Raw genomic sequence first — 56,023 nt, forward strand, 5'->3', positions numbered from 1 at the left:
TCGGCATCAACGACGACTTCTTCACCCTGGGCGGCCACTCCCTCCTGGCCACCCAACTCATCGCACGCATCCACACCACCCTGGGCCTACACACCAGAGTCCGCACCCTCTTCGAAAACCCCACCGTCGCAGGCCTACTGACCAGCCTCGACACCACCACACCCACCACCACACCCACCGCGCGGCCGAGCCTCTTGAAGAGAAGGCGCTGAGACTTGTCCGGCCTTTTCCCGTGATTCGCTCGGGAAAGCCGACTGGATCCCCCGCAAGCAACGCAGGTCGCTCGAATTCGTTTTCCCCCTTTGCTCCCCACGCAATTCAAGGAGTGTGCCTTGAAGAATCCCCCAGTTCTCATCAAGGGCGATGAACTCTTTCTCAACGAGATCGCCGAGGACCACTACGAGACGTCCCGGGACCTCTCGAAGTATCTTCTGATGCACTACGGATCTCCTGAGGACGTCTTCGAGTCGCCCCACCATCCGCTCGCGTTCGCCCACGGCTATCCCGAACGTATTTCCCGCATTCTCCAGAGCGTTGCCCTGGACAAGGGGGTGACGGTTTCCCGAGCCCTCGACGTGGGGTGCAGCGTGGGCGGCGTCGCGCACGCGCTGAGCCGTTGGGTCGACACCCTGGTGTGCGGTGTGGACGCCAGTGCGCGTTCCATCGACGTGGCGACCACGCTCACGCAGAACGAGGGCGGCACCTTCGGCGTGGTCCAGCAGGGGCCCTACTCCCGGTACGTCTCCGTTCGCGTCAGCGGCCCGGAGTCGGGTCCGGAGGTGGGGTTCGAGGTCGGCGACGCCTGCGACCTGCACTACGAGGAGCAGTTCGACGCGGTGATCCTGTCCAACGTGCTGGACCGGGTCGCCCACCCGGGGGAGTGCCTGCGTCAGTTCGAGGCGGACGACGGCCCCCTGCGCCGCGGCGGACTGCTGCTCATCGCCTGCCCCTGGTCCTGGTACCCGGACTACAGCCGCCCGGAGGAGTGGTTCGGGTCGGCGAGGGACGAGATCACCAGCGAGGACGACCTCAAGACGCGTATGAGCGGGGGGTTCACGATGGTGCACGAGTCGGACCAGCCCGCCGTCCTGCGACAGAACCCCCGCGAGTACGACTACTTCAACGCCCACGTCACCGTGTGGGAGAAGCTCTGAGACGCCCCGGGTGCGCGACACGGTATGCGTTTCACGTTCGGATCCGCCCTCGGAAGGTCGCAAAGGAGTCAGGCCATCATCGACGACGTTGCCCGTGAGCACCTGGAGGAGTGGCAGCTCCTCTTCGACGGCTCCTACGGGAAGACCGGAAACGACTACCCGGCCGACGTGAACTTCTCCGGGTGGGGGAGCAGCTACAGCGGGGGACCGATCCCACAGGAACAGATGGTCGAGTGGGTCGAGGAGACGGCTGCGCGCGTTCGTTCGGCGGTTGTACCGAAGGCCAGGGTCCTGGAGTTGGGCTGCGGTACCGGCCTGTTGCTGTTCAGGCTGGCACCGGACGCTGTCTCCTACGTCGCCACGGACTTCTCGCCCGTCGTGCTCGATCAGCTCGGGAAGTCACTCGCGGGGCAGCCGTGGGCGGACAGGGTGCGCCTCCTCCAGCGTGAGGCCTCCGACTTCACCTCGTTCGGAGACGGCGCGTTCGACGTCGTCGTCCTGAACTCGGTGGTGCAGTACTTTCCCGACCGTTCCTACCTGGAGCACGTCCTGGAGCAGGCCGTTCGGGTCCTCGCCCCCGGCGGAGTGGTCGTCGTGGGTGATGTACGCCATCGCGGCCTGCTGAGCGCGTTCCACGCCTCCGTCCAGGCGTATCAGGGTGCGGGAACCGTCGGGGAGCTCGCACGCAGGATCCGGCGGCGGGTGGGGGAGGAACCGGAACTCGTCATCGACCCGGCCTTCTTCACGGATCTGGCCGACAGGTGGGACCGGGTCGACCACGTACGGGTCCTGCCCAAACGCGGCCGCTTCGCCAACGAGATGGTGAAGTTCCGTTACGAGGCGTTCCTGCACGTGGAGTCGGAGACCGAGCCGCTGCCGATCCCCGCATGGACGGACTGGGCCGACGGTTCCCTCACCCTCGACGGGCTCGCCGGACGGCTGGCCGGCGGCCCCGGGGAACCGTTCGGGGTCACGGGCGTCCCGAACGCGAGGGTCGAGGCCGACGTGCGGTTGCGGGACCTCGCCCTCTCGGGAGAGGCACCCGCGGAAACGCAGGTCACCGGTACGGGCCTGCTCGTGGAGCGTCCCGTTCCCACCGGTGGGGGAGAGGGCGCGGTCGACCCTGAGGCGCTGTGCCGACTGGCGGAGGAGTCCGGTCACCAGGCGCAGTTGTCCTGGGCCGCCGGTGACGGCTCAGGCCGGTTCGACGTCGCGTTTCTCCCCCCGGGGGCCGGGGTGGGACCCGGCACCGCGATCTCCTTCCCCAGCGGGTCCGGGGGAGGCACGAACGAGCCTTTGCGTAGCCGAGGCGAGATGTTCTGAACCGCATCCGGTTCCGCGCCGAGGATGATGGAGGCTCGGGGGCGCGTCGGCCGTACGGTCGGCGCGCCCCCACTCACCCCTGCGGGGCACGGCGCGCCCCTTCCGTGGATCCCGTCCGGACCCGCGCGTCATCCCCGAAACTCCCGTGTCCGCGGTGACGCCCCCGGGTCCGATCACGCGCGGCGCCTCCGGCCGGGCCGCCCGCCCCTTCCAGGTCACGAATCGGGACAACCGGCCGGTAACCCGTGGCCGGTCGGCGATCGTGGCGTCGGGGCTCGCACGCGCCCACGGGCCCGGGGCGGCACCCCCTGTCCGGACGGTCGGGCGGGGTGCGGTGCCACGCCGCCGGACGGGCTCCCTCCCAGTCCCACCGCTCGAAGGGTTCTGATGACGGATCGCACGGAGTCGATCGAATCGATGGAGCAGCTCGCCGCGGCCTGGCGCACCATGGTGCTCGACCGCGACGCGAACGCCGATGTCCGGGACCTCCCCGGCATCGCCGTCCGCTGGGCCGACTGCCGGTTCGCGTTCTGGAACTGCGTCACCCTGACCGACGTCGACGCGGACGCGGTGCTCGTCGAGGACCGCCTGACCAGGGCGGCGGACATCATGCGTTCCAAGACCCACCCCGGGTTCCTGTGGCTCTTCGAGGACCTCCTCGGGGAGGACGTGCGGGCGGGGGTGCGGGCGACCGCGGAGAGGGCCGGCCTGGAGTACGCCTTCTCCGGCACCGGCATGGCGGGAGATCTCCTCCCCGTCGCCGATCCGTCCCACCCCGATCTGGAATTCGTGCGTGTGACCACCGACGAGCAGGTCCGCGCGTACGCGGACCTCAACTCGCGCGCCTACGGTTTCCCGCTGGAGGACGGTCGCGACGGAATCCTCGGGTCCGCGTTGTGGAAACAGGGGGTGCACGCCTACCTCGGCCTGCGCGACGGCGTCCCCGTGACGTGCGCCGGGGCGGTGGAGGCGGAGGGCCGTCTCTTCGTCGCGCTCGTCGCCACGGACCCGGAGTGGCAGCGCAGGGGCTACGGGGAGGCGGTCACGCGCAAGGCACTGCACGAGGGCGGGCGGGCCACCGGTCTGACCCGCGCCACCCTGCACGCGACCGAGGCGGGGGCTCCCGTGTACCCCCGCATCGGCTTCAGGCCGAACTCGCCGGTGCACTTCTTCGGCCTGAAGGGCTGAGCGCAACAGGGTTCCCGAGTCCGTGCCCCGGAGGGCCCGACCAGGTGGCGGGCCCCCGCGAGCGGAGGGACGCCCGAGCCGGCCGGTGGCGTCCGCCGCCCTGGAAGGGACATTCCCTCTCGTACCGGCGCGGGATGCGCTGAACCCCGGACGTGGGCGACGTCCTTCACTACGCTCCTCCCGTCGGCGCCGTGAGGAGAGGGAAGGCCAACGATGCGGGAGATCGAGGCGAAGTACCGGGTTCGCGACCTGGGGGCGGTCCTGGCCGCGCTCCGGGAGGCCGGGGTGACCATGGGCGAGCCGGTCCACCAGGACGACCTGGCCTATGCGCCCCCGGGCTGGGATCCCGGCCAGGGCAAGCGCGGTTTCACCTTCGCCCGACTGCGCACCGAGAACGGGGCGCACACCGTGACGACCAAGACCCCGTTGGCGAACGCGATGGAGTGTGTGGAGCACGAGACGGCCGTCGCCGACCGGGAGGGGATGCACGGTGTCCTGACCTCACTGGGCTACGTCCCGAGCGTGCGGATCGTCAAGAGCCGTCGGACGGGGAGGTCCGGCACGATCGGGGTGTGCGTCGACGACGTGCGGGGAGCCGGGGTGTTCGTGGAGCTCGAAGCTCTGGTCGACGACGACCGGGACGGGCGGACGGTCCAGGAGGGGTTGGACGCGTGGGCGCGAGGACTCGGGGCGGACCTGGAACGGATCACGGAGACCTACGACGTCCTGGTGCGGCCCGTCCCCGCCTGAGGCTTCCCGCTGCGCTCCGGGGCACGCCGGTCCGGTTCGGGCGGTTCGGACGATCGCGTCGGGACCGCCCTCGCACCAGGGGAGCACGGGGGCGCGGGACGGCGCCTGGCGGCGAGGCGTCGCCGTGCCGGCCGGGGCCCTCAGCGGGGAGGGCAGAGTGGCCCGCTGCTCGCCCTGGGCACCAGCTCTCCGCCGGAGAGCATCTCCTCGACCACCGGTGCTCCCCCGACGGCGCCGACGAGCAGGGCAGCCGCACGGCGGCCGTATCCGACGATGTCGCGGCGGACCGCTGTCAGGCCGGGTTTCACCAGCTGGCACAGGTGCGAGTCGTCCCACGCCACGATGGACAGCTCGGAGGGGACCGCCACACCCATCTCCGCGGCCACCGCGAGCCCGCCCGCCGCCATCACGTCGTTGTCGTACACCAGAGCCGTCGGGCGCTCGGCCGAGGCCAGGAGGCGACGTGTGGCGCGCGCACTCTGCTCCCCGCCGTCATCGATGTGCACGACCGCGGTACGGCAGCCGAGGTCGCGGGCCACCTCCTCGAAAGCCCTGGCCCGCGCCCGTGCGTGAGCGAGGTCGGCGGGGCCCGCCACGTGGGCCAGGTTTCGGTGCCCCAGGGCGACGAGGTAGTGCATGACCTCGTTCACCGTGGCGCGGTCATCGACCGGGAGGGAGAGCGTGCCGTCGTTGTCCGGTGCGGCTCCCAGGACCACGGTGGATACGGCGGGCCGCGCCTCGGGGGACCGGCCCACGCGCTCCTCGCCCAGGATCACACCGTCGACACGGCCCTGGGCCTCCCAGCGTCTGCGGGGCTCGCCCCGTCCGTCGGGATCGGAGCGCACGATCATGTCCATCCCGGTGGAGGCAAGCGTGTGCTGGATCCCCTCGACCAGGAGCATGAAGGAGGAGTGGCTGCCCCACAGGAGCCCCGGCCGACGCGTGACCAGCCCGACCGTGGCGGTCCTGCCGCCCGAGGACAGGGCGCGCGCCGGGCCGCTGGGCGACCAGCCGAAGTCGCGGGCGGTCGCCAGGATGCGCTCGCGGGTCTGTTCGGAGACGCCGGGGCGGCCGTTGAGGGCGTAGGACACCGCGCCTTTGGAGACACCGGCCGCCCTGGCGATGTCCATGATCGTCGGGCGCCGCATCATCGACCCCATGGGTTCTCCTGTCGGGTGTGTCCGTTCGCGGCGCGGGGGCCTGACCGGGTCAGGGCGTGCGGGGCGAGGGCGCGGTGATCTTCACGACGGCCTCGCGTGTACGTCCGGGGTCCGCGGGTGCGGCTGGGGGATCGGTGGCTCAAGCGGCCGCCACGGCCGCGTGGACGGGCGCGTACCCGCCGACGGCCCGGCGCTCCGCGACGGCGGTGAACGCCGCGGCCACCGCGGTGGTCCGCCCGGTGTTCGGCGCCGTCACCGGTTCCCCTCCAGGGTGTGGCGTCCGTGTTCGAGGTAGACGGTGGTGCCCGCCGCCTGGGCGGCCAGGGCCGCGGTGGCGCGGCGGGCCACGCGGGCGGGCAGCAGGTCGCCGAGGCGTTCGGGTGCCACCCACGCCCAGTCCGACAGTTCGTCGGGGGGCAGGCGCAGCTCGGCGTCCTCGGGCAGACGGGCGGTGAACAGCCACTGGAGGGCCGCTGTGCGCTCGCCGGAGGGCGGGACCCAGTCGACGGCGGCCAGGTGCGTCACGGTGGCCCGGACACCGAGTTCCTCGGCGAGCTCACGGCGGCACGCGGCCAGGGGGGACTCGCCGTGTTCGATGATGCCGCCGGGGATGCCCCAGGGCTCGTCGGGCTTGTAGGTGCGCTCCACCAGCAGGACCTGCCCGTCGGGGGAGCGGATGAGTGCGCCCGCCGCGCCACGGGTGGTCGGAAGGCTCGCGTAGAACTGCCGTTCCGCTGCGGTGTCGGGGTCGGTGTCGCTCACCCGGTCGAGCCTAGGACACCGTCGGACCTGTGGGCGCGTTCGGCCCACGCGCCCGTGGCCCCGGGGTGCGGTGGGCCCGCGTCCTGGACGGTGGGTGCGCGCCGCGTGGCCGGATCAGCTTCTCGCCGGAGCCTGCGCCCGGACCGTAGAGCTCTGCGGTGTCGAAGAAGGTGGCCCCAGCTGGATGTAGGTGTCACGGGGGTGGCGTCCTATGTGCGCGGTCGGATGAATATCGACCTGGAAGCATGTTTGCTGCGGAGGAAAACGGTGCCCGGGATTGGCGGTGCTCCTCGCGTGGGCGCGGGAACGCGCCCACGCGAGGAGCGTGCGTACCGGACCGGAGCGGCCGATGCGGTCGACTCAGCAGGAGCTGCTCCGCAGGATCAGGTCGTAGTGGCCGTAGTTCGGGTCGAAGAACACGTTCGAGTAGTTGAACATGCCCCAGGCGCAGTTGTTGCCGGGGGAGTAGACCATGTTTCCCCAGCGGGTTCCCGAGACGTTGGTGGAACCGGTGAAGGCCTCCCCGTGGGGGCGGTCCATGTCCCTCACGTCCATCCACAAGCCGTCGCGCTGGGAAACGGGGACGTTTCCCGGATAGTTGAGGATGCGCACCCAGTTGGTCTGGCACGAGGAGGACCAGCGCAGTTGGAAGGTCATGCCGTTGCGGGTGGCCTGGCTCACGGTGGTGGAGTTGGCGCTGCATCCGGTGGCCTGGGGGTCCGCGCCGTCGTAGACGTGCATTGCGCTGACAGGCGTCTCGGTCCGAACGCGTTCCGAGGCGGTGGTGTCGGCCGCTGTCGCAGTGGCTGTGGTGGCGAGCAGAGCCAAGGAGGCAAGGGCCGTCAGGGCCAGGCGGCCGACGGTTGAGAAGGACACGGGCATAAGATTTCCGTTCATTAGGGGGATTGGGAACGCTTTCGATGTGAATCTGGGAATCGTGCGCGGACAGAACTTGCGGAGGAAATGTCCGTCTTGGGAGAACTGGGTTCAGGGCAGCCTTTTCCTCGGGTATGGCACACGCGCTTTCTTCGATTCGATCGATGGGGGGAGCGCGCTGACGTCCGACCGCTCGCGTCGGTCGTGCCGACGACGCGTTCCTCTTCTGGGATTCTGGCCCGGCGTCCCGGCAATCTCCATGATCGGGAGTCGCTGGTTCTTGACGCGGAGTCAACCGGGGCCCGAGACGGAGCCGCCGCGTGCACGACTACTTCGCTGCCCCGGGGCGCTCCCGCCTCAGCGCTCTCGCCTCATGGCCTGGCTTCGGCTGGAGCGGTGCAGGGGTCGGCGGAGGACGGGACCGCGGTGGATGCGTCGACAGCCGACCCGCTACGACGTCGAAGGTCCGCGCTCAGCCATGGAGGTCCACGCCGTGGCGGTCGAGTGCTGCTCGGATCCGTCCGAGCCACTCCGTGCCCATCCGGCGCCCGTCGGGGAACTGGTCTTCCCGATCCCAGCGCCACGCCGTGATCATCGCCAACACGAGGATCCGGCACTCGCGCAGCAGGTCGTGATCGACACCCGGATAGTGCTCGCCGACCTCTTCGGGTGCATGGGCGAGGTCGAACTCGACGGGCCCGCGGCAGCACGTCTCCAGGTCGATGAACAGCAGCCCGTCCGCCGTGGTGAGCAGGTTGCCCGGGTGTGGCTCGCCGTGCAGCAGCTGCTCGGCGCCGCCGCGCCCGCCGATCACCCGCCTCAGTCCTTGCAACGTGTCGCCGAGCAGCTTCCGGTCGGCGTCGGCGAGCGCCGGAGTGCGATCCCGGTCCGCCACGAGTTGTCGAGCCTGCTCGACCCGGTCCGTGAAGTGCAGTGTCGGGACATCGAGGTTCCGCATGCCCACATGTAGCCGCTCGAGCGCATCGGCGTAGTCGGCCGGTGCCACCTCGCGAGGTGTGACGGGTGCGTAGTAGGTCCACAGCGTGACCTCGAAACCGTCACGCCCATGGACGCGCGGCTCCACTCGGGGATCGAGAGCGGCCACGGGACAGCCGACTCCGGCGAGCCGCCGGGCGAGATCGACCTCGAACTGTGCGATCCGATGCGCCACCGGTGCCACGCGGGCCAGGACGTCACAGGGCAGCAGACGCACGGTGAGCTTGTTCGAGTTGTGCAGGACGATCGCGTCGTCGACTCTCAGGTCGAGTGAGGAGGCGATCGACATGGCCGTGGCCACCGCCCGCCGGACCTCTGAAGCCTCCACCGTCGCCCGGCCCCCTCCCTCGCGCGCCGCCGTGAGTCTCCGGCGGTCGACCCGCGCACCCTACCAAGGTGCCGACCCGCGAGCCGCGGTGGTGCCACGGGTGGGTGCTGGTCGGCGGTCTGCTCCGTCTGCTCAGCCGACCACCGTCACATCGGCCCGCGTGCGACGTCCGCTGATCAGGTCCCCTCTGCCGGCTGTGACTTCCTTCGATGAGCCGCATTCCGGTGTCGGCCCGTGTCCTTCCCTGTACTTTGCTCCTGAGCGGCCCGCCCTGGAGAGCGTGGTTCCCGTACTGGTGGGGAGTGGCTGGTGGCGATCACCGACGCGCACATCTCGACCGCACTGAACGCCTATGTCGAGCGATATCCCGAAGACGTCGCGGTCCTTGCCGATGCGGCGCGGTTGCTGCGCCACGGCCGGGGCTTCGCCTCGCGACGGACCTTTCCGATGCACGTGACCGTCGGTGCGCTCTTGGTCCGCGAGGAGGCCGAGATCCTGCTGGTCGAACACCGCGCCTACGGGCTGCTGTTACAGCCCGGAGGTCATCTCGAACCGGCGGACACCACGCTGGTCGACGCGGCCGTGCGCGAGTTGACGGAGGAGACCGGCATCGACGCCGGCGCGGTGCTTCCCACGTCCCGGATTCCTGTCTACGTCGAGTTCGGCCAGGTCCCGGCACGAGCGGACAAGGGCGAGCCCAGCCACTACCACCTCGACTTCGGGTTCGCGTTCACGACGGCTCATGCCGAGATCGGACCTATCCAGGAGTCCGAGGTGACAGGTGCGGGCTGGTACCCGCTCCAGGTGGCCGAGCGACGTGTCGGGCCCCGTATCGCACGAGCGGTGAGCGCGCCGACGGGAACCGAGTGACGGGCTTCCGGAACCGTGCCCCGGGAGGAAGCGTCGGGCGCCTCAACTGGTGGGGAAGGGAACTTTCGTGAGCTCCTCGGAGGCCCGCCAGATGCGCCGGGCGTCCTCGGTGCTGCGAAGGCGGGAGTAGAGCTTCTGCTCCCCGGGCGGGCCGCCCATGTGCCCGAGCCCGCGCGGCCCGTAGAACCTGCCGTGCTCGGCGTCGGGAGACGTGGCGGCGTACACCGCGGGAAGCCCCGCGCTCTGGACGGTGCCGACGAGGACGCCCCGTTCGGCCATGGCGCCGATGAGCTTCCGCCCGCCGGTGTCGCTGTCGCGGCCGAGCTCGGGGCGGGTGGCGAGCAGGCTGGTCGGCGCGATGCCGGGATGGGAGAGGTTGCTCGTGATGCCCCAGCCTGCCTCCTGACTGCGCCGGTCGAGTTCGAGGCCGAAGAGCCCGAACGCGATCTTCGACTGGCTGTAGGCGTTCATGCCGTGGTAGGAGCGTTCCCAGTTCAGATCGTCCCAGTGGATGGCGCCCTGGTTCGCCGCGACGCTGACCTGCGAGGTCACACGTGCCCGCCCGGCCCTGAGGAGGGGCAGGACGTGGCCGACGAGGGCGAAGTGGCCGAGGTGGTTGGAGCCGAACTGGAGCTCGAACCCGTCGGCGGTCGTCTGCCGGTCGGGCGGAGTCATGACCCCGGCGTTGTTGATGAGGATGTGGATCGGCCGGCCCTCCTCCCGCAGGGTCTCGCCGAGGCCTGCGACGGAGTCGAGCGAGGAGAGGTCGAGGTCGCGCAGCGACACGTCCGCGTCGGGGACCGCCTGCCTGATTTTGGCGATCGCGGTCTCGCCCTTGCGCCGGTTGCGGACGGGCATGACCACCTCGGCCCCGGCCGTGGCGAGCCTCGTGGCAATGCCGAGCCCGATGCCGTCGCTCGCTCCGGTGACGACGGTGCGCTTGCCGGACAGGTTGGGAACGGTGATGTCGATGGGCCTGCGTGGCATGTGTTCACTCCTGGAAGCTGTGTCGTTGCCTCCACGGTCGCGCAGGACGGCAGCGTTATCCAGGACCGCTCGATCCCCTGATACGGAGAGTCGGGCTCCGACCGGGCCCGCCTCGGGCGATGGAGTGCCCGGACGACACCTGGCCTCCCTGCCCTGGGCTCGCGGGATCGTCCCGCGTCGACAAGGGGGGATCGGTAGGCCGTGGATGCGCGGACGCGCGGGCAGTAGAAATGAGGCAGCACCGAAGGAGGCGCGCATGGTGATCGACAGGACCGGACTGGCGGAGTTCCTCCGGCGCCGCCGGGAGGCGCTGCAACCCGAGGACGTCGGCCTCCCGCGCGGACGACGCCGCAGGACGAGCGGGTTGCGGCGGGAGGAGGTGGCTGCGCTCTGCCACATGTCGACCGACTACTACTCGCGGCTCGAACGGGAGCGCGGCCCCCAGCCGTCCGAGCAGATGATCGCCTCCATCTCGCAGGGTCTCCACCTGTCCCTCGACGAGCGCGACCACCTGTTCCGGCTCGCCGGACACAACCCGCCCACGCGCGGCGCGGTCAGTGAGCACATCAGCCCCGGCTTGCTCCGCATCTTCGACCGGCTGCACGACACTCCCGCGGAGATCGTCACCGAGCTGGGCGAGACGCTGCGGCAGACCGAGCTCGGTGTCGCGCTCACCGGCGACATGACCGTCTACAGCGGCCCCGCCCGCAGCATCGGCTACCGATGGTTCACCGACCCCGCCACGCGGCAGCGCTACGCTCCCGAGGAGCACCCGTTCCTCACCCGTATGTTCGCCTCGGGCCTCCGGGAGGTCTCCACGCTGAGAGGTCCCGGTTCCCGCGCGGCCCACTACGCCGACCTGCTCCTCGCGCGGAGCGACGAGTTCCGGCAGGTGTGGAACGACCACGAGGTCGGCATTCGCCCCCACGAGGTGAAGCACTTCGTTCACCCCGAGCTCGGCGCGCTGGAACTGACGTGCCAGAGGCTGCTCGACCCGGGCCAGTCCCATTCGCTGCTCGTCTACACCGCTGTTCCCGGCAGCGAGAGCCACGAGAAGCTGCAGCTGCTGTCCGTCATCGGAACACAGGCGCTCAGCCAAGGGGGGACCTGACCGGGGCCCGGGGGCGTCAAGTGGGTGCCGGCCCGGAGCCGACCGGGCCGGCAGCGCCGGGGGAACAGGGGCCCGGCCCGCCGGCGACCGGGTAGGACGTCGACGGGGAGCGGGTGCTCCCTTGTCCGCCTGCGCGGAGCAGGCGTCAGGGGAACCCGGGACGCATGCCGGACCCCTCCCGCCGGGTCTCACGCCGGGTCCTCGCCGCCAGGACGATGTCGCGTGTCAGCCTCCGGGGACCGAGGCGCGCAGGGCCGCCACGATCCACGGGTAGGGCACCGGATCCTCCGCTTCCCCACCGGGCGGGGACCCGTTGATCACCGCCACCAGGCTCATGTACCTGCCGTGCGTGCTGTCGAACCAGGGGTCCTCCACCGGATCCTCCTCGTCCATGAGCGTGATCATTTCGGTCAAGTACGACGCCAACCCGTCCCGGAACCCGGCGGTGGCCTGATCGCCGCCGAGCGCGGCGGAGGCCTGGGCCAGACGGACGACTGCCTCCTGGGCACGTGGGGAGTCCGCGGGCGAACCGGAACGGTAGACGGCGATGATGTCCTCCATGATCGACATCCCCGTCTCGTAGATGAACTCCTGGACCGGTGTGGCGGCGAAGAGCCTGCCCGGCGAGGTGGTGTAGGTGTCCTGGAGGTAGGCGTGGACCGCGCCGCGGAACTTCCGGTCCTGGACCAGGTCGGCCAGTTCGATCCAGGCTTCGAGTTGCGCGGCGGTGGGGTCCTCCGGCAGGTGCGGCCGCAGCTGCCGGAGCCGTTCGACGAACTCGGGGGGCACATCGAGGTCCGCGCCGACCTCGTTCCAGAAGTCGTCGACGAGCCGTTCGCGCTCCTCGTCGGAGAGGGAGACGAGTTTGTGCAGGAGCGCCGCCTGGGCGGCGGTCCCCCCCTGTTTGACCAGGGTCCTCAGAACCGCCCGTTTCGCACGCAGGCCGCGCTCCTGGCGCTCGACGATCTCCAGGTGGGTGGTGAGGAGGTCGTTCAGGGTCGTCTCGCCGTCGAGCACCCGGCGGATGTCCTCCAGCCCGGCGTCCAGTTCACGCAGGGTCCGGACGAGTTCCAGCCGGGCGATGGCGTGGACGTCGTAGAGCCGGTAGCCGGCCTCGGTCAGGTGTGTGGGGGAGATGACCCCGGCGTCGGAGTAGAACCGGACGGCGCTGACGCTCAGGCCGGTGCGGCGCGCGGCGTCCCCGATCGGGTAGAGCTCGTTGTCGTGCATACCGCCACTATCGGGTCTCAAGCCGCTTGAGACTCAACCGGCCAGAGGCGGTATCCGCGCGGCAGGGTGCGCAGGCGCGGCGGGCGGCCACCGCCCGACCTGGCACGTCTGGCCGCTCCGCACCCCTCACCCCTGCGCGACGTCCCGATCACCGCTGGTCCTGGTGGGGACGCCCAGCAGTCGACCGACGCGCGAGGCCAGGTCCGGCCGACCGTCGGCGATCACCGTCACGATCCCCAGCGCCTGCGCCGGGGGGAGGTTGTCGGGGTTGTCGTCGACGAACACACACCTCTCACCCGGCACTTCCAGCCGCTCAAGGGTGCGCCGGTAGATCTCCGGGTCCGGTTTCGCGACGCCCTCCACCTCGGACAGCACCGTGACGTCGCACAGGTCGTTCACGCCCAGTGTCCTGTAGGGGTCGTAGGGATCCAGGCCGAAGCTGTTGGACAACAGCGCCGTCTTCAGACCGGCTCGGCGTGCCGAGCGCGCCAGGTCGATCATGTCCTGGGCGGGCCGGACCTTCGCCCACGCCCGTCCCATGAGGTTCTCGTGGTCGTCGATACCGAGCAGTGAGGCAGTCGACCTGTTCCACTCCTGCTGTGTGAGCCGCCCGGCTTCCAGTTCGAGGTAGAGGCGGCGCCCCTCGGTGTGCCGGCTCAGCGTGGTGCCCCATGCCCTGTGGTGGAGTCCCTGGTCGAGGCACCAGCCCTGGATGGTCTCGCGGACTCCTTCTGTGAGGACGCCGACGAAGTCGAGGATCAACGCCTGGTACTGGCCGGGCAAGGGGTACGGGGGAGACATCGCTCAGCCTTTCCCGGGAGGTGTCAGGGACCACGACCACTACCTTCCAACTCCCGAGCCCTTTCAACCCGAACCCCGCCATCCCGTGTTGCCGGGCTGGAACGGGGCCGGCCACGGGGGGACGCCGTCATCTTCGGTGTACGGGGGAGGGGGTTGTCCTCGCGGGTGAGTTGGCGGGATCGGGCCATGGCCAGTAGTGAACCGCACGCGCTCAAGAGAGCGGGCGCGCATCGTTCATGGCGGTTCTGCACTGCGGGTTCGTGCTTCCGTTCACCTCAGCGAACGCCGGTGAACTGATACCAGAACTGAGACTGGAGGAGGGTCATGGCAAGCCTTCGAGGCGCGCGGTCGGACCTCTGGGAGATCGTCGGCCGCTGTCGCCTCGGAGGTGGGGGCCGGGAATGAACCCCTTCCGTCGGTCCCGTACGGCACCATCGTGGCGGTGCTTTCCGGCGTTGGTCGCGACCGTCGTGTCCTGCTCGCACATGGACGAACTCGCCCACCGTCACGGTCCGAAGCGGCGGGTGTCCTGCCGCCGTGGCGCCCGGTCCGGAGCTGTGGGCCGCCACGGCGGTAGGAACCACCTCCCCCTACTGTCTGAGCACCGGGTGGCCGCTGGCGATCGAGACACGGTTGAACGCGTTGATGAGAGTGGCCGTCCACTCCACCGCGGAGATCTGGGCGGTGGTCAGATGGGCGGCCGCGCGAGCGTTGAGGGCCTGTCGGTCGATGGTCGGATCGATCACCGTCAACGACTCCGCCAGCTCCAGTGCGGCCTTCTGCTGGTCGGTGAACGAGTCGACCTCGCGCCAGGCCGGCAGCACGTCCAGCGTGCTCTGCTCAACCCCGGCCTTGCGGGCTCGGGGAAAGTGGATGCTCAGACAGGTCGAGCACCCGTTGATCTGGGACACCCGGATATTGATCAGCTCGATGGTGTCGTCGCCGAGGCCGGCCTCGTGCGCCGCGGCCCTGGAGGCGGCGGCCGCCTTGACGGCCGCCTTGTACACCTCGGGGTGTTCCTTGTCGATGTAGGGGCGTTCCGCTCTCATGCCCGCCCCTTGGTCGCCAGCTCGACGGTGGCCAGGTCCGCGGGTCTGGGGCGTCGGAACCGGCCGCCGTCGGCCGTGTACGCGTCACCGTGTTCGCGCAGGCGTCGGGCGAACAGCGGGCACACGGGCACGACCGTGATGTTCTTACGGATGCTGTCGGCCAGTGCTTCGTCTACCAGGAGTCCGGCCAGGCCCCGGCCGTTGAACTCCGGTGCGACTTCGGTGTGGAAGAAGATGCGCTCGCCGTCGGCCTCCGGCGGGTCGACGAAGTCGGCGCGGCCGGCTGGGGTGCCGTCGTCCGTGCTCACGGTGTAGGCGCCGATGGTGCGCGTTTCATCGAGCGTGATGTGGACGGCAGCGCCGGTTCTGTCGGTCTGCGGCTCGGGCATGGCAAAGATCCTTCTGCGTGAATGGTGTGGTGGGGTGAGTAGTGCATGGTCGGCGTGAGTGCCCCGGGGGTTGCTCAGTCGTTGAACCGGGCGCTGTTACCGCCGGAGGCGATAGGGGCGACCCTGCGAACCACCGGCTGACCGTCAACCCTCGGTGCGCACGTGGCTCTCCGGGGCCTCCGGGTCGCTCATCGTGGTCCTCCCTCCGGTGCGCGGGCACGGGACACGGCGGCGGCAGGCTCTCAGCCGGAACGGGAACCTGCCGCGCGGTGTGTCATCGGGCCTCAGCCCGTCGCTGCCGCGGAGGTGTTCTCGGCGTTGCGAGCGGCGAGCAGTGAGGCATGCGTGGGCGCCTCGGGCACGTGGTCCGGCCGGTTCTCGGAGAATTCCCTTCTCAGGACCGGCACGACCTCCTCGCCGAGGATGTCGAGCTGCTCCAGCACGGTCTTCAGGGGGAGCCCGCCACTGTCGACGTTGAACAGCTGGCGCTGGTAGTCGCCGAAGTTCTCGCGGAAGGTGAGCGTCTTGTCGATGACCTGCTGGGGGCTGCCGACGGTCAGCGGGGTCTCGTCCATGTACTGCTCCAGTGACGGTCCGCCGCCCATCAGGGGGGAGTGGTCGAAGTAGGGGCGGTACTCCCGTACGGCGTCCTGGGAATTGGGCCGCATGAAGATGTGGCCGCCGACGCCGACGACGGCCTGCTCGGGGGTGCCATGGCCGTAGTGGGCGTAGCGCCTGCGGTAGAGGTTGATCAGCTTCTGGAAGTGTTTCTTGGGCCAGAAGATGTTGTTGGCGAAGAAGCCGTCTCCGTAGTAGGCCGCCTGTTCGGCGATCTCCGGCGAGCGGATGGAGCCGTGCCAGACGAACGGCGGGACGCCGTCGAGTGGGCGGGGCGTGGAGGTGAAGGACTGCAGGGGGGTACGGAAGCGGCCTTCCCAGTCGACGACGTCCTCGCGCCAGAGCTTGTGCACGAGGGCGTAGTTCTCGATGGCGAGGTCGATGCCCTGGCGGATGTCCTTGCCGAACCAGGGGTAGACCGGGCCGGTGTTGCCGCGGCCCATCATCAGGTCCACGCGTCCGTCGGCCAGATGCTGGAGCATGGCGTAGTCCTCCGCGATCTTCACCGGGTCGTTGGTGGTGATCAGGGTGGTGGACGTGGACAGGATGATGCGCTCGGTGCGCGCCGCGATCCAGCCGAGCATGGTGGTCGGGGACGAGGGCACGAACGGCGGGTTGTGGTGCTCGCCGGTCGCGAACACGTCCATCCCGACTTCCTCGGCCTTCTGTGCGATGGTGACCATCGCCTTGATCCGCTCGTGCTCGGTCGGCGTCCGCCCGGTGGTGGGGTCCTGTGTCATGTCACCGACGGTGAAGATCCCGAACTGCATCGCACCCTTCTCCCTGTGGTCGCTGTATCAACTGTCGTGGCGAACGCGGTGTCGGGTGTGGCCGTTCCTTCCGGTCACACATCGTCGTTTCCGCGAGACGCAGGGGTTGTGTGCCACCGGAGGGGGTTGTCCTCCAGCGCGGAGCGGTCCCAGTGCCCGAGGTCCGCGGCGGCTTCGTAGGTGGTGCGGAGGAACTCGGCAACTGCGCGGTCGGGGTCGGGCGCCGTGCGGACGGCCTCGTACGGCAGCAGGAACTGCTGGAACTCGGTACTGAAGTACGCGCCTTCGGGGCCGACCGGCTGATCGGCGAACCCGTCGGGTGCGGGGTAGGCGTAGGAGTAGAACGCGCCTTCCTCGCCGCCACCGGGCCAGAATCCGCAGCTCGACAGTTCCCGGGAGTAGCCCTCGACCATGACCCAGTCCCCGCAGTTGGGCGCTCCACCAGGGTGCTGCGGAGCCGGCCGCCCGGAGAAGCGGGTGCAGGCGAGATCCATCCCTCCCCAGAAGAAGTGCACCGGACTGACCTTGCCGACGAAGTGCGACCGGAACTCGCCGATCACCCGGTTCGCCTGCAGCAGCTGACGCCAGAACAGGGCGGCCGCCTCGCCGTCGTAGGAGGCGTGCTCGTGGTCCTCGGCGAAGGGGATCGCCGGCTCGACCTCGTTGGGGTGCGGCCGGATCGGCGCCTCGATCCCGAGTTGGTCGAGCATGTCCAGGACCCGGGTGTAGAACTCGGCGACCGGCATCGGCCGCAGCGGGAGGCTCCGCACACCGCCGTCACTGCTGCGGACCTCGAGCTGGTGGCCGATGAAGTCGAACTCGATCTCGAAGGCCCCCGCGCGGTACGGGATGGACGACGTCGTCAACCCGCGCGGGCTGACGTAGAGGGTCACCTGCCACCAGTGGTTGACCAGCGGAGCGTGGGCCATGCGGATCTTGCCCACGATCTGGGTCCACATGTGCAGGGTGTCGCGGGTGGGGGTCCAGTCCGAGACCCGCAGGCTCGGCCAGTTCGTCGTTGACGGGCTGGTCATCGGTTCTCGTTTCCTTGTCTGTGCCGTCTGGGAGCGGGGGCGGTCGTGTCCGGGTGCTGCGGGCGGGCGCCCTGGGCCTCTGTTGCTCCCGGCGTGAAGCGGACCGTGGTTCCGTCGGCCCCTGCCGCGCCGGTCATGACGACCGAAGGCGTCCGCACGGGCGGAGCCTCGTGCGCTTCCTGACGGCGCGGCTCCCAGGGTTGGTTGATGAATCATCCAGATGATAGATGATGAGTCAACTTGTTTGGCGAAGGCTGCCCTGTGGTTCCGGGGGACCCGGGTCCTTTTCCGGTCGACGCAACCATGACCGACACCAGAGTGGTGGACGGATCACCTACCCGAACTGCTTCGCCGTGATCCCGCCTGGACCGGGTCCCCCTGCCGCGCCCACCGAGGGGTCCGTGCCCCGGGCCGCGCGGGGGTGGGGACGGACCTCCTGCCACGCGGCTGGAGGTGGAGCGACCGGCGACTCTCCGGTGGTGTGTCGGGGGCGCTCGGGCTCAGGGCTTGCGGGCGACGCCGCCGTACTGGGCGACCTCCTCGGCAGCGCCCGCCCGGGCCGTGCCGGGCCGCCAGAACGGGACGGAGACCACGCCGGGCTCCAACAGCTCCAGGCCGTCGAAGAAGGCGCTGACCTGCTCCGGGGTACGCAGGTGGATGGGCTGGGCCGCGTTCTCGTTCCAGGCCTCGGCCGCCTCCACGATCTGCCGGCTGGTGTCGGTGCTGTCGCACAGGGCGAGGAAGCTGCCTGAGGGCAGGGCGTCCACGTAGGCGCGGGCCACGGCGTAGGTCCGCTCGTCGGCGGGGAAGTGGCCGAGCGCGCCCATGATGACCAGCCCGATCGGCTGGGTGAAGTCCAGGTGCTCGCGGGCCCGGGCCAGCAGCGTCTCCGGGTCGAGCATGTCGGCGTCGATGTAGTGGGTGCTGCCCTCCGGGGTGCTGGTCAGCAGCGCCCGGGCGTGCGTGAGCACCATGGGGTCGTTGTCGACGTAGACGACCCTGGACTCGGGGGCGACCGCCTGGGCGACCTCGTGCGTGTTGTTCTCGGCGGGCAGGCCGGAGCCGATGTCCAGGAACTGCCGGACGCCCTCTTCCCGGGCCAGGTGGGTGACCGAGCGGACGATGAACCTGCGGTCGGCGCGCATGAGCTCGACGATCTCGGGAAAGGCCTGTTCGACCTGTTCCCCCAGGGCTCGGTCGACCGGGTAGTGGTCCTTGCCGCCCAACCAGTAGTTCATCACCCGCGCGGAGTGGGGGACGGTCGTGTCCAGGGGGATGCGGGGGGAGTTCGTCATGAGCGCCTTCCGGCTCGGCGAATGATCCAGGGACCATCGGTCATTCTCCTCACCCACGAACCCTCTCCGCAAACGAGAAACCCTTGCCACACAAGGGTTTACGCGGGCATCCGACCTGGCTTCGGGGGCGACCGGGCCGGGGGCGAGCTTCCCGGCCGTTCCCACGCGGTGTTCGTCCCCGAGGAGGCGCTGCGCCCGTGACCGGATCTGCGGGGGCGTGCCCACGTGCCTGGACATCGAGGGGAGCCCCCTCCGCCGGCGAGCAGGACCGCGCACCGGGGCGGGTGCGTCCTGCTCGGTCCCCCCGGTCCCACGCCCGTTGCCGGCCCCGCCTGTCCCTCCGCGCTGCTAGACATGTCGCACACCCCTCGGCCAGCACGGAAGAGACATCATGATCCGAGAACACCTCACCGAGTACGCCGGGCTCCCCGTGGTCGAGTTCCTCGACCGGGGCGCGGAGGACCACTACCTCCAGAAGGCCGCCTACAGCGCGAGGAGGAAGGAGGTGGAGGCCCCGGCCTCGACCCCGCACAGGGAGAGCATGGACAAGGCCAAACTCGACCCCGGCTCGGTGGCGTGGGGGCTCCGGCTCTCCAGCTACGACGAGGAGTTCGTCCCCTACCTGGCCAGGTTCGTCGAGGAGGTGGACACCTCCCGGGTGGTGGCGCTGGTGATCGGTGACTGGGGGTTCGAGGACGGCAGCGACACCTCCTCCCGCGAGCTCCGGGACGCCCTGATCGGACACGCCGCGGCGTTGCCCGCGCTGCGCTCGCTCTTCCTCGGTGACATCACGTTCGAGGAGAACGAGATCTCCTGGATCCAGCACTGCGACATGGCACCGCTGTTGGCCGCCTACCCCCGCCTGGAGGAGCTCACCGTGCGCGGGGTCGGCGAGACCTATGAGGGGGCCGACAGGCTCTCCCTGCACGTGCCCGAGCACAGCGCCCTGCGCTCCCTCACCCTCCAGAGCGGTGGCCTTCCCGGACAGGTGGTGCGCCAGGTGCTCGACTCGGGGCTGCCCGCACTGGAGCGCCTGGAACTGTGGCTGGGCGTGGACCACTACGGCGGCGACGCCACCCCCCGGGACCTGGAGCCCCTGCTGTCCGGGACGGTCCTGCCCGGGCTCCGACACCTGGGCCTGCGCAACTCCCGCCACACCGGAGAGTGGGTGCGGGCCCTGGCCGAGGCCCCGATCACGGCCCGCCTGTCCTCCGCCGACCTGTCCCTGGGGACCCTGCGCGAGGACGACGTCGAGCACCTCCTCGCCGCTGTGCCGGTGTTCTCCCACCTGGAGAGCCTGGACCTGCACCACCACTTCCTGGGGGAGGAGTCCACCGAGCGGGTCCGGGCGGCCTTCGCGCAGGCGGGGGTGGAGGTCGACGTCTCCGACCGGCAGGAGGCCTCTTCGCGGGATGATGACTACTATCCGGCTGTCGGCGAGTGAGTGCGCCCCGGCCCCGGGCCGCGTGAGTCCGCGCCGCTGACCTCTGCGGCCTCCCGGTGGCGGGAGAGGAACGCCCGATGGCAGGAACTGCTCCGGCCGGAGATCGCGCGCCGCCTCGGAGCAGGTCCCGCCGACGGTTCCGACCCGTGCGCCGAAGGGTGCCGAGCCCGGTCCCGGCCGAGGTGCTGAGGAGCAGGGGTCCTTCGGCTCCCGTGGCATCCGCTGTCGGGGTCGGCCCTCGTCACATGTGCCGGGGGGAGCGGGTGTGTCCGGGCTCCACGGCCTGTACGGCGTCGGCGGTGCTGACGGAGCGGGGCGCCGACGGCGGAGACGCCGACCACGCGCTCTCGCGTGAGGACGCGGGCCGCCGCACGGCACTCAGGAGGGCTCACCGTTCACCGCGGTGTCACCGTGCCGGCCTGGAACGTCGGGAAGCGCCGGGGTGGGGCTGGCGTCGTTCTTGCGGCGCGCGCTCGCGGCGAGCCGACGCATCACATGGTCGTGGAGCGGACGCAGCAGTCGTTTGGCGCGCAGCGCGAAGTGGCCCTCCCAGTCGGTGAGGATCAGCGGGCGGCCTCGCGCCACGCCGCGCAGGATCCGAGCGGCGATGTCGTCGGCGCCCAGTCTCGATCCGTTGATGAGTCGCGCCGCACCCGATTCCACGGACGTGTCGCTCCCGCGCAGGGAGGAGGCCAGGCCGCTGCGGAAGAACGAGGGGCAGGCCACCGACGTGCGCACCCCATAGGGCGACAGTTCGTGGGAGAGGGTCTCGCTCAGCGCGACGACCGCGGCCTTGACGGCGTTGTAGGAGCTCATCTGCGGCGGGTGCAGCAGACCGGCCATGGAGGCGACGTTCACGATGTGGCCCGAGCCCTGGCGCTTGAACAGGGGAGCGAAGGTGTGGCAGCCGCGGACCACCCCGAGGAGGTTGATCTCGGTGATCCGCTTCCATTCCGTCAGCGTGACCACGTCTATCCGCCCGCCCGAGGCCACGCCCGCGTTGTTGACCAACAGGTCCAGGCCGTTCCACCGCTCCTCGACCTGGGCCAGGGCCGCCGCCCAGTCCTCGTCGGAGGTCACGTCCAACCGCAGGTAGTCCGCCTTCTCGGGCAGGTCTTCGGGAGCCCGTTCGGCCACGTCGGTGGCGAGGACCCGGTCGCCTCGGGCGACGAGGGCGACGACCAGGGCCCGGCCCAGGCCGGAAGCGCCTCCGGTGACCAGCACTCGTCGGCTCATCCACAGGCTCCTGACCGGGTGGGCAGTGGTCTCGGCGTGGAGCAGAGGGGGAATCGCTGTCCGGCGCGAGGAGCCTCACGCCTGACGGTTTCGCATGCCATGGAGCACGACTCTTCTCGCTAAAGGGGGACGGGGATGGGGGAGGGGCCGTAGGACTCACGCCGGGGGCCGTTCCGGTCCCCGGGGTGCGCGTGGCCGCCCTGCGGGCCGGGTGCCCCGACCGGACGGGGAGAGGTCCGTTTCCTGTGCAAAGGACCCTATCGGCCGTTCCCTGTCCGCAGGCGGACGCGGGGTCGACGCCGTGAGCGGTCGCCGGTGCCGGAGGCGGAGCGGCGCCGGTGAAAGCCGTCCGACCGGGAGGCCCGGAAACGTCGGGCTCTGGCTCGAAGCTCCGGCCCCGGCGTTCGCGGGCGACGCGCGACTACGACGCGGATGTCTCGGGCGGCGTCGGCGTCGTCGAGCCCGCGTCGGGGCTCCCACGGTTGATGGCGGCCTCGACCGCGGTGCCGATGCGGCGCAACGCCGCCAGGTCGTGGGGCTCCAGCCCGTCCATCAGGTATTCGCGGACCGCCGCGACATGTCCCGGCGCCGCCGCCACGACCACCTCGTGGCCGGCCTCGGTCAGGGTCGCGTTGGTGCGCCGGCCGGAGCCGGGGATCCGGGCGCGTGAGAGCAGTCCGCGCTTCTCCAACCGGCCCACGACGTGCGACAACCGCGAGAGCGAGGCCGAGGTCCGCGCGGCCAGTCCGCTCATCTGGAGGGTGCGGTCCGATTCCTCGGACAGGACCGACAGCACCATGTACTCGAAGAAGGTCAGCTGGGACTCGCGCTGCATCCGCGCGTCCAGGGCGGCAGGCAGGCTGATCATGATCGCGGAGTTGGCGAGCCACGCCGCCCGTTCCTCGTCGCTCAGCCACCGCGTCCCGGTCTCGGCTCCGGCGGGCCTTCCCGCGCCGGACCCCTCTGCGTTCGGCCCTTCTGTGTTCGGCCCCTCCGCGCCGGGTCCTTCTGGGGCGGGCGTCGTCACCTCGGGAGCCGCCCCGCTCCCCGGGCGCGGGTGGCGCTCTCCTCGCGCACCCTGTGTGGTTCTCGTCATGAACGCCATCCTACCAGGCCTTGTTGACGCTTCAAGTTGGGGCGTGTAGATATTGATGCGTCAAGTTCGACCGTGGTCGACGGCGGCGCAGTGCGCCACCGACGTCCGTGACGCCGCCTCTCGCGGCGCCGAAGAGTTCCGCACCCGACGGGAGGACGTCCGGCAGGTGCGGTCGGCCGCCGCGAGGAACGGTCCGCGCCTCCCGGTGCGGGACCGGCGCGTCGATCCAGAAAGGACCACAGCATGCACACCACCTCCCTGGGAGGGCTCGAGGTCTCGCGCATCGGACTCGGGGTGATGGGGATGTCGGCCTTCTACACCGGCGCCGGCCGTGGCGAAGCCGAGTCGATCCGCACGATCCATCGGGCCCTGGACCTCGGCGTCACGCATCTGGACACCGCCGAGGTGTACGGACCCCACACCAACGAGGAACTGGTGGGCCGGGCCCTGAAGGGGCGTCGGGACCGGGTCGTGCTGGCCACCAAGTTCGGCCTCATCTCGCACACGGGCCGTCCGGGCCCGGACAGCAGTCCGGCGAGCATCCGCCTGGCCGTGGAGGGCTCCCTCCGCCGGTTGGGGACCGACCGCATCGACCTGTACTACCAGCACCGGGTCGACCCCGGCACACCCGTCGAGGAGACGGTAGGGGCGCTGTCCGCACTGGTGGCCGAGGGCAAGGTGCGCCACATCGGACTGTCGGAGGCGGCCGCCGCGACGATCCGCCGGGCCCACGCGGTTCATCCGGTGGCCGCCGTCCAGACCGAGTACTCGCTGTGGACCCGCGACCCCGAGTCCGACGTGCTGCCCGCCCTGCGCGAGCTGGGGATCGGCCTGGTGCCCTACTCTCCGCTCGGGCACGGCTTCCTCGCCGGCGGTATCCGCTCCCTCGACGGCCTGGACGCCGCGGACTGGCGCCGTACCAACCCCCGGTTCACCGGCGGCAACCTCGAACGCAACCTGCGCATCGCCGACGAGGTGCGCGAGGTCGCCGACGACGTCGGGGCCACGCCCGCGCAGGTCGCTCTGGCCTGGCTGCTCGCGCAGGGCGACGGCATCGCGCCCATTCCGGGCACCAAGCGTGTCGCCCGGCTCGAGGAGAACAGCGCCGCCGACGGCACCAGGCTCACCGCCGCCCAGATCGCCCGTCTGGACCAGCTGGCGCCGGCGTCCGGCGATCGCCACGCCCCACCCGACATGGAGGTCATCGACCGCTGAGAAGGGCGCGGGTACAGGCGCCCCGCGCGAACCGTCGGCAGGTGGTTCGGCGCACCACCGGGTGGCGAGCGGGACCCTGTGTGCCGAGCCCAACCCTGACCCCTCCACGCACCGGCCGGTACGGCCGTGCCCCAGTCATGGACGAATGGAGCTGTACGTCATGTCAAGCAGTGTGATCCGAGTCGGTGTCATCGGTGCCGACACGAAGGCGAGCTGGGCCGGGGCGTCCCACATCCCCGCGCTGGCGGCGCAGCCGCGGTTCGCCCTGGCGGCGGTGGCGACACGGCACGAGGAGAGCGCGCGCAGCGCCGCGGAGGCCTTCGGCGCCGAGCGCTGGTTCTCCGATCCGCTCGAGCTCATCCGCGATCCGGCGATCGACCTGGTCACCGTGGCCGTCAAGGTCCCGGCCCACCGCGAGCTGGTGCTCGCCGCCCTCGCGGCGAACAAGGCCGTGTACTCGGAGTCGCCACTGGGCGCGACCCTCGCGCAGACGGAGGAGATGGCCGACGCGGCCGGTTCGCTGCACACGGCGATCGGCCTCCAGGGGCGGCTCAACCCGTCCGTGCGCCGCGCTGCGCAGATCATCGCCCGAGGCCGGCTCGGTCGGCTGCTCTCGGCGCGTGTCACCGCCACGACCTTCGGAAACGGACCGGAGTCGGCGAGCGCCTACGAGTACTTCGACAAGGAGGCGGCGGGAGCGGGACTCCTGACGATCGCGGCGGGCCACGTCCTGGACGTGGTCGAGGCGGTGCTCGGTGACATCACCGAGATCGACGCCCGCACGGAACTCCTCTGGCCCGAGGTGCGGCTCGCGGACACCGGCGGGACCACCGTCCGGGAGGTCCCCGACCACCTCGACGCCATCGTCAAGACCTCGTCGGGCGCCCCGGTGGGCGTGCAGGTCCTGGCGGGCGTGCCCGCGGCCGACGCCGGCTTCGCTCTGGAGGTCCGGGGAGCGGACGGCTGGCTCCGACTGACCGGCCACCACCCGGCGGGCGTGCAGGTCGGTGACCTGGCGCTGACGTCGAGCGTGGACTTCGCCGCGCCCGACGCCCCCGTCGCCACGGGCGTCGGCCCGACCGCCGCCGAGGTGTGGGCGGGTGCGTCCGTCAACGTGGGGGAGGTGTACGCCAGCCTGGCGCGCGACATCGCCGACGGGACCCGCCACACCCCGGGGTTCGGGCACGCACTCCACAACAGCCGCCTGATCGCCCGCGTCGACCAGGCCGCGCGGACCGGCGTCCGGCAGTAGCCGCACGCACGCCGCACCAGCGTGCACGGGCGGCCGAGGTGCGGCGGTCGTCGGCGCCGGCCCGATCTCCGGTCGGGTCGGCGTCCGGCGCGCGGCCGCGATCCTCGTCGACCCCGCCGTGGGCCTGGAAGAGGCCCCCGCACCCGCCCTGCTCCCCAGATGGTGTCCGAACACGCCCGTCCGCCCCGGGGTCCCCTCCTCCCCGGGGCCGGTGCCCTAATCTTCCCGCGCCGCAGAGCTGCGGCCAGGACGGATCAAGGAGACCGACATGGGCGAACACGACAAGAAACGGCACAACAAGCAGCGCGACAAGAAGCTGGAACAGCAGAACCCCGCCGCGCGCGAGGCTGCCGCGAACCCCTTCGAGCTCGACGACTTCGACGGACCGGTCCCGATGACCTACCAGGGGCGCGTCATCACCCCCGAGGTCATCGTGCAGATGCGCGCCCGATCCCCTGAGCCCGCCGACCGGCTCGACGCGGAATGGGAGCGCATGGTGCTGGACGACAACCAGCCCTGGTTCACCGACCAGGACCCGCTTCACGACACCGGGAACACCTGGACCCACGCCCGGACCCTGTCTCCCGACGCCTTCGCCGACCACGGATCCCCACCACCCGAGGCCGATGCCTGGCAAGTCCCGCGCCCGCGTCAGGAGATGCGCTCCGAGGGGCTGGACCCGGTGGAGCTCCTGCTGCGGGTGGAGGGGATGAACTCGACCGATGACTTCGAGGCCACCCCGCCCGACCAGTGGCATATCGACGGCCGACTCCTGACCAAGGAGGAGCTGCGCGCGCTCCTGTCGATGGGGGCCACCGACTTCCTGCGCTACTCCCTGACCCAGGACGAAGGCCGGGAGAGCGGGGGAAGCGCCCAGCCGTGACCGAGCACGGCCCCGCTCCCGTATCACCCCGATCAGGCACCCGCGTGCCCCCACCTCTCAGGTCAGTACAGCTGGTCGGTGACCAGATTCCCCATCAGGTCGATCGACGCGACGTCGGACATTCCTACAGTGTGGGCCTGGGAGCCCGGGCTTCCTACACGATGGCCTCGGGGCAGGTCCCGGTGGGGCTGCCCGGGTTCCGCCTCGCGGACTGACCGGGCTGCGGTTGCGATGGGCGGTGTCTGTCCCGGACACCGCCCATCGTCATGCGCAAGCGTCGTTCTGATGGCGTTCTGCCCACACGGGCAGTGTTTTCGCAGTTGGCTGAGTTGGACACCCGGGGTCGGTGGGCTTGCCGACAGTTTTCGAGCCACCATCCACAGAGAACCACTTGTGCGGAGGGTGACAGAGGGGCTACGTTCTCTTTGGTCACTAAGAGTGATCAACAAGCCACTCCAAGGAGTCTCCTTCGGTGCGTCGATTTTTCCTGCCTGCCTTGGGGTTGGTGCTGGTCACTGGGTGTTCCGTCGGAGCCGACGAGAATCCCGAACCGGTTGTTCAGTCGTCCATGCCCCCTGTGGAAACGGAACCTTCGGACGGCACTCCCGAAGATGAGGCAGTCGAGGCCTACCTGGACTTCTGGGACGCCATCGTCCTGGCCTCGGCCGAGATGGATCCGGAGCACCCGGCGCTGGAGGAACACGCGGTCGATCAAGCCCTGGAACTGGCCCAGGACGGTGTCCAGGGAGTGGCAGACGCTGGTCTTGGCATGGAAGGTGAGCCGGTTCTGAGGCCCAAGGTGATCTCCGCTGAGCCAGCAGACGACCCGAGGTCGATCGTGATCAAGGACTGTAAAGGCGCGGGGGACTGGAAGGTTGTGGGTGAGGCCGAGCCCCGGACGGACAACGTTCGTGTGGATGCTCGTGTGAACCAGGACGTCTTCGATTGGTGGGTCGTGGAGATTCAGATCTGGGGTCCCGGAACGTGTTGAGCTCTCTTAGCGCTCTCACGGTTGGCCTGACGGCGTCTGTCCTGGTGGGTGCGGCCCCTTGGGGGCCGGTGCCTCACGGGCCTGATTTCGAGGGTGGAGTCTTCTGTCAGGGAGACGGTTGCAACGCCTTCGCGGAATCCACCCAACGCGGTGGCACCTCCAGCAGCGGTGACATCCACCCCCGGCCCGGCAGCAGCGAGCCGGTCTCCCTGTCGGCTGAGTCACCGTGCGTGAAGTGGGAACGAGCAGACCCGGGGTGGTCGTGCGGCGCCTCCACCCGTTCCGGCCCGGCCGACGGCGTGGAGCCCGTCGACCCCCGGACCGGCGCGGAGCGCGCACGGGCGTCGATGGCCCTGCCCAACGTCACCGTGGGATCCTCCCCGGCGGCTGAGATCGTCGTGGGCTTCCCCCTCTGGCTGTGGGTGGATCACTCCGACTGGGAACCGGTCAGCGCTACCGCGGCGGTCTCCGCCGGGTCGGTGACCGTGACCGCCACCCCGGACGGGGCCCGTTGGACCATGGGCGACGCGACGGCCCTCGACTGTTCGGGGCCGGGGACCGTGTTCGATCCCGCCCACCACGACGCGGACGCTTCGTCGCCCGACTGCGGCCACACCTACACCCGCGCCTCCAGGGGACAGCCCGAGGGCCGGTTCCCGGTCACGGTCACGGTGTCCTGGTCGGTGGCGTGGACGACCACCGTCGGCGGTGGCGGAACCCTCGACCCCCTGACGACCAGCGCCTCCAGCTCCGTGCGGGTGGACGAGGTCCGCGCGCTGGTCACCGACGGCTGAGCGCGCCAGAGACGGAGAGAACGTGACGACGACCTTGGCCGAACCCCGAACATCCGACCGGAACACCCCGAAAACCCGCCTGGCACCGCCCCGCCGTAGAGGTTGGAAGCGGCCCTTCGCCGGTGTCACCGCCGTGGTTCTGGGCGGGGTCGTCGCAGCCTGGGCGGCCGGGCACGACGAGGAGCGCGTCCCCATGCTGGTCACCGCCGAGGACATCGCCGCCGGTGACGTCATCACCGTCTCCGACATCCGGATCGTTCCCGCGCTGGGTGTGGAGGCCCTCGACCTCGCCCCGGCCGAGAAGGCGCTCGGCGCACGGGCGGCGCTGCCGGTTCCGGCGGGCACGGTGCTCACCGGGGCGATGCTCGCCGACACCGCGAGCTGGCCCGGTCCCGGGCAGGCGGTGGTGGCGGTGCAGACCCAGCCCGGCATGCTCCCGGACTCGGCGCGCGAAGGCGCCCCGCTGCTGGTGCTCGGCACCGGTGAGGGGGACCCGTACACCGTCCGCCTGCACTCGCTGGGGGAGGAGGGCGAACTCGCGGGTTCCCGTGTGGTGGAGCTCGTGGTCGCCGAGGACGAGGTGCCCGAGGTGGTCGAGGCAGTGGACGACGGCGTGCGGCTGGCGCTCATGTCCGCGCGGTAGGGCGACGGACACAAGGAGAAGGAAGAAGCACATGATCATCGCGGTCTGTTCACTGTCGGGGGCGCCAGGGGTGACCACCCTGGCCACGGCTCTGGCAGCGGTGTGGCCCACCGGTCCGCTCACGGTCCCGGTGCTGGTGGAGGCCGATGCCAGCGGCGGCGACCTGGCGGTCTGGCACCGGCTTTCCGGGCGCCCTGGACTGGTGTCGCTCGCGGCATCGGTCCGCGCGGGCACGGCGGAGCTGTCCCCGGCCGAGGAGCGGGGGACGCACCGCGCCCTGTTCCGCCACAGCGCCGAGATCCCCGGCGGCCTGAGGGCGGTGACGGCGCCGCCCACCGCGCACGAGGCCTCCGCCGTGGTGGCCGCCCTGGCGCACCGGATCCAGATCCTGCGGGGCGGCGTGAGCGTGGTGGACCTGGGGCGGGTGATGCCCGGGACCGCCGGCGCCCACCTGCTCTCCCTGGCGGACGTCGCGGTCGTCACGGTCGCGGGTGACGACGCCGCGCAGATCTACCGCCTCTCACGGTGCCGGGACGTGCTCGACGCCCTGGCGGAGAACGGCACGACGGTCGGGTTGGCGGTGCGCGACTCCCGGTTCTCCGCCGCCGAGATCACCGCGGAGACCGGATTCCCGGTGTGGGCCGAGCTGCCCCACGATCCCACCGGGGCGGGCTACCTCCGGGGGGAGTTCCTCCGGCCCCGAGGGCTCCGCGAGCGATTCACCGCCTGGTCCCACACCCGCCAGGACCCGGACACCGTCGAATGGATGCCGTTGCTGGCCTGTGCCCGGCGCCTGGCCAACCGCGTGGACGACCTGCCGCCCGCCTGTGTGCGGCTCGGACACCGGACGGAGGTGGCGGTGGCATGAGTCCCACAGCCCGCGCTTCGGCAACGGTCTCCCCGCACCGGGTTCCGCAGCACCTGGAGGAGATCGCCCACCGGATGGCCGCCCGCGTCACCGACACCCTGGTCCGCCAGGACACCGACAGCACCCTCACCGACCACGGCAGCCGAGCCCAGCGCGAACGGGCCGACGCGGTGCTCTCCGCGCTGCTGGAGGAACACGCCTGCCGCGCCCTCACCGGCGCCGCGCGGGGACTGACCGAGCAGGACGAGGCCTGGGTCCGCGCCCGCGCCCTGGCCCAGGTCTGCGGACTGGGCCCGTTGGAGATCCTGCTCAGCGAACCGGGGGTACGCGACATCCACATCAACGGCACCCGCGTGTGGGTCGACCTCGGTGACGGACAGCGCGAGGAACGCCCACCGGTCACCTCCTCCGACACCGAGCTCGTCGCCCTGGTGCAACGCCTCGCCGGACGGGCGCCGGGCGGAGAACGGCGCTTCGACTCCTCCGCTCCGCTGCTCAGCATGGAACTGGGCGACGGCGCCCGCCTTTCCGCCGTCATGGGCGTCTCCCGGCGACCGGCCGTGTCCATCCGCCGCCACCCCGAACGCGAACTCACCCTCACCGACCTGACCGCGTCGGGGATGCTCACCCGACCCGTGCGCTCCCTGCTCACCGCCGCCGTCCGCGCCCGCCTGAACATCGTCATCGGCGGGGCGACCGGCTGCGGAAAGACCACCCTGCTGCGCGCACTGGCCCGTCACATCCCACCCGCCGAACGCGTCGTCACCATCGAGGACGCCTTCGAGCTGGGTCTGGACTCCGACCCGGACCTCAACTGCCTCGCCCTCCAGGGCAGGCCGCCCAACACCGAGGGCGCAGGGGAGATCACCCTGGCCGACCTGGTCCGACACGCGCTGCGCATGTCACCGGACCGGGTGATCGTCGGCGAGACCCGCGGCCAGGAGACCGTGGCCCTCCTGCACGCCATGACCATGGGCACCGACGGATCCATGGCCACCGTCCACGCCTCCTCCTCCGCGCAGATCCTCACCAAGCTCGCCACCTACGCCAACCAGGCCGGCGAACGGCTCACGCTGGAGGAGAGCGGCGTCCTCATCTCCTCCGCCGTCCACCTGGCCGTGCACATCGACACCGACGACCGCGGCAACGGGCACGTGGCCGGCATCCGCGAGGTCGTGGGCGTGGACGGGCCCCAGGTCGTGACCAACGAGCTCTACGCCCTCGAACACGGCGGATTCACCACCCAGCCGAGTCCGCAGTACACGCGCAGGCTCACCCGTGCCGGATTCGATCCGGCCACCCTGTTCGGGGAGGCCCGGTGACCACGGTCCTGCCCGCGAGCCTGGGCGGAGCCGCCGTCGGCCTCGGCCTGGTGCTCCTCCTGCCCACGCTCACCCTCGTCCTGGCCGGGCTCCGCACCCGCGCGAACCCGGCCCGCCACCTCCTGTGGAAAACCGCGGCCGCGGCCGGAGCGGGGATGCTCACCTGGGGTGTCACCGGCTGGCCTGTCGCCGCGGCCATGGCCGCTGGGGCCGCGTGGTGGCTGCCCACGGCTCTGGGCCCGGACCGGGCGACGTCCGCCGAGGTCGCCAGGATCGAGGGGGTGGCCGGGTGGACCGAACAGCTCCGCGACCTGATCACCGCCTCCGCCGGGCTGCGTCAGGCGATCTCTGCCTCCGCCGACATCGCCCCCGACGCCGTCCGCGACGACGTCCGGGCCCTGGTCCGCGACCTCACCACCGGAACGGACCTGGAGAAGGCACTCGACGCGTTCGCCCACCGCGTCGACAACGAGACAGCCGACCTGGTCGCCACCGCGCTGTCCATGGCCTCCCACCGCCACGCCGCCGACCTGGGGCCGCTTCTCACCAGCCTGGCCGAAGCCGCCCGCGACCGTGCGGCCATGCTCGTGCGCACCTCCGCCTCCCGCGCCCGCACACGCACCTCGGTCCGCATCATCGTCACCACCGCTGCCGCCATGGTCATCGGCATGGCCTTCCTCAACGGCCCCTACTTCGCACCTCTGGACTCGGCCGCCGGCCAACTCGTCCTCGCGCTGGTCGGCGCCGTCTGGGCCGCGGCCCTGGGATGGCTGCTGCGCCTGTCGAACCCGCCGCGCGCGCAACGCGTGCTGTCAGCACACCCGCAGGAGGCACACACATGAACACACTCATCGCCGGGCTGGGCGGAGCCACCGCCGGAGCCGGGGTGTACTGGACCATGTGCGCCCTGCGCCGACCCACCCTCGCCGACCTCCTCACACCGGTCGGCAAGGAGCCTGTTCCGCCCGTGGTCGCGGGCCCCCTGAAGGTGGTGAGGGCGGCCGGTGCGGGCGTGCTCGCCCGCCTCGGCTGGCCGGGGGAGCGGACCAGGAGCGACCTGGCCGCGTGCGAATCCGACGTCGACATCCACCGGATGGACACCAGCGTCGCAGCCGTCCTCGGACTCGCCCTGGGCGTGCTCCCGCTCGCCGTCGCGACGCCACCGGCGTCCCCGCTGCCTGTCCTGTCGGCCCTGACCCTCGGCGGGTGCCTGCTGGCCCTGAGCCTGTGCGCACCGACCCTGATCCTGCGCCGGCGCGCGACCCTCCACCGGGCCCGCCTGAGCGCGGCCACCTCGGTCGTCGCCGACCTGGTCGGCGTCGCCCTCGCCGGAGGAGCGGGCGTCACCGGAGCGCTCACCTCCGCCACCCGGCGGGGGAACGGACCGGCCTTCACCCGCATCCGGCTCTGCCTGCACGAAGCCAACCTGCGCACCCTCCCGCCCTGGGACGCCCTGTCCGACCTCGCCCGGCGCACAGGCGTGAGCGACCTGGACGAACTCGCCTCCTCCGTCCGACTGGCCGGGACCGACGGCGCCCGCGTACGCGCCTCGGTCCGCACCAAGGCCGCCTCCCTGCGCACACACCGCCTCGCCGCACTGGAGGCCGAAGCCCACCAGGCCACCGAACGCATGACCCTGCCGGTCATGCTCCTGGTCCTCGGCTTCCTCCTGCTCATGGGCTATCCCGCGATCGTGCACGTCACCAACGGATTCTGAACCCGGGAAGGACCGACCCGTGAACCAGGCCCTGCGCCGAGCACTCACCGCACTCGTCCACGGAGGACGAGGCGGTCGCCGCACCGGCGACCGCGGATCCGGCACCACCGAGTACGTGCTGGTCCTGGTCATCACCATCGGCATCGCCACAGCCGTCGGAGGCATCCTCACACCGATGATCACCGAGAGCGCCCAGTCCATCGACCTGGGCGTCAACCCGTGAAACGCCTGATCAGCCGCGACGACCGGGGCAGCGCCGACACCCTGTTCGTCATCCCGCTGATGTTCACGATGCTGCTGGGCATCCTCCAGTACGGCATGTGGATCCACGCCCACCACCGCGCCCAGGCCGTCGCCACCGAAGCCCTCGCCGTCGGACGCGCCCACGACGGCAGCGCACGGGAAGGGCGGGAACGCGGCCTCGCCATGGTCGGCGACCTGGGCGGCGCCATCCTCCAGGACGTCCGCGTCCGGGTGGAACGCCGGGACGGCACCACCCGCACCACCGTCACCGGCACCGCGGTCAGCCTGGTCCCCGGCTGGCGCCCGACGGTGAGCGCCACCCTGAGCGGCCCCACCGAACACGTCCCCGAGGCCCGGCCATGACGGGCAGGAGCTTCCCGGGCCGGAACTTCCGAGGCCGGGGGAGCACGGACCAAGGGAGCGCGTGGGTCGAACTGGCCCTGCTCGTCCCCGTGCTGCTCGCGTTCCTGGCACTGCTCGCCCTGACCGGCCGCGACTACACCGCAGCCCTGGCCGTGGACGCCCTCGCGCACTCCGCCGCCCGCGCCGGATCCCTGCACACCGACGCCGCCACCGCACAGGAGGCGGCCGAGCGGGCCGTGGCCGAGAGCGTGGGCACCTGGGGACGTGCCTGCCAGGACCCCACCGTGCACCTGGGCCCCGCCACCGTCGCGGGGGCGCCGGCCGTGCGCGCCGAGGTCACCTGCACCGGCCACCGCGACGACCTCCCCGCCCTGGGCGTCAGCGAGAACCGCACCGTCACCGCCCGGGCCGTGTCGGTCACCGACGTCCACCGCGAACAGGCGCCGTGATGTTCGGCAGCAGCCCCAGCACCTTCGTCGTCGCCATCGCCGCGACCCTCATCGCCTGCCTCGGACTGGTCCACGACGGCGCGCAGATGCTCCGGACGAAGACCCGGACCACCGTCCTCGCCCACGAGGCCGCCCGGGCCGGCGTCCAGCACCTGGACCCCGAACAGCTCCGAGCGGGCGCCTACGCGCTCGAACCGGCCGCAGCGCGCACCGCGGCCCAGGCACACGCCCACGCCGGCGGAGGCCACGCGGACGTGGTGGTCGGCGCCGACTCCGTCACGGTCACCGTCACGAGCACCCACCACCCGACCGTGCTCGCGGTGCTCGGCGACGTCCGGATCTCCTCCCGAGCCACAGCCACCGCCCACACACCGTGAGACGAGGGGACCCGTGAACCCGCCCCGGACGGCCCTGGCCGCCATCACCACCCTGGCGCTGCTCATCGCGCCACCCGTCCTGCTCGGGCAGCAGACGTGGCCCGACATCGCGAACGTGAGCGGCGACCACCTGCGGTTGTCCCTGCTCAGCGCCGCACTGCCGCCACCGGTCCTGCACACCCTGGCGCTCGCACTGCTGTGGCTCCTGTGGGCCGCCTTCGCGCTGCTGGTGGCAGCGGACGCCGTCGCCCTGCTGCGGGGGCAGGCGCCCCGGATCGGGCTGCTGCGCCTGGCCGCCACCGGCATCGCGGGGACCTCGGCAGCCGTGTCCGCTCCGGCCGTCGCCGCCGTGGCCCCCGCTGACAGCACGCCCACGGCCGGCGCACAGGACGCCCACGGCGCGCACACCGACGAACCGGTACACGTGGTGGAGCGCACCCGCACGCTCGGCGGGTTCGGACTCGGCTCCGCCGACCTGACCCCCGCCATGACGGAGGACCTGGGGCCCACCGTCGAACTCCTCCGGCTCTTCGGTGACCCGGGCACACCGATCACCGTCAGCGGACACACCGACGCCACCGGTCCCGACGAGTACAACCGCGCCCTGTCCCGCCAACGGGCCGAGGCCGTCGCCGCCGCGCTCACCGCACATCTCGGCGAAGGATGGAGCATCACCGCCGAAGGAGCAGGTTCCGGCCGCCCCCGCGCCCACCCCGACCTCGGGCCCTCCGCCGACCGGCGCGCCGAGATCACCTACACCCTGACCACCGCGGTCCGAGGCGCCGCTGACAGCCCTGCCGAGCACGAGGAGCGGACCGCCGACGGCCACGGCGTCGACGCGCCGGTCACCGAGGCGGAGGACACGGGCGCCCTCCCCGTCGGCGCGGTGCTCGCCGGAGCCGTCGCAGGGGGAGCGGTCGGCGCGGTGACCGGTCGGCTGACAGCCCCGGGACGACGCGGAAGACACCGGGACCCCGAGGACGGCCTCGACACAGGCCCCTACGACTCCGGGCCCTTCGACGACGGCTCCTTCGATGACGGTCTCGCCGTCGAGGAACCCCTCGGCGAACCCGTGCCCGTCGTCAGGGGCGACGACGGGTCGGTGGTCAGCGCACAGGGATACGTCAGGGTGGCCGACAACCTCGGCGTCAGCGCACGCGACGGCCTCGGTGTGACCGGAACCCACGCGGTGGGCGTGTGCGCCTCCCTCATCGGCCGCGCCCTGGCAGACCCGGACGTCCGGGTCATCACCACCCGGGAGGTCATGGACCGGGCCGGGGCCTCCTTCCGGGTGCGCGCCCCGGACATGACCGTGAGCGCGGACACCGCCTCGGCCGTCACCGAGGCACAGCTGGCCTACATCACCGCGGCCCGGGACGACGGCGTTTCCTCCAGGACGCTGCTCGTGGTCGAGGCGACCGGGCACGCGCGTACCCGGGACCGGTTGCGGTCCCTCCGGGACGGGGACGGGGAGGCCGTGGCGCTGATTCTCGGCGAGGAGCGGGGATCGCCGACGGTGCGCTGTGACGCCTTCGACTCGGTCGGCGTGACCGCTCTCGACGGGACCACGGCCACCTACGAAGGGCTCCGGCTCCTCCACGTCGACCAGGCCACCTTCGCCGCCCACTTCACCACCGCCGTCGAGGAGCCCCGCCCCGCCGAGGCGGACGTGTCGGTGCCCCCGGAGACGGGGAGGGGAGAGGCCGTCCCCGACGGACAGGGACAGCCGGGCGGGACCGGCCCGGCCCCCGCCGCCGAGAGCTCATCGAAGGTCGGCATCCAGCTGTTCGCGCCCCAGCCGCGTATCACCGTGGACGGGGTCGACATCGGCACGAGGATGCGCGCCTCCTCACGCACGATGCTCGCCTACCTGGCACTCCACCCCGACGGGGTCGGCACCGACGCCCTGACCGACGCCCTCTTCCCGGACTCCGCCGAGAGCAAGGCCCGCTCCCTGCGCAACACCGCCTGCACCAGTGCACGCGGAGCCGTCCGCGAGGCGCTGGACGACCCGGCGGCGGAGATCATCGACGTGGCCTTGGGGCGCTACCGGATCCGCCACGACCTCGTCGACGTGGACGTGTGGCGCTTCGACCGATCACTGGGCGCGGCCAGGAGCGCTCACGAGAGCGAAACCGTGCGGTCCTGCCTCCAGGCTGCCGCGAACGAGTACGGGCACCTGCTGCTGACCGAGAGCGAACTCCCCTGGATGGAGGAGAAGCGCGAGAGCTACCGGCGGGCCGCCGCCGACTGCTTCGTCGGCCTGGCCAAGGCGACCGGCGACGCCAGGCGGGCGCTGACCTGGTTGGAGCGGGCACGGGAGTCCGACGACCTGAACGAGGCCGTCTACCAGGAACTCATGAGGGCTCAGGCCGGGGCGGGTCGCCCGGACGCCGTCGAGCGCACCTACCAGGACCTCGCCGACCGCCTCAAGGCCATGCGGGCGCGACCGAGCGCGGCCACCAGGAACCTCCTCGCGGACCTCACCTCGACCTTCCGCTGAGGCCTGGCCCGATCGCCCCAGGGCTCCGTGCCGCTTCCGGTCCTCGACACATCGTCTCCGGTCCCGTCTGAAGACCCGTACCCTTCCCAGTGAATACACTGCCCCCGGGCCAGGGCAGGCCCGTGGTGAACGACGACGGTTCGCGGCCGACGGCGAGAGGATGCGCATGGCGTGGAACACCCAACAGCTGGCCGACCTCGCGGACACCACGGTGAAGGCGGTCCGCTACTACCACAAGATCGGCCTGCTGGAGGAACCTGAGCGTTCGGCCAATGGCTATTACCGCCGGTACGGAGTTCCGCACCTGGTTCGGCTCCTGCAGATCAGGCGGCTGAGCGACCTGGGCATCCCGCTTTCCGATATCGAGAGGTTGGGGCCCGCCTCCGGTGATCCGGAGGAGGTGATCGATGCTCTGGATGCCGAACTGGAAACCAGGGTCACCCGACTCAACCGTATCCGGGCCGAGCTCGCGCTGATCAAACAGCATCGCGGGTCGACCTACCTGCCCTCGGAGTTCGCTTCGATCTCGCCTACGTTCACGGAGTCCCAGCGGTCATTGCTGATGGTCTACTCCACGGTTCTCAGTGACGACTCCATGCAGCGGTTCCGGGATCTGCTCGAGCACAGTTCAGAGGTCGATGACGATTTCGAACAGTTGCCCGCCGACGCCGACGATGCGGCCATCGATCAGCTCGCCGAACGGATCCTGCTGCAGATCCGCAGCACACAGGAGACGCATCCGTGGTCGATGGACCCGGTGGCAGACGCTCCGGGCGGACGACAGCACGCCGCTGAGACGATGGCCGAGGCGCTGGTGGAACTGTACAACCACGCTCAGCTGCGCGTGCTCCAGCGGGTGAACCAACTTCGTCAGCAGAGCGATCCGACGCCCGGTAGCGACAACTCGACCTGACGGCCGAGCCCGGAGGCTCGTCAGAGATCCTCCCGCTCCGCGCCGAGAACGCAACCGGGACGGGTCCGCTGATCGACCGCGTCGTATCCGATCACCGGGTGACCGACTTACTGTCGTAGGCGCCGGCGGGCTGTCCTCGCGGGTCGGCGGGAACGGCGGCCGCCCCGCCGACCGGTACCGGTCAGCGCATGGCGCCGGCCAGCCACGACACGAGGTAGCTCAGTGAGAGAGCCTCGTACACCGCGCCGATGACGAACAGGGCCAGGGCCGGGATCCAGATCCAGCCGAACCGCTGTAGTCCTCGCAGGTAGCCCCGGAGGCGGGTCTCCTCGCCGACCGTGTGCGGTCGCAACAGCGCCATCGCGAGCAAGTACGCCCCGAACATCACCAACACGTAGGCCTGGAACTCGATGACCACGGTCACGGAGTGCGGGATCTGGTAGTGAAGGCCTGGACCGCCGGGGACCGGTGCCAGGGTGACGCCGATGTCGAACGCCTTGTAGGCGAAGAGCGGGATGCCGATAAAGGGCACGACCAACGACGGCAGTGTGATGATCGGCAGGGCGACCGTGAAGACGTTGACCAAGAAGATCACCAGGGCGAACATCCACGGCTTGGTGATCAGTTCGAGTACCTGGTCGGCTGTTCCATCATCGTTCAGGCCCTCGACATTGGCGGTGTTCAGCTCGGGAAAGATCACCCCCGCCACCAGGCCGATGATGAACAATCCGTACCCGATGGCGTTCATGACGAGATAGGCGCCGAGGTTCTCACGGATGAGTTGGAAGGGTCTGTGCAGGATGCGCATGAAAATTCCTCGCTGGGACCGCAACGGCGGTCGTGCTGAACTGTCACCTCGGATTCGGTAACCCACGACCAGTGCACAATCTGCCCCCGGGGCAGAGTCAAATCCGGGCCCCGACCCACGGCCGCCCGGGCACGACGGCAGGGCCCGGACGCCGGGCCGGCCACGCTCTCGACCACTGCCGGGAACCGCGCCGACGCCCTCTCACAGCGTCCCGACGGTCTCCCAGGTCTCGGGGTCGAGGAACCGCACACCCGCTTCCTCCGTCTCCACCGCGACGATCTCTCCGTCCGGGTGCGGAGCCACGTACCGGGGGACCAGCCCATCGGGGAGAAGGCTCTCCCCGCTCTCCAGATCCCACGCCCCGCTGTACGACTCCGTTTCCGCGTCGTAGTCCTCAGGATCGGAGTCCCACCACGTCACGTACACCCGACCGAGCCACGGGTCCACGACAACATCCCGGATCCAGGGCTCCTGGAGTTCCGCCACCTCGTCCATGTCGAACGCGTCGACCCGGTGCCCGGCGACGATGTCCCACACGATGACCTCGCCCCCATGGACATAGACGACCTCGTCGGTCCCCGGGGCCGGTGCGAACACCCCGTCCGCCACCGGACGGACCGTGTGCAGTCGTTCGCCGGTGTGCACGTCCCAGACCGTGATGCTCCAGCCCGAGGAGTCCGAGGAGCCTGCGTAGTTCCTCAGGGCCAACCGTCGCTCATCAAGGAAGACGGGGCTTCCCCCGTCGCTGTCGATGGTGTCCACGGTTTCCCCCGACCCGCTGTCGACGATCTGCACACCCGAACCGGGGACGGCATCCGATCCGGTCAAGGCGATCAGTCCGTCGGGGGAGACCGCGATCCCGTCCACGGCCGGAAGCCGTTCCGAAGCAGTCCCACTGGTCGATCCCCCGTTTCCGTACCCGGTGGCCGTGCCCGAGACCAGATCGAACTCCTGCCCTATCGATGTCGGGTACTCCTCCCCGGGGCGCGGTTGCGGTTCCATGACGACGGCCGCGATCGCGCATCCCTCGGGCAGGAAACCGAAGCCCGCCAGTCTGTCCAGGTCCGTGCTGGGACGAGCGATCTCCCTGCCCTTCCTCCAGTCCCACACGCTCAGTTCGTCCTGGAGGGTGTGCATGACCAGCAGGTCACCGTCGGGCGAGAACGCCATATGGGAGAAGATCTCCAGGTCGTCGGCCTCCTGTTCTGCCGCCGGGGCGAACCCCTCCGCCTCGGTGCAGTCGGCGACCACCGTCTCCGGTGCGTCCGCGGAGTCCGCCGACTCGTCCCGCGCCGCCACGAGTGCCGTAGCGGCGACCGCCGCCACGGCCAGGACCACGGCGGCCACCGGCACGAGCACACGCCTCCAGGGCCTCCGCCCGACGGTCGATGGCCCGCTCTCTCGTCCTGCCCCGGTCCCCGTGATCATCCGCACGAGTTCACGCGAAGTGGGCCGCAGGTCCGGATCGGGGTGCAGGCAGCCGTCGATCACCTTCCGGAACCGAAGCGGGGGACCAGCGCCCCCCGCGGCGGCGGACATCAGGAGCGCCCAGTGGCGCACATCCTCCGCCGCTTCACCGGACGGCTCCGCGGAGACCGCACCCGCGAGCATGGCGCCATCGGAGGCGAGCAGTACGTCCTCCGCGCGCAGCGGCCCGACGGACACCCCTGCCTCATGAAGATCCGCCAGGCCTGCGGCGAGTGCCGTCGCCACGGCGGGAAATTCCTCACCGGGCAGGCCGCCCCCGCTCCTCTTGAGGAGCTCTGCGAGGGTGCCCTCATCCGCGCGCGCGAATGCGACCCAGGGAACCGCGCCCCGGGTGTCGGCCCCGACCATCCTGCACACGTACGGGCTCCTCAGCTTTCGCAGGGCCTCGACCCGGCGCGCGAACTCGCCGCGGAACAACGGGTCGGTGGCACGCCCGGGACGTAGGAGCACGATCATGGCGGACACATGGCCGCTGGTCCCGCCCGCGTAGCGGTGGGCCGTGCCGTCCGAGCCGAGCCTGCCGAACAGCCGGTAGGGCCCGATGGTGGGCGGGTCGTGCGGGTGCAGGGGGAGCATCCCGATTGTCTCCGATCAGCCGAGTTCGGCCAGGACTTCCGCGCTCGTGGCGTCGACGATGAGGACGGTGGTCGCCTCCTGGGGCAGTACGGCCAGCACCTCGCCCGACGGATGCGCCGCCAGGGTCCGATTGTCCGCCTCGCCCGCCCCGTCCGTTCCGGACGTCACCCTCTCACCGGTGGAGAGCTCCCAGGTGGTGCGCCGCCCGTTGGACCCGGTGATGAAGTTCGCGCCGTGCACCAGGTGGAACCGGTCCGTGCCGGGTGCCACGACGAGTTCTTCGGACAGGTGGGGTTCATCTCCGTCCGGGCTGAAGAGCCGGGGTTCGGTTCCGGTCAGGTAGTTGGTGTGCACGACCGCTTCCGGAGAGGCGGACAGGTAGAGCAGGTCACCCTCGTCGTTGGGCAGCGCCACCGAGCCGCGGTTCGCCCTCAGCGTTTCCTCCCGGCGGAACACCTCGCGCCCGGTCGAGGTCTCCAGCACTGCGACGAAGTTCCCCTGGTTCAGGGCGAGGTGCTCGCCGTCCGGCGAGTAGGCCGCCCAGTCGATCGCCTCCTCCCAGATGTCGGTGACCGCACCCGTCGCCAGATCGATCCTTCGGGTCCCCCCGGGGCCGATCGTGATCTCTCCGCCGTCGGGTGAGAACACCAGGGGCTCGTAGACGAGGAGATCGACCAGGTCCGGTAGGTACATGGTCCGCTCCCCGCTGCGCAGGTCGAAGACGTGCAGGCCCCCTTCGGTGGACAGGTAGGCGAAGCGGCAGCCGTCCGGGCTCACCGTCGGCGAGCCTCCGAAGTCAGGCAGGGATTCGCCGACGAAGGCGACCTCCGTTCCCGCCTCCCAGTCCCACAGGGCGACCCCGGTCGGATGCGACAAGGCCAGCAGTTCGCCCCCGGCCACGAACGCGAGGCGGGGAAAAGTGCCCGTGTCGAGGTCATAGCTGTCCTCTCCAGGTATGTTCAGCCGCTCCCGGGCGGCCTCCGCGTACTCCGTCGCGAAGTCCTCCGGCTGCGAACACGGACCCGTTCCGCCGTCCGCCGCGGTCTGCTGCACACCCCCACCGGCCGCCTCCGATCCCCGCTCCGAGACCGTCCACACCCCCGCGCCCGCGGCCAGGATCAGCGCTACCGCACCGGCGCCGACCACCCACGGTGCCCGGCAGCCGCCGGGCACCGCAGAGCGTCGCGGGTTCCGGGAGACGTACCCCCGGTGTTCCCTCGCGACCTCCTCCACTTTCCGCGCAGCCCCCACCGGAAGCCAGTCCGGCGCCGCGTCGGCGGGGTCGGTTGGACCGCCCAGCTCCTCCAGCACCCTGGCCGCCGACGGCCGGTTGCCGGGGTCCTTGGCCAGGCACCGGGAGAGCAGGCCGCGCAGGTCCTCGGGGACGGAGTCCAGGTCCGGTTCCAGGTGGGTGATGCGGTAGGCCACAGCGGAGGGGTGCCCTTCGCCGAACGGGCCGGTACCGGTGAGCGCGTACACGGCGGCGCCCGCCAGCGCGAAGACGTCCGTGGCGGGGGAGGCCCCCGCACCCTCGTACTGCTCGGGGGCGGTGTAACCGGGGGTCCCGGCGGTCAGGGTCTCCTCATCGTCGACGGTCTCGGCCGCTTCCAGGGCTCGGGAGACCCCGAAGTCGATCACCTGCGGCCCCGCCGCCGCGACCATGACGTTGCCGGGCTTGAGGTCGCGGTGCACCAGTCCGTTCCGGTGCATGCCCTCGAGCGCCGACGCGACGGCCCGCAGTAGAAACCGGACCGACTCCTCGGGGAGTTGACCGGCCTCCCGTATCAGGTCGTGCAGGGTGGGCCCTGCCACGTACTCGGTCGCCATCCACGGCACCCTGGCGGCGGGGTCGCCGGCCAGCACACGGGGCGTGAAGGGACTGCGGGCGCGGGTGGACAGGTCGAGTTCACGGGCGAACCTCGTGCGGAAGCCGGAGTCGTAGGCGAACTCCACCCGCACCGACTTGACCGCGGCGAGGGTGCCGTGGTCGTCGGTGCCCAGGTAGACGCGGCCCATGCCGCCCGCACCGAGTACGGCGCGGAGGCGGTAGGGGCCGATGATGCGGGGATCGTCGGGGGAGAGGGCGTGCATGGGGCCTTCGTCTCGGTGCGGCGTTCAGTCCATCTCGTCGACGACGGTGAGGTTCCCGCCGTCCAGTACCAGCAGTTGCCCCGCGTCCGAGTCGAGGACGGCCAGGAACTCGTCGCGGGGGTGCGGGCTCACCGGTCCGGGCAGCAGGACATCGCCGTCGCGCAGGACTTCGCCCGTGCCGGTGTCCCACACCGTCCCGAGCAGGTCGGTGACGTCGTACGGGTCCTCGACACCGACGTACAGCCGTTCGCCGTCGGAGGAGAACGCGAAGGAGAATCCGGCGTCGGGGTCGTCCTCGCCGATGCGACCCAGGTCCCGCAGGGTGGTGCCTGTGCCCAGGTCCACCAGGCGGACCCGGTCTGTGTTCTCCAGCAGCGCCATCACCGACGGGTCGGTCGGGTGCGGGACGAAACCCATGTTCCCGGGCCCCTCGAAGTAGTGGACCCAGTCCCCGGTGTCCGCGTCCCACACCGCGACCCCCAGTACTCGCTCGAAGTCGTCGCTGACGGTGCCGACGAGCATCTCCCCGTCGGCGGTGAACTCCAGGTCGAACACGTAGGTGAAGGTGTCCGGCCCCAGAAGGGGGATGGTGAGGACGCGTTCGCCCGTCGGGACGTCCCACACGTGGATGACGTGCTCGATGTCGTCCCGGTCCAGTTCGTTGGCGACGACCGCCACCCGGGTCCCGTCGGAGGACAGTGCGGGGTTGCGGGGGTTGGTGCCCTGCTCCTCGTATACCAGGACGGTCTCCTGGGTCAGCGTCCCATCGATGTCCCGGAGGAGTTCGATCCTGTCCTGGTGGGCGGGACCCACTCCGTCCGCGTGGACCGCAGCCATCGTGCCGTGGGTGTTGATGTCGGTCTCGGACGGCGAGGGGTCCAGGAAGGCCGTGATCTCGCCCGCCCGCCAGTCCCACACGGAGAAATAGAGCGAACCAGTGGCGTATATCCGTTCCCCGTCGGGGGAGAAGGCCACGCCATCGGCGGACCACAGACTCCGCTGGTACTCCTCCGAGGCGAAGGCGGGGTCGGCGGTCCCTTCCCCGGCCGATTCTCCTGTGGCCGGGCCGTCACCGGGGCTGTTCGCCGTGTCGTCCGCGGGTTCCCCGCTTCCGGGCAGAGCCGTGAAGGCGTATCCGCCCCCGACCACCAGGACCAGGGCGGCGGCCGCGGCCCCGGCGATCAGCGCGGGCCTCCGCCACCGGGCCCGGCCCGTATGTGTGCGCTCCCCGGCCTGCCGCTTCCGCAGCCGGCGAACGTCGTCGGTCACCTCGTCGGGCAGCCAGGCGTGCGCTGTCTGCGGCATGGGCACGTCGGCCAACGCGTCCAGGATCGCGGACGTGTTCGGGCGGTGCTCGGGACCCTTGGCCAGGCAGCGGGCCAGCAGGTCGCGCAGCGGCCCCTCCGTGACCACCGACAGGTTCGGGGAGCCCGACAGGATGCGCTGCAGACTCTCCTTGGGCAGGGCGGGCCCGAACGGCGGTTCCCCGGAGGCGGCGAACAGCACCGTCCCGGCGAGCGAGAACACGTCGCTCGCCGGGGACATGTCACGGCCCTTGATCTGTTCGGGTGAGGTGTAGGCGGGGGTGCCGAACGTCTGCCCGGTACGGGTCAGCACCGTACCCTCCACCGCCCGTGCCAGCCCGAAGTCGATCAACTGCGGGCCGTGCGGGGACAGCAGGACGTTGCCGGGTTTGAGGTCGCGGTGCATCAGCCCGGCCTCGTGCACCGCCTCCAGAGCCCGTGTCAGTCCGGACACCAGCACGGGCAGGGACTCGGACGGCAGCGGTCCGTGCTCGCGCACCGCCTCCTTGAGTGTCGGGGCGGGCACGTACTCGGTGGCCATCCACGGCACCTCGGCGTCGGTGTCGGCGTCGAACACCGCCGGGGTGAAGGGCCCGCGGACCCGGCGTGCGGCGCGGACCTCGCGGGCGAACCGGGCCCGGAACTCGGGGTCGTGGGCCAGGTCGTCCTTGACGAGCTTGACGGCGGCCAGATCGCCGCCCGGGGTGCGGGCCAGGTAGACCTTGCCCATGCCGCCGGCGCCCAGGCGGGCCAGCAGCCGGTGGGGTCCGACGGTGCGGGGGTCGTCAGGGGTGAGGGGGTACACGGGGAGGGTGCCTCACGGTGTCGCGGTTCCGGTGGCGCCGAACCCGGTTCAGGGGGCGGGGCAGGGACAAGTTACCGCCCGGAGGGCCCTGTGCGCAGGCCCGTGTCCACATGCGGACTCCGCGCGGTGTCGTGCCACGCACATCCGGTACGGGGAACCGGGTGCGAGACGCCCCGGCGCTACGTCCACCCGGTTCAGCCGCGGCGCAGGCCGCCGGTTCCACCGCACGGAGCCTCCGGGGGAGGGACGCGAAGCCGACCACGAGCCCGGAGGCGACCACCACCATGCCGATCCGGGGCCGAGGAGTCGGTGCTTGAGTTCTGGTGGTCGTTGTAACACCCCACCTCTGGAGGGGCTAGTCCTGCGTCGGGTTGCTGTGCAGCTTGCGCCGTTCCCAGCGGTTGGGGTGGCGGATGGTGACGCCCCCCACGCCGCCGGCCCCGGTGAGGCGGAGCAGTGGAGTTCCCGGGAGCCGGTCGGGGGTGGTCTTGTCCGTCAGGCCGCCGATGCCGGGGTCCATGCCGCTGGTGTCCGCGGCCCAGCCGTCGGGGACGACGATCGTGACACCGGAGGTCTCCCCGTACGCCTCCACCGCGACCTCCGTGAGGCGGCACTCGACCCGGGTGAAGTCGACCTTCACACCCCCCACGCCTGCGTGAGCGATCACGCGCCCGGGAACTTCCCAGCGTCCGGGGCCCCGCGACGCGCCGTACAGGCCGCCCTCGAGCACCAGCGGCGGCTGGCTCGCGAAGGAATCCGGCCTCGGCAAGTCGGCGGTCAGGACGGCCAACTCGGCGTGGGTCTTGGACTTCAGCGCCTGCTCCAGGCGCGAATCCAGCTCATCGAGATCGATTCGCCCCTCGGCTGCGGCATCGCGCAGCTGCTCCACCACTGTTTCCCGGTCGTCGTGAGAGGCGCGGAGCTCTCCTGAGGGAGCAGGACGTGGAGAGGGATTCGGAGGCCGGCTAGTCATGGCCACAAGGATAAGCGGCCGGTGGACAGGGCCTGCACCTCTCGAACACTGCCCAGACCGCGAGGCACTGCCCCCCGTGGACCCGCGCGGCCCCTTCCCCGCACATCCGGGGGCGAGAAGGTTCGCCACCGGATGTGGCGGCAGAGGGCCCGCTTCTCCCGAAGCTGCTCGGCGGCTCGCCGTCGCTGCGGGAGAAGCGGGCCGGGATGCTCTCCCTCATCGGACGTCAGGGGTGGGGCCTTCTGCTGTCACCCCGTCGGCTCCACCAGTGGGCCTTTGTCAACCTGATCATGCGCCGGCGATCATGGTGGCGTGCGCCGGGCAGCGGCGGTGGGGTCCACACCAGCCGCCCGATCGGGTCGGCGATGACCTGCACGTTCAGCCCGTGGGCCTTGTGCTTGCCGGAGTGGAACGCCCGGTCGTAGCCGGAGGCTGTGCCGACCCGGTCGATGAGCTTCGGCCATTGGAGGGCACGACACGTCGCACGGCCTTGACCAGGAGATTTGCCCGGTTTGGCGAGGCTTGGTGTGAACGGTCGGTTCGCGCCTGTCGGTCAGTCGCCGGAGCGGTCCGGCAGGAGTTGAGCCGCGAGTGATCGTGCTGTGGCGGTCAGTGTGGCCGTGTCCAGCCCGGTCCGGCTCATGAACAGGAGCCCTTGTTGCGCGGCCAGGAGGGCCCGCGCCAGTGCGATCGGATCCGCTCCGGCCGGTAGGTCGCCCTCGCGTTGGGCGCGGGCGACGCAGTCACCGATCAGCGCGGTGGACGTCTCGTAGGTGCGGTGGGCGTGGTCGAGGACTTCCGGATCGGCGTGACCGAGTTCGTAGGTGCTGTTGGCCATCAGGCATCCCCGCCGTGTGCCGGCGCCGGTCGGGTCGTCGATCGGCGCCTCGAGGAGCATGCGTAGTGCGTCCAGGGCCCGTGGAGCATCGGCGAGGGCTTCCCGAAGTTGGCCATGGCTGTCGTCGGTGTAGCTGCGCAGCGCCCGGAGGAAGAGCTGACGCTTGTCGCCGAACGCTGCATACAGGCTGCCTTTGCCCAGTCCGCTGACCTGCATCAGGTCTTCCAGCGAGGTCGCGGCGTAACCGGCGTCCCAGAACTGATCACGGACGGCGTTCAGTACCTGCTTCTCGTCGAACGATCGCGGACGTGCCATGCGAACAGGATACGGATTCTTGACCGTTCGGTCCACCATGCTTATGGTGGACCGAACGGTCAAGAATTCCGTGGCACGTCGCACACGGGGAAGTGGGAAGCACATGGGAAAGCTGGATAACAAGGTGGCGATCGTGACCGGCGGGTCGCGGGGGATCGGGGCGGCGTCGGCGCTGGCGCTGGCTGACGAGGGAGCCGACGTCGCGATCAGCTACTCGTCCTCGGCGGATCAGGCCAAGGCCGTGGTCGCCGACCTGGAGGCGAAGGGGGTGCGTGCGGCGGCCTTCCAGGCAGACCAGTCGGACGCGGCGCAGGCGGTGGACCTGATCCACAGCGTGGTCCAGCAGTTCGGAAAGCTGGACATTCTGGTCAACAATGCGGGCGTCACCGTCGGTGGCCCGATCGACAGCGAGCTCGCCGACGAGTCCGCCTTCGACCGCCAGCTCGCCATCAACTACACCAGTGTGGTGGCCGCGGTCCGAGCGGCGTTCCCGCTGCTGCCCGACGGCGGGCGGATCGTCAGCATCAGCTCGGGTGTGGGAACACGGGTGGGCTTCCCCGGAATGACCGACTACGCGGGCACCAAGTCGGCCCTCGAGGGCTACAGCCGGGGCGCCGCCCGCGATCTGGCCCACCGGGGCATCACGGTCAACGTCATCCAGTCCGGGTTCGTCGACACCGAGATGAACCCCGCAGATAGCCCGGCCGCCCCCATGTTCCTTCCGACAACGGCGATGGGGCGGTACGGCAGGCCGGAGGAGATCGCCGCAGGCGTCGTCTTCCTCGCCAGCCCACAGGCCTCATACATCACCGGCGCAGTGCTGAGGATCGACGGCGGATACGGCGCATAGCGCGACCGCGCAGCAGACGGCGAGCGGCCACGGATAGCGGACGGCGGTAGCGCAGGAGTACGGCCCCTTTCCATGGCAGATTCCATTCCCGGGCCACTTCTGTCACGCAGCCGTCCGTGGCCGTCGTCGCCCTGCATCTGGAACTGAGCGGATCCGGATTGCGCACCGGACTCATGGACGCGTTGCGGGAGGCCGCGCGCACCGGGCGGCTCGCGTCGGGCACCCGGCTGCCCCCGGTCCGATCCCTTTGCCGCTGATCCAGGCAAAGCCCTTGACGCCGTGGCCGACGCCGACGCAGAACTGGTGGCCGAGGACGGCTCACCGCACAGCAGGGGTCCGGGAGCCGGGTGGCCAGGCGGGCCGAGCCGTGCAGAGCCGCGCCCGCTCCTCCCCGCACAAAGGACGTGAACGAAGCCCGCGCCCGCCGCCGCGGACCCGGCGAGCGGATCAACGCCGAGCTGAAGAACTGGAAGATCCTGCGCAAGATCCGCTCCAGCCCCGACAATGCCGCCACTCATCGCCGCAGTCCAGACCCTCATGACCGCCGGCGCATGATCAGGTTGGCAAAGGCCCAGTGACACCGTGTCATGGGTTCACCCGTGCAGAAGTCACGGGAGAACAGTGACACGGCCCCACTGCCGGAGGACGGCGCCGATGGGGGACGGTGGCGTCATGTCCTCGGACGGAGCCCGCGCGACCCACGTCTCGTCACGACCTGCCGCGCGGTCCGACCCCGCCGATCCTCAGAAAGACAGCCGGGAGCCCACCCGCATGACGACCCACCACACAGAGGGTCCGCCCTCCACCCCCGACACCGTGCCCCCGGTGCGCTCGACCCCGGTCACCGAACGCGTCCTGGCCCCGGACCTGGCCCGCGGCATGATGCTGCTGCTGATCGCACTGGCCCACGTGCCGTGGTTCCTCTACGACGCCCCCGTCGGCTACGCCATGCTGCACCCCGCCGACGGCAACCTCGCGGACAAGATCGCGCAGGTCCTGACCCTCATCGTGGTGGACGCCCGGACCCACACGATGTTCGGGTTCCTCTTCGCCTACGGGATCGGGCAGATGTACGCCCGGCAGAAGGCGCGCGGAACGAGTGAGAAGGACGTCCGCGGGATCCTGCGGACACGGCACCTGTGGATGCTCGCCTTCGGAGCGGTGCACGCCCTCCTGCTGTGGCAGGGCGACATCCTCGGCACCTACGGCCTCATCGGCCTCATCATGGTCCCGCTCTTCTTCCACCGCAGCGACCGCACCCTCAAGATCTGGCTGGCCGTCCTGCTGGCCCTGGGCGCCCTCGTGTGCGCCGTCTCGGTGCTCGGCTCCCTCCTGGCCCCGAACGCCACGGCCGCTGCCGCGGCGGCCGACCTGCAAAGGGCCAGCATCGCCGAGACGAGCTACCTGCTCTCCGCCGTGATCCGCTTCCCCACCTGGGTCTTCGGACTGGTCTCGGGTCTGGCCACCCTCGCCCTGCCGACCGTGTTCCTGATCGGCGTGCTCGCGGCACGGCACCGGATCCTGGAGGAGCCGGAGCGCCACCTGCCGCTGCTGCGCCGGGTCGCCGTCCTGGGCATCGCCGTCGGCTGGATCACCGGAGCGGTGCTCGGCCTCCAGCACGTGGGCGTCCTCGACCCCGCCTCCGCCTCCGCGGTCGCCGCCGTGCACTTCTACACCGGGATCTTCACCGGGGTGGGCTACGCCGCCCTGTTCGGGCTCGTCGCGCACCGGATCACCACCGTCCGAGGGACGAACCGCTCCCTCCCGGTCCAGGCGCTGGTCTCCCTCGGCCGCCGGTCCCTGAGCGGCTACCTCGCCCAGTCGCTGGTCTTCGCGCCCTTCCTGGCGGCCTGGGGCCTCGGGCTGGGGGTGCACCTGTCCAGCTGGACGGCGGTGCTGGTGGCCGTGGGCACCTGGCTGCTGACCGTCGTCGCCGCGTACCTGCTGGACCGTTCGGGCAGGCGCGGACCGGCAGAGGTCCTGCTGCGGAAACTGACCTACCGCAGGACGAGCCGCCCCGTCCACACCACCGGGGCACGTTAGGAACCGCCGTCTCCGCTGTCGTGCCCGGCCTCCTGGAGGTCGGGCACGTCCCGGGTGCCGCCTCCGGGCCCGCGGCCACCGTATCCGGAACGCGGGAGCCGACGGGTCGGGAGGCACTCCGCGATCGGCACCCCCGTCGAACGCTCGCCCCGGCCCCCTTCAGCCCTGGACGAGGCGGCGCAGCGAGGCCCGGGCCGGCGGCCCCCAGGTGTCGTGGCCGCCGGGGCGCTCCCGGGCGCCGGCCGCACCGGCGAGAAGGCCGCCGAGGGCGCACAGTACCGCCCAGCCGCGGGCGCGGCGCAGTGTCGCGGGGTCCGCGGTCGGGCCGTAGACCTGGTGGAAAAGGTCGAGGGCGCCGTCCGGCAACATGATCCAGGCGGCGGCCAGGTCGCAGGCCGGGTCGCCCGCGGACAGGTCGCCGAAGTCGATCACCCCGCAGAACGCGCCCTCGCGGGTCAGGACGTTGGCCGGGTGCAGGTCGCCGTGCACCCACAGCGGCGGCCCCTGCCAGCGGGGTGCGGCGATCGCGTCCTCCCAGACCGCGCGAACCGCCTCCGGGTTCTCGATCAGCCCCTGAGCGGTGGCCGAGGCGAACTGCCCGGTGAGCAGTTCCGCGCAGTCGGCCAGGGGGTCATCGCTCCTACGGTGCACGGGGGCGTTCTCGGGCGCGGGTCTGTGCAGAGCCGTCAGGAAGGCGGCCAGGTCCTCGGCCGCACGGGCACCGTCCGTGACCGGGGCGCGGTCCGCGGGGGTGCCCGGCACCCAGGTGGTGACGATCCAGGGGCGCTGGAACCGTGCACTGGGCATGCCGAGACGCATCGGGACCGGGACCGGCAGCGGAAGACGCGGTGCCAGGGCGCCCAACCAGGCGAGCTCTCCGTGCACCAGCGCCTCCGCGGACTGCGGCGTCCAGGGCAGCCGCACGGCGAGGTCGTCGCCGAGCCTCCACATCTGGTTGCCCGCGCCCTGCCTGCCCGAGTGCAAAGGTCGGTCGGCCAGGTCGGGATGCTGTTCGTGCAACAGGGCCCGCACCAACTCCGCGGTGAGGCCGAGCGGGGGATGCTTCATGGCCAGCAACAGTAGTCCACGGGCCCGGCCCGCACGCGCGGGCGGTGCGGTTCCGGGGTGGACGCCGCGCGGTTCGAACGACTGCTCGTGCTCGCCGCCGGTAGGCCCCGCCTGTCGGCGGCCGGCCCCCGGGTCCGGTTCTTCCAGAGTTCAGGAGAGCCGCGAGGCGGCGGGGCTCGGGGGTGGGGGACGGAGGCCTGCCTGCCTGAACCCTCGGCACCGCGGCGCCACCGGTCATGTGGCCAGGTCCAGCCATTCCCCGACGGCCAGCACGTGTGCGCGCCGTCCGGCGTGCGTGCGGAACTCCTTCTCCGGGTCGGAGACCTCGACGTAGCCCGCGATCTTGTCCGGCTGCTCCGCCTCGTAGTGCATCGGTACCGCGTACCGGGCGTCGAGGATCTCCGCGGCAGCGGCGGCCTGCCCCGGGTCCAGCGCGGCCGGTAGCGGGCTCGGCGGCTGCAGGTGCGGCGCGTCGACCACCGCGCCGTTGGCGGGCAGGAACACCGCGTCGAACGGGCTGAACCGGCGCGCGATGAGCCACCAGTAGCCGTGGAACATCGTGTCGCCGCCGTGGAAGACCCGCTGCCCGTCGGCCTGCACCACCCAGTTCAGCTGCGGGTCGCCCAGCCCGTCGACGGCGGGGACCGCGGTGACGCGGAACGGCCCGACATCGCGGGTGGACCAGGCGTCCACGACCTCGGCGGCCAGCCGGTGCAGGGCCAGTTCGCGCTCGGCCTGCAGCGTCGTCGCGTTGTCCACGTCGTCGCCATGCCCGGGCGCCGGTCGCAGCACCGGAGCCCCCGGCGTCAGCGCGTCCGCGAGCGCGGACGCGTCGGTGTGGTCCCGGTGCAGGTGGGTGACCAGTGCGGCGCCGGCCTTCCCGCTCGGTACCGCCAGCCCTTCGCCGGGCTTCCACCCCGGGAACAGCGGTGAGAGGTCCCGCACGTGGTCGATCACCAGTCGTTGGCCGCCCGCCTCGATCTCCAGCCCGGCCCAGCCCAGTCGTCGAACCCGCATCTCGCGCTCCTTCGCCCCGGTGATTGACGCAAAATTTAGCGTACGGTCGTTCGTTAAATCAATAGCGAACGCTCGTACGCTATCCTCGTCGCATGTCACCACGACGCTCAGCGGCCGACGCGCAGGCCACCAGGGGACGGATCCTCGGCCGTGCCGCCGAGATCGCCTCCGAGGAAGGGCTGGACGGCATCACGATCGGCCGGCTCGCCGAGGAGCTGTCGATGAGCAAGTCCGGTGTGCACAAGCACTTCGGAAGCAAGGAGACGCTGCAGATCTCCACGCTGGACAAGGCGTTCGTGGACTTCTGGCACCGCGTGGTCGAGCCCGCACTGGCCGAGCCGCCGGGTCTGCGGCGGCTGCGCGCGGTGTGCGCCAACTCCGTGGGTTACCTGGAAGAGCCGCTGCTGCCCGGTGGCTGCCTGATGACCGCGGCGATCACCGAGTACGACGGCCGCCCCGGCCGGGTCCGTGACGCGGTGGCCGAGGTGTGGTCGCGCTGGCGGGGACAGCTGCGGGCGGACCTGGAGGCGGCGGTGGAGAACGGCGAGCTGCCCGCCGGGTTCGACATCGACCAGGCGCTGTTCGAGATCGTCGCCGCCGGGCTGGCACTGAACGCCGCCATGCAGCTCCAGCACGACCGGACGGCCGCGGGCCGGGCCGGCCGCGCGATTGAACGGGCCCTGGACCAGGCCTGACCGCATGTCGGTCCGGGCGTGTCGGGCGAGGGCATGCCCGCGGAAGAACCCGGCCGGCGTGCCCGGGTGGTCGCGTGACCGTTCAACCGAGGAAGTTCTCGATGCCGATCCCCGCGGCCGCGAGAAAAGCGGGAAAGGTCATGACGGCGAACAGGAGGGCGCACCCGCCCTGTGGAGTGGATTTCGGTGACTGATACTCGGCGGCGGCCTTCTTGAAGCGTTGCACGGCGGGGTCGTTCTCGTCGTGGTATTCCCCCTGCGCGTAGTTGATCATCTTCGCGAGGCAGAGGGAACATGAGCTTCCGGACTGATCATTCGCCATTCTCTCGCCGCAAGTATGACAGTTCGCCACGGATCCTCCCGATGATTCGGTTTCGTCGAAGAGTAGCGAGTGATCTCTCCGGCAGGGAGGCGGGCGGTGCGATCTTGCCGGATCCGGCCACCGGGCTCTCCGGCATTGACAAAGGGGCGGGAGGGATCGTGGCGCGTCAGAATGAGTGAAATGGTGGCGGATCACTCGCTTTCGGTCGGGTGAGGAGGTCGGGGCCGTCGACGGCCGACACGACGCAGCTCCCGAGGGGCGATCCGGCCGATTCACCCGGCGAGGCCGCTGTCGCCGGCGACGTCGGCGTACACGGACGAGCGGGCGGAGCGGTACGTGCGGGTCGTGGCACGAGTCTCCTCCTCACGCCGACGAGCCCCGCTGTACAGCGGGGCTCGAACCGGAGCGGAGGTCGGGGCCGTGGCGTCCTGGGCTGCGCGGTTGCGGTTCGGACCGGCCGAACGCGATGCGGGCCCCGTTCACCGGCAGGGCGTCAACGCATCAGGCCTCGTACTCGGTGATCGACCCGGCGATTCCGTCGACGATCTCGACCGAGGCGAGGATGACGGTCCCGTTCGCGAGCGTGGCGTCGAACTCGTCGAAGTCGCACGTGACGTTTCCGGTGTCGGGGTCCTGGACGCCGTCGGCGCAGGCGTAGATGCCGGCGGTGATCAGAGTGTCCTCCGCCACGTAGAACGACGTGCCGTCGACGACGTACTCGCCCGGGGCGCGGTACTCCAGCTCGCCCGTCGCGGTTCCGGTGAACCCTCCGGTCCCCGGCGTGTCCTCGCCGCCGCCCTGGCCGGGCTCTTCGGGAGTACCTGGTTCACTGTCCTCGTCGTATTCGGTGATCGACTCGGCGATCCCGTCCTCGTTCATCGCGACCTCGGCGAAGACGACCGTGCCCCCCTGGAGTGTGGCTTCGAGCGACTCCAGGTCGCACTCCACGGTTCCGCGCCCGTCGGGGCCGACGCCGTCGTCGGCGGGGCAGGCATAGATGCCGCCGGTGATCTGCGTGTCCTCGGCGACGAAGAAGGCCTGGTCGTCGATGATGAACTCGCCCGGGGCCAGGAACTCCAGCTCACCCGTCAGATTCTGTGCCTCTGCTTCGGTACCGCTGGTCGCACCCGTCTGTGCGGGGTCCGCCGACGCTGCCGCTTCGACCATGTCCTGGGTCGAGCATCCCGCGGAGCCGATGACCACCAGGCCGAAGGTCGCGAGGGCCAGGGTGGTGGTACGGACATCGCGCTTCATGATGTTCCTTTCTTTTCAGTAGGGGGATGTGGAATGACGGGAAGGCGGGTCTGGACTTTGTTCGCAACAGGCTTACCGGAGTCGGCGGAAAGCATGTCCTGTGGGCAGGAACGTCCGGTGCGGGCTGTTCTCGCGACGGGCAGGCCATTGTTCGTATTGTGTCGACAGGGCTTGTGTGCTGTGTGCGTTGAACGGCCATTGTCGAAAGCCGGGATCCCGGTCGCGTGAGAGGTTTCGCCCTTTCTTCTCCGATGGGGAGGTCGTTCCTGTCGGCATGCTCCGTGTGTCTGTAGCTCCTTTATGTGTACTCCGATGGCGGTTGGGGCGTGTGGGTTCTATGGGTTGAGAAGATTTTTTGGAAGAGCCGTCCGGGGTGCGCCGCCGACCGCTTGCGAGGTCGTCCCCACCACCCGCACGACGGCTTCGTCCACGTGGGGGAGGGCCCGGTGTCCGAGGGCGCCAGTCCGAACAGGCCGTGGTGATGGCGGTGGAGTACGAGGAGGTCGTGACGACCGAGGGCGGGGACAGCAGGGGCGAGAGCCCGCCCTCCTGGTTGTGCCCGTGCGGGAGTGGGGCTTCGGAGTCCGGCCACGGACCGGTCCGACCCGTCATGCGATGCGTGCCGCGGGCCTCTTGTGCGTCCAGGTCCTGGACGGCTCCACCGCCATATCCTGTGGTGCTCCTCCTCGACCCCCCGTCTTCTGCAGACGGGCGGCTTTCCGGCCGAGCGGGGCCGCGTCACCGTGATCATCGCCACCCCGACTGTCAAAGCATCGATAACATGGCATTGCTTTGCTATGTTTTTGATGTCCGTGGAGAGAGGAGCAAGACAATGACCGTCACGCTGGTGCATCCCGAAAAGGTCAACCGGGTCGACGTCCACCATCAGGTCGCCGTCACACAGGGCTCGCGCACCGTGTACTTGGCCGGGCAGGTGTCCTGGGACACCGAGGGCAACCTGGTGGGCCGCGACGACGTCGCCGCGCAGGCCGAGAAGTGCTACCTCAACATCGCCGCGGCGCTCGACGCGGTCGGGGCGACGGCGGCCGACCTGGCCAAGGTCACCGTGTACATCGTCGACCTCGACGAGGCGAAGGCCGAGCAGTTCGTCATCGGGCGCGACCGAGCGGCAGCGACGCTGGGCGTCGAGTTCCAGCAGCCGAGCACCTGGATCGGGGTCACCTCACTGGCCGCGCCGGGCTACCTCGTCGAGGTCGACGCCGTGGCCGTGCTGCCCTGAGGCGGGCGCAGCGCGGCCCAGCCGGCCTCGACCGAGCGTCGGCACACCGCGGGGTCGTCGCCGGCGGCGACGATCACCGCGGTGAGGAGGGGGATGCCCGAAGCGAGGGTGCGTCGTGAGGCGACCCGGCTCACGACCAGCGACACGATCCCGTGGCAGACCGTCCAGACCTCGGTGCCGAGCCGGGCGGGGTCGGCGTCCTCGGCGATCCGTCCCGCGTCGCGACAGCGTCGCGCGGCGCGCACGAGGTAGTCGAGGGTCGCCTCGGCGGCCTCGACGTCCTCGAGTTCGACGGTCGCATCGAACATGACCCGGTACAGGTCGGGATGCTCGAGGGCGTTGGCGGCGTAGGCGGCCACCCCCGCCACGAGGTCCTCGACGGGGTCGGTCGGCACGACGAGGGTCTCGAAACGGGCCGCCAGCCGCGTGAAGCCCTCCTGGCGCAGCGCACGCCACACTCCGTCCATCCCGCCGAAGTAGGTGTAGACCGCCATCGTCGACACCCCGGTCCCGGCGACGAGGGACCGCAAGGTGATCGGCTCGCGCTCACGGAGCATTCGCGCTGCACGCTCCAGGAGCTGCGTGCGCACCGCCGGGTCCTTCTGCCTCGCCATCCGGACCATTTTAGAGGACGGGGGCCGAGGAGGATCACCACAGGACGCGGCGGTGGAGCGCAGGGGCGTGTCTGCGGCGTGGAGGGGCCGCGAACAGCGCCAACCCGAGTGCAGTGCTCCGTCGTTCGGGCAACGAAAGGCGCTCTCCTCCCCCCCCCGGCTGGGCGTGGCCGTCGTCCTCCGGTGCGATGGCGGCGTGGCGCAGGTCGTCCGTACCGGGTGGTGACCGGGAGGCCGCATGCGGCCACCGGGAACCGGTGCCCGGGGCGGGGCGTCTAGCCTGGGGGACGCAGTTCCACCCCCGCCGAGAGGATCCCCCGTGAGTGCCCTGATCGTGCTGTGCCTGCTGCTCTTGATCGGGGCGGTGGCCGTGATGATGCGGCCGGAACTGGTGTGGAAGGCGAATTCCTGGCGTTTCAAGTACCCCGAGCACAATGAGCCCTCGGACGCCGCCTACGTGGCCTACCAGGTCAGCGCCATCGTGACAGCCATCGCCGTCATCGTGATGATGGGTTTCCTGGCGCAGCAGCTCCCGAGCCGGAGCCCGCAGTCCGAGGCTTCCCTGTCCGCGGCCCCCTCTCCCGAGTACGAGCCGTTCGCCGCTTCGCGCGAGGCGGTGACCACGAGCACCACGGACGCGGGCCGATTCCGCGCCTACAGCGTGGACGGGCAGACCGTGACCGTGTACATCAGGCGCGGCCTGTGCGCCTCCGCGCAGGTGC

At 70.8% G+C, this 56,023-nt stretch carries 56 protein-coding genes and 1 pseudogene (1 of these 57 cut by a window edge); 31 read left to right on the forward strand and 26 right to left on the reverse strand.

The genetic code is table 11. The features are described from left to right. The 5 genes from Q8791_RS09910 to Q8791_RS09930 form a co-directional block, all read left to right on the forward strand. A partial coding sequence (locus Q8791_RS09910; protein WP_330091336.1) for a phosphopantetheine-binding protein occupies nucleotides 1-212 on the forward strand: 212 nt, incomplete at its 5' end. 120 nt (nucleotides 213-332) lie between these two features. Further along, nucleotides 333-1,154 (forward strand): methyltransferase domain-containing protein, encoded by an 822-nt coding sequence (locus Q8791_RS09915; protein WP_330091337.1) that lies wholly within the window; start codon nucleotides 333-335, stop codon nucleotides 1,152-1,154. Between the two features lie 24 nt (nucleotides 1,155-1,178). Beyond that, entirely contained in the window at nucleotides 1,179-2,477 is a 1,299-nt protein-coding gene (locus tag Q8791_RS09920) for a class I SAM-dependent methyltransferase (RefSeq protein ID WP_330091338.1), read from the forward strand. Nucleotides 2,478-2,864: 387 nt separating this feature from the next. Beyond that, the gene (locus Q8791_RS09925) at nucleotides 2,865-3,665 is read left to right on the forward strand and encodes a GNAT family N-acetyltransferase (RefSeq protein WP_330091339.1); all 801 of its coding nucleotides are present in this window, start codon (nucleotides 2,865-2,867) and stop codon (nucleotides 3,663-3,665) included. A 213-nt stretch (nucleotides 3,666-3,878) separates the two neighbouring features. Then, nucleotides 3,879-4,415: a class IV adenylate cyclase gene (locus Q8791_RS09930; RefSeq protein ID WP_330091340.1), complete on the forward strand. Its 537-nt coding sequence runs from the start codon at nucleotides 3,879-3,881 to the stop codon at nucleotides 4,413-4,415. 140 nt (nucleotides 4,416-4,555) lie between these two features. Here the strand turns inward: Q8791_RS09930 and Q8791_RS09935 are convergent, their stop codons facing one another. The 4 genes from Q8791_RS09935 to Q8791_RS09950 form a co-directional block, all read right to left on the reverse strand. Then, entirely contained in the window at nucleotides 4,556-5,563 is a 1,008-nt protein-coding gene (locus Q8791_RS09935; RefSeq protein ID WP_330091532.1) for a LacI family DNA-binding transcriptional regulator, read from the reverse strand. A 264-nt stretch (nucleotides 5,564-5,827) separates the two neighbouring features. Further along, complete coding sequence (locus tag Q8791_RS09940; RefSeq protein WP_330091341.1) at nucleotides 5,828-6,337, reverse strand: NUDIX hydrolase; 510 nt, start codon at nucleotides 6,335-6,337, stop codon at nucleotides 5,828-5,830. A gap of 360 nt (nucleotides 6,338-6,697) precedes the next feature. Continuing rightward, on the reverse strand, nucleotides 6,698-7,213 hold the full coding sequence (locus Q8791_RS09945) for a DUF2690 domain-containing protein (RefSeq protein ID WP_330091342.1): 516 nt from the start codon (nucleotides 7,211-7,213) through the stop codon (nucleotides 6,698-6,700). A gap of 472 nt (nucleotides 7,214-7,685) precedes the next feature. Then, a complete protein-coding gene (locus Q8791_RS09950; protein WP_330091343.1) occupies nucleotides 7,686-8,498 on the reverse strand; it encodes a phosphotransferase in 813 nt (270 codons plus the stop codon). 348 nt (nucleotides 8,499-8,846) lie between these two features. Between Q8791_RS09950 and Q8791_RS09955 the strand changes: the two genes are divergently transcribed. Further along, nucleotides 8,847-9,407 (forward strand): NUDIX hydrolase, encoded by a 561-nt coding sequence (locus tag Q8791_RS09955; protein WP_330091344.1) that lies wholly within the window; start codon nucleotides 8,847-8,849, stop codon nucleotides 9,405-9,407. A 42-nt stretch (nucleotides 9,408-9,449) separates the two neighbouring features. On the opposite strand, the gene Q8791_RS09960 is transcribed toward Q8791_RS09955, so the two are convergent. Beyond that, nucleotides 9,450-10,394, reverse strand: coding sequence for an SDR family oxidoreductase (locus tag Q8791_RS09960; RefSeq protein WP_330091345.1), 945 nt, complete (start codon nucleotides 10,392-10,394; stop codon nucleotides 9,450-9,452). A gap of 259 nt (nucleotides 10,395-10,653) precedes the next feature. Between Q8791_RS09960 and Q8791_RS09965 the strand changes: the two genes are divergently transcribed. Then, the gene (locus Q8791_RS09965; protein WP_330091533.1) at nucleotides 10,654-11,505 is read left to right on the forward strand and encodes a helix-turn-helix transcriptional regulator; all 852 of its coding nucleotides are present in this window, start codon (nucleotides 10,654-10,656) and stop codon (nucleotides 11,503-11,505) included. Between the two features lie 225 nt (nucleotides 11,506-11,730). Here the strand turns inward: Q8791_RS09965 and Q8791_RS09970 are convergent, their stop codons facing one another. The 7 genes from Q8791_RS09970 to Q8791_RS10000 all read right to left on the reverse strand — a co-directional run bounded on the left by Q8791_RS09970 (nucleotide 11,731) and on the right by Q8791_RS10000 (nucleotide 18,691). Continuing rightward, entirely contained in the window at nucleotides 11,731-12,735 is a 1,005-nt protein-coding gene (locus tag Q8791_RS09970) for a MerR family transcriptional regulator (protein WP_330091346.1), read from the reverse strand. Between the two features lie 126 nt (nucleotides 12,736-12,861). After that, nucleotides 12,862-13,536, reverse strand: coding sequence for an HAD family hydrolase (locus tag Q8791_RS09975; RefSeq protein WP_330091347.1), 675 nt, complete (start codon nucleotides 13,534-13,536; stop codon nucleotides 12,862-12,864). 590 nt (nucleotides 13,537-14,126) lie between these two features. Beyond that, nucleotides 14,127-14,585: a carboxymuconolactone decarboxylase family protein gene (locus Q8791_RS09980; protein WP_330091348.1), complete on the reverse strand. Its 459-nt coding sequence runs from the start codon at nucleotides 14,583-14,585 to the stop codon at nucleotides 14,127-14,129. Then, nucleotides 14,582-14,974, reverse strand: coding sequence for a GNAT family N-acetyltransferase (locus tag Q8791_RS09985; protein WP_330091349.1), 393 nt, complete (start codon nucleotides 14,972-14,974; stop codon nucleotides 14,582-14,584). Before Q8791_RS09985 ends, Q8791_RS09980 begins: the two co-directional genes overlap by 4 nt. 284 nt (nucleotides 14,975-15,258) lie before the next feature. Continuing rightward, nucleotides 15,259-16,362, reverse strand: coding sequence for an LLM class flavin-dependent oxidoreductase (locus Q8791_RS09990; RefSeq protein WP_330091350.1), 1,104 nt, complete (start codon nucleotides 16,360-16,362; stop codon nucleotides 15,259-15,261). Nucleotides 16,363-16,436: 74 nt separating this feature from the next. Beyond that, nucleotides 16,437-17,396: a DUF5996 family protein gene (locus Q8791_RS09995; protein WP_330091351.1), complete on the reverse strand. Its 960-nt coding sequence runs from the start codon at nucleotides 17,394-17,396 to the stop codon at nucleotides 16,437-16,439. A gap of 500 nt (nucleotides 17,397-17,896) precedes the next feature. Then, a complete protein-coding gene (locus tag Q8791_RS10000; protein ID WP_330091352.1) occupies nucleotides 17,897-18,691 on the reverse strand; it encodes an SAM-dependent methyltransferase in 795 nt (264 codons plus the stop codon). A gap of 391 nt (nucleotides 18,692-19,082) precedes the next feature. On the opposite strand from Q8791_RS10000, the gene Q8791_RS10005 reads away from it, so the two are divergent. Further along, a complete protein-coding gene (locus Q8791_RS10005) occupies nucleotides 19,083-20,135 on the forward strand; it encodes an STM4015 family protein (protein WP_330091353.1) in 1,053 nt (350 codons plus the stop codon). 378 nt (nucleotides 20,136-20,513) lie between these two features. Here Q8791_RS10005 and Q8791_RS10010 read toward each other — a convergent pair whose 3' ends face one another. Continuing rightward, the gene (locus Q8791_RS10010; protein ID WP_330091354.1) at nucleotides 20,514-21,371 is read right to left on the reverse strand and encodes an SDR family NAD(P)-dependent oxidoreductase; all 858 of its coding nucleotides are present in this window, start codon (nucleotides 21,369-21,371) and stop codon (nucleotides 20,514-20,516) included. Nucleotides 21,372-21,792: 421 nt separating this feature from the next. Beyond that, the gene (locus Q8791_RS10015; RefSeq protein WP_330091355.1) at nucleotides 21,793-22,467 is read right to left on the reverse strand and encodes a MarR family winged helix-turn-helix transcriptional regulator; all 675 of its coding nucleotides are present in this window, start codon (nucleotides 22,465-22,467) and stop codon (nucleotides 21,793-21,795) included. Between the two features lie 243 nt (nucleotides 22,468-22,710). Here Q8791_RS10015 and Q8791_RS10020 point away from each other — a divergent pair, with 243 nt between their 5' ends. From Q8791_RS10020 to Q8791_RS10095, 16 genes are all read left to right on the forward strand, one after another. Next, nucleotides 22,711-23,682 carry an aldo/keto reductase gene (locus tag Q8791_RS10020; RefSeq protein ID WP_330091356.1) on the forward strand — a complete coding sequence of 324 codons (972 nt, stop codon included), beginning with the start codon at nucleotides 22,711-22,713 and terminating at the stop codon, nucleotides 23,680-23,682. 160 nt (nucleotides 23,683-23,842) lie between these two features. Beyond that, nucleotides 23,843-24,934 carry a Gfo/Idh/MocA family protein gene (locus tag Q8791_RS10025; protein ID WP_330091357.1) on the forward strand — a complete coding sequence of 364 codons (1,092 nt, stop codon included), beginning with the start codon at nucleotides 23,843-23,845 and terminating at the stop codon, nucleotides 24,932-24,934. A 268-nt stretch (nucleotides 24,935-25,202) separates the two neighbouring features. After that, nucleotides 25,203-25,817: a hypothetical protein gene (locus Q8791_RS10030; protein WP_330091358.1), complete on the forward strand. Its 615-nt coding sequence runs from the start codon at nucleotides 25,203-25,205 to the stop codon at nucleotides 25,815-25,817. Nucleotides 25,818-26,289: 472 nt separating this feature from the next. Beyond that, nucleotides 26,290-26,808, forward strand: coding sequence for a hypothetical protein (locus Q8791_RS10035; RefSeq protein WP_330091359.1), 519 nt, complete (start codon nucleotides 26,290-26,292; stop codon nucleotides 26,806-26,808). 230 nt (nucleotides 26,809-27,038) lie between these two features. Further along, a complete protein-coding gene (locus Q8791_RS10040; RefSeq protein ID WP_330091360.1) occupies nucleotides 27,039-27,602 on the forward strand; it encodes a hypothetical protein in 564 nt (187 codons plus the stop codon). Nucleotides 27,603-27,624: 22 nt separating this feature from the next. Continuing rightward, a complete protein-coding gene (locus tag Q8791_RS10045) occupies nucleotides 27,625-28,245 on the forward strand; it encodes an SAF domain-containing protein (RefSeq protein WP_330091361.1) in 621 nt (206 codons plus the stop codon). A gap of 31 nt (nucleotides 28,246-28,276) precedes the next feature. Then, nucleotides 28,277-29,113, forward strand: a complete 837-nt coding sequence (locus Q8791_RS10050) for a hypothetical protein (RefSeq protein WP_330091362.1) — start codon at nucleotides 28,277-28,279, stop codon at nucleotides 29,111-29,113. After that, nucleotides 29,110-30,435, forward strand: coding sequence for a CpaF family protein (locus Q8791_RS10055; protein WP_330091363.1), 1,326 nt, complete (start codon nucleotides 29,110-29,112; stop codon nucleotides 30,433-30,435). The genes Q8791_RS10050 and Q8791_RS10055 overlap by 4 nt, the downstream gene beginning before the upstream one ends. Beyond that, nucleotides 30,432-31,277, forward strand: a complete 846-nt coding sequence (locus Q8791_RS10060; protein ID WP_330091364.1) for a type II secretion system F family protein — start codon at nucleotides 30,432-30,434, stop codon at nucleotides 31,275-31,277. Before Q8791_RS10055 ends, Q8791_RS10060 begins: the two co-directional genes overlap by 4 nt. After that, entirely contained in the window at nucleotides 31,274-32,152 is an 879-nt protein-coding gene (locus Q8791_RS10065) for a type II secretion system F family protein (protein ID WP_330091365.1), read from the forward strand. The genes Q8791_RS10060 and Q8791_RS10065 overlap by 4 nt, the downstream gene beginning before the upstream one ends. 19 nt (nucleotides 32,153-32,171) lie before the next feature. After that, nucleotides 32,172-32,375 carry a hypothetical protein gene (locus Q8791_RS10070; RefSeq protein ID WP_330091366.1) on the forward strand — a complete coding sequence of 68 codons (204 nt, stop codon included), beginning with the start codon at nucleotides 32,172-32,174 and terminating at the stop codon, nucleotides 32,373-32,375. Further along, nucleotides 32,372-32,758 carry a TadE/TadG family type IV pilus assembly protein gene (locus Q8791_RS10075; protein WP_330091367.1) on the forward strand — a complete coding sequence of 129 codons (387 nt, stop codon included), beginning with the start codon at nucleotides 32,372-32,374 and terminating at the stop codon, nucleotides 32,756-32,758. Before Q8791_RS10070 ends, Q8791_RS10075 begins: the two co-directional genes overlap by 4 nt. After that, nucleotides 32,755-33,207 (forward strand): hypothetical protein, encoded by a 453-nt coding sequence (locus Q8791_RS10080; RefSeq protein ID WP_330091368.1) that lies wholly within the window; start codon nucleotides 32,755-32,757, stop codon nucleotides 33,205-33,207. The genes Q8791_RS10075 and Q8791_RS10080 overlap by 4 nt, the downstream gene beginning before the upstream one ends. Then, entirely contained in the window at nucleotides 33,207-33,584 is a 378-nt protein-coding gene (locus Q8791_RS10085; protein ID WP_330091369.1) for a hypothetical protein, read from the forward strand. Before Q8791_RS10080 ends, Q8791_RS10085 begins: the two co-directional genes overlap by 1 nt. A 13-nt stretch (nucleotides 33,585-33,597) precedes the next feature. Then, the gene (locus Q8791_RS10090) at nucleotides 33,598-36,087 is read left to right on the forward strand and encodes an OmpA family protein (RefSeq protein ID WP_330091370.1); all 2,490 of its coding nucleotides are present in this window, start codon (nucleotides 33,598-33,600) and stop codon (nucleotides 36,085-36,087) included. Nucleotides 36,088-36,253: 166 nt separating this feature from the next. Then, the gene (locus Q8791_RS10095; RefSeq protein ID WP_330091371.1) at nucleotides 36,254-37,000 is read left to right on the forward strand and encodes a MerR family transcriptional regulator; all 747 of its coding nucleotides are present in this window, start codon (nucleotides 36,254-36,256) and stop codon (nucleotides 36,998-37,000) included. A gap of 181 nt (nucleotides 37,001-37,181) precedes the next feature. Here the strand turns inward: Q8791_RS10095 and Q8791_RS10100 are convergent, their stop codons facing one another. From Q8791_RS10100 to Q8791_RS10130, 7 genes and pseudogenes are all read right to left on the reverse strand, one after another. Then, nucleotides 37,182-37,808 (reverse strand): stage II sporulation protein M, encoded by a 627-nt coding sequence (locus Q8791_RS10100; RefSeq protein ID WP_330091372.1) that lies wholly within the window; start codon nucleotides 37,806-37,808, stop codon nucleotides 37,182-37,184. A gap of 201 nt (nucleotides 37,809-38,009) precedes the next feature. Further along, the gene (locus Q8791_RS10105; protein WP_330091373.1) at nucleotides 38,010-39,872 is read right to left on the reverse strand and encodes a protein kinase family protein; all 1,863 of its coding nucleotides are present in this window, start codon (nucleotides 39,870-39,872) and stop codon (nucleotides 38,010-38,012) included. A gap of 15 nt (nucleotides 39,873-39,887) precedes the next feature. Then, nucleotides 39,888-41,963, reverse strand: a complete 2,076-nt coding sequence (locus Q8791_RS10110; protein WP_330091374.1) for a WD40 repeat domain-containing serine/threonine protein kinase — start codon at nucleotides 41,961-41,963, stop codon at nucleotides 39,888-39,890. A gap of 24 nt (nucleotides 41,964-41,987) precedes the next feature. Continuing rightward, complete coding sequence (locus tag Q8791_RS10115) at nucleotides 41,988-44,072, reverse strand: WD40 repeat domain-containing serine/threonine protein kinase (protein WP_330091375.1); 2,085 nt, start codon at nucleotides 44,070-44,072, stop codon at nucleotides 41,988-41,990. A 355-nt stretch (nucleotides 44,073-44,427) separates the two neighbouring features. Continuing rightward, complete coding sequence (locus tag Q8791_RS10120) at nucleotides 44,428-45,045, reverse strand: DUF1707 SHOCT-like domain-containing protein (protein ID WP_330091376.1); 618 nt, start codon at nucleotides 45,043-45,045, stop codon at nucleotides 44,428-44,430. Nucleotides 45,046-45,352: 307 nt separating this feature from the next. Further along, a pseudogene (locus tag Q8791_RS10125) lies at nucleotides 45,353-45,466 on the reverse strand (IS5/IS1182 family transposase); the annotation flags it as partial. Between the two features lie 132 nt (nucleotides 45,467-45,598). Further along, nucleotides 45,599-46,198 (reverse strand): TetR/AcrR family transcriptional regulator, encoded by a 600-nt coding sequence (locus Q8791_RS10130; RefSeq protein ID WP_330091377.1) that lies wholly within the window; start codon nucleotides 46,196-46,198, stop codon nucleotides 45,599-45,601. 103 nt (nucleotides 46,199-46,301) lie between these two features. Here Q8791_RS10130 and Q8791_RS10135 point away from each other — a divergent pair, with 103 nt between their 5' ends. From Q8791_RS10135 to Q8791_RS10150, 4 genes are all read left to right on the forward strand, one after another. Continuing rightward, nucleotides 46,302-47,048, forward strand: a complete 747-nt coding sequence (locus tag Q8791_RS10135; protein WP_330091378.1) for an SDR family NAD(P)-dependent oxidoreductase — start codon at nucleotides 46,302-46,304, stop codon at nucleotides 47,046-47,048. A 116-nt stretch (nucleotides 47,049-47,164) separates the two neighbouring features. After that, nucleotides 47,165-47,305, forward strand: coding sequence for a hypothetical protein (locus Q8791_RS10140; RefSeq protein WP_330091379.1), 141 nt, complete (start codon nucleotides 47,165-47,167; stop codon nucleotides 47,303-47,305). A gap of 147 nt (nucleotides 47,306-47,452) precedes the next feature. Continuing rightward, nucleotides 47,453-47,626, forward strand: a complete 174-nt coding sequence (locus tag Q8791_RS31820) for a hypothetical protein (protein WP_407941979.1) — start codon at nucleotides 47,453-47,455, stop codon at nucleotides 47,624-47,626. Nucleotides 47,627-47,819: 193 nt separating this feature from the next. Further along, a complete protein-coding gene (locus Q8791_RS10150) occupies nucleotides 47,820-49,091 on the forward strand; it encodes a DUF418 domain-containing protein (RefSeq protein ID WP_330091380.1) in 1,272 nt (423 codons plus the stop codon). Nucleotides 49,092-49,250: 159 nt separating this feature from the next. On the opposite strand, the gene Q8791_RS10155 is transcribed toward Q8791_RS10150, so the two are convergent. Beyond that, a complete protein-coding gene (locus Q8791_RS10155) occupies nucleotides 49,251-50,159 on the reverse strand; it encodes an aminoglycoside phosphotransferase family protein (RefSeq protein ID WP_330091381.1) in 909 nt (302 codons plus the stop codon). A gap of 234 nt (nucleotides 50,160-50,393) precedes the next feature. Continuing rightward, nucleotides 50,394-51,176: an MBL fold metallo-hydrolase gene (locus tag Q8791_RS10160; RefSeq protein WP_330091382.1), complete on the reverse strand. Its 783-nt coding sequence runs from the start codon at nucleotides 51,174-51,176 to the stop codon at nucleotides 50,394-50,396. 92 nt (nucleotides 51,177-51,268) lie between these two features. Between Q8791_RS10160 and Q8791_RS10165 the strand changes: the two genes are divergently transcribed. Further along, nucleotides 51,269-51,871, forward strand: coding sequence for a TetR/AcrR family transcriptional regulator (locus Q8791_RS10165; RefSeq protein WP_330091383.1), 603 nt, complete (start codon nucleotides 51,269-51,271; stop codon nucleotides 51,869-51,871). Nucleotides 51,872-51,953: 82 nt separating this feature from the next. On the opposite strand, the gene Q8791_RS10170 is transcribed toward Q8791_RS10165, so the two are convergent. After that, a complete protein-coding gene (locus tag Q8791_RS10170; protein ID WP_330091384.1) occupies nucleotides 51,954-52,145 on the reverse strand; it encodes a hypothetical protein in 192 nt (63 codons plus the stop codon). Nucleotides 52,146-52,694: 549 nt separating this feature from the next. Further along, a complete protein-coding gene (locus tag Q8791_RS10175; RefSeq protein ID WP_330091385.1) occupies nucleotides 52,695-53,447 on the reverse strand; it encodes a hypothetical protein in 753 nt (250 codons plus the stop codon). 832 nt (nucleotides 53,448-54,279) lie between these two features. Between Q8791_RS10175 and Q8791_RS10180 the strand changes: the two genes are divergently transcribed. Then, nucleotides 54,280-54,687, forward strand: a complete 408-nt coding sequence (locus Q8791_RS10180) for a RidA family protein (RefSeq protein WP_330091386.1) — start codon at nucleotides 54,280-54,282, stop codon at nucleotides 54,685-54,687. Here Q8791_RS10180 and Q8791_RS10185 read toward each other — a convergent pair. After that, complete coding sequence (locus Q8791_RS10185; RefSeq protein WP_330091387.1) at nucleotides 54,648-55,301, reverse strand: TetR/AcrR family transcriptional regulator; 654 nt, start codon at nucleotides 55,299-55,301, stop codon at nucleotides 54,648-54,650. The genes Q8791_RS10180 and Q8791_RS10185 overlap by 40 nt on opposite strands. Before the next feature lie 319 nt (nucleotides 55,302-55,620). Between Q8791_RS10185 and Q8791_RS10190 the strand changes: the two genes are divergently transcribed. Further along, nucleotides 55,621-56,023, forward strand: the 5' portion of a protein-coding gene (locus Q8791_RS10190) for a DUF6199 family natural product biosynthesis protein (RefSeq protein ID WP_330091388.1). Its footprint extends 209 nt past the window's final position; 403 of the gene's 612 nt are visible here — the first part of the coding sequence; the start codon lies at nucleotides 55,621-55,623; its stop codon lies off the right edge, out of view.

Source organism: Nocardiopsis codii, from assembly GCF_036327455.1.
Lineage (GTDB): Bacteria > Actinomycetota > Actinomycetes > Streptosporangiales > Streptosporangiaceae > Nocardiopsis > Nocardiopsis codii.

Bases quoted from the DNA above. Each gene is read 5' to 3' on its own strand.
- Q8791_RS09920 (WP_330091338.1), top strand. From the start codon at position 1,179: ATGCGTTTCACGTTCGGATCCGCCCTCGGAAGGTCGCAAAGGAGTCAG.
- Q8791_RS09925 (WP_330091339.1), top strand. From the start codon at position 2,865: ATGACGGATCGCACGGAGTCGATCGAATCGATGGAGCAGCTCGCCGCG.
- Q8791_RS09930 (WP_330091340.1), top strand. From the start codon at position 3,879: ATGCGGGAGATCGAGGCGAAGTACCGGGTTCGCGACCTGGGGGCGGTC.
- Q8791_RS09935 (WP_330091532.1), bottom strand. From the start codon at position 5,563: ATGCGGCGCCCGACGATCATGGACATCGCCAGGGCGGCCGGTGTCTCC.
- Q8791_RS09950 (WP_330091343.1), bottom strand. From the start codon at position 8,498: ATGTCGATCGCCTCCTCACTCGACCTGAGAGTCGACGACGCGATCGTC.
- Q8791_RS09960 (WP_330091345.1), bottom strand. From the start codon at position 10,394: ATGCCACGCAGGCCCATCGACATCACCGTTCCCAACCTGTCCGGCAAG.
- Q8791_RS09970 (WP_330091346.1), bottom strand. From the start codon at position 12,735: ATGCACGACAACGAGCTCTACCCGATCGGGGACGCCGCGCGCCGCACC.
- Q8791_RS09975 (WP_330091347.1), bottom strand. From the start codon at position 13,536: ATGTCTCCCCCGTACCCCTTGCCCGGCCAGTACCAGGCGTTGATCCTC.
- Q8791_RS09980 (WP_330091348.1), bottom strand. From the start codon at position 14,585: ATGAGAGCGGAACGCCCCTACATCGACAAGGAACACCCCGAGGTGTAC.
- Q8791_RS09985 (WP_330091349.1), bottom strand. From the start codon at position 14,974: ATGCCCGAGCCGCAGACCGACAGAACCGGCGCTGCCGTCCACATCACG.
- Q8791_RS09990 (WP_330091350.1), bottom strand. From the start codon at position 16,362: ATGCAGTTCGGGATCTTCACCGTCGGTGACATGACACAGGACCCCACC.
- Q8791_RS09995 (WP_330091351.1), bottom strand. From the start codon at position 17,396: ATGACCAGCCCGTCAACGACGAACTGGCCGAGCCTGCGGGTCTCGGAC.
- Q8791_RS10000 (WP_330091352.1), bottom strand. From the start codon at position 18,691: ATGACGAACTCCCCCCGCATCCCCCTGGACACGACCGTCCCCCACTCC.
- Q8791_RS10005 (WP_330091353.1), top strand. From the start codon at position 19,083: ATGATCCGAGAACACCTCACCGAGTACGCCGGGCTCCCCGTGGTCGAG.
- Q8791_RS10010 (WP_330091354.1), bottom strand. From the start codon at position 21,371: ATGAGCCGACGAGTGCTGGTCACCGGAGGCGCTTCCGGCCTGGGCCGG.
- Q8791_RS10015 (WP_330091355.1), bottom strand. From the start codon at position 22,467: ATGACGAGAACCACACAGGGTGCGCGAGGAGAGCGCCACCCGCGCCCG.
- Q8791_RS10020 (WP_330091356.1), top strand. From the start codon at position 22,711: ATGCACACCACCTCCCTGGGAGGGCTCGAGGTCTCGCGCATCGGACTC.
- Q8791_RS10025 (WP_330091357.1), top strand. From the start codon at position 23,843: ATGTCAAGCAGTGTGATCCGAGTCGGTGTCATCGGTGCCGACACGAAG.
- Q8791_RS10030 (WP_330091358.1), top strand. From the start codon at position 25,203: ATGGGCGAACACGACAAGAAACGGCACAACAAGCAGCGCGACAAGAAG.
- Q8791_RS10050 (WP_330091362.1), top strand. From the start codon at position 28,277: ATGATCATCGCGGTCTGTTCACTGTCGGGGGCGCCAGGGGTGACCACC.
- Q8791_RS10055 (WP_330091363.1), top strand. From the start codon at position 29,110: ATGAGTCCCACAGCCCGCGCTTCGGCAACGGTCTCCCCGCACCGGGTT.
- Q8791_RS10065 (WP_330091365.1), top strand. From the start codon at position 31,274: ATGAACACACTCATCGCCGGGCTGGGCGGAGCCACCGCCGGAGCCGGG.
- Q8791_RS10080 (WP_330091368.1), top strand. From the start codon at position 32,755: ATGACGGGCAGGAGCTTCCCGGGCCGGAACTTCCGAGGCCGGGGGAGC.
- Q8791_RS10085 (WP_330091369.1), top strand. From the start codon at position 33,207: ATGTTCGGCAGCAGCCCCAGCACCTTCGTCGTCGCCATCGCCGCGACC.
- Q8791_RS10095 (WP_330091371.1), top strand. From the start codon at position 36,254: ATGGCGTGGAACACCCAACAGCTGGCCGACCTCGCGGACACCACGGTG.
- Q8791_RS10100 (WP_330091372.1), bottom strand. From the start codon at position 37,808: ATGCGCATCCTGCACAGACCCTTCCAACTCATCCGTGAGAACCTCGGC.
- Q8791_RS10105 (WP_330091373.1), bottom strand. From the start codon at position 39,872: ATGCTCCCCCTGCACCCGCACGACCCGCCCACCATCGGGCCCTACCGG.
- Q8791_RS10110 (WP_330091374.1), bottom strand. From the start codon at position 41,963: ATGCACGCCCTCTCCCCCGACGATCCCCGCATCATCGGCCCCTACCGC.
- Q8791_RS10120 (WP_330091376.1), bottom strand. From the start codon at position 45,045: ATGACTAGCCGGCCTCCGAATCCCTCTCCACGTCCTGCTCCCTCAGGA.
- Q8791_RS10130 (WP_330091377.1), bottom strand. From the start codon at position 46,198: ATGGCACGTCCGCGATCGTTCGACGAGAAGCAGGTACTGAACGCCGTC.
- Q8791_RS10135 (WP_330091378.1), top strand. From the start codon at position 46,302: ATGGGAAAGCTGGATAACAAGGTGGCGATCGTGACCGGCGGGTCGCGG.
- Q8791_RS10150 (WP_330091380.1), top strand. From the start codon at position 47,820: ATGACGACCCACCACACAGAGGGTCCGCCCTCCACCCCCGACACCGTG.
- Q8791_RS10155 (WP_330091381.1), bottom strand. From the start codon at position 50,159: ATGAAGCATCCCCCGCTCGGCCTCACCGCGGAGTTGGTGCGGGCCCTG.
- Q8791_RS10160 (WP_330091382.1), bottom strand. From the start codon at position 51,176: ATGCGGGTTCGACGACTGGGCTGGGCCGGGCTGGAGATCGAGGCGGGC.
- Q8791_RS10165 (WP_330091383.1), top strand. From the start codon at position 51,269: ATGTCACCACGACGCTCAGCGGCCGACGCGCAGGCCACCAGGGGACGG.
- Q8791_RS10170 (WP_330091384.1), bottom strand. From the start codon at position 52,145: ATGATCAACTACGCGCAGGGGGAATACCACGACGAGAACGACCCCGCC.
- Q8791_RS10175 (WP_330091385.1), bottom strand. From the start codon at position 53,447: ATGAAGCGCGATGTCCGTACCACCACCCTGGCCCTCGCGACCTTCGGC.
- Q8791_RS10180 (WP_330091386.1), top strand. From the start codon at position 54,280: ATGACCGTCACGCTGGTGCATCCCGAAAAGGTCAACCGGGTCGACGTC.
- Q8791_RS10185 (WP_330091387.1), bottom strand. From the start codon at position 55,301: ATGGCGAGGCAGAAGGACCCGGCGGTGCGCACGCAGCTCCTGGAGCGT.